This window comes from Paracoccus sp. C2R09 (assembly GCF_018860625.1).
Classification (GTDB): domain Bacteria; phylum Pseudomonadota; class Alphaproteobacteria; order Rhodobacterales; family Rhodobacteraceae; genus Paracoccus.
Genome location: NZ_JAHKQB010000019.1, coordinates 57,672 through 111,701, shown reverse-complemented (window position 1 = coordinate 111,701; position 54,030 = coordinate 57,672). Strand labels below are relative to the sequence as shown.

Genomic DNA, 54,030 nt, shown 5'->3' with positions numbered 1-54,030 from the left:
AAAACCCGCAAGAGGAAAAACGAGGCCGAGGTTCAAAAACCTTCCAAGCCCCTGATCCTGAACGATTCAAACCAGCGCATTTCGGACGCGGAAATCGTTCACCCAAGCTGTCTAGAACCATGATTGCATGCGCTGACGACATTCCGGTGACGGAATCGTCCGGAATCGCGCCGGTGATTCCGATTCTGCACAGCCGACCGGCAGCCCCGGACCGCCCTGCCGCACGGCCAGGCAGTGCCAAAACGAAGAAAGGGCGCAGCCGAAGCTGCGCCCTTTCCCCTGATCGTCCGTAGAAGCGGATCAGCGCTTCGAGAACTGGAAGCTGCGGCGTGCTTTCGCGCGGCCGTACTTCTTACGCTCGACGACGCGGCTGTCGCGGGTCAGGAAGCCGGCGGCCTTCAGCGCGGCGCGCAGGCTCGGTTCGTGCAGCTGCAGTGCCTGGCTGATGCCGTGCTTCACGGCGCCTGCCTGGCCCGACAGACCGCCACCCTTGACGGTGGCGAAGACGTCGTACTGACCGGCAACGCCGGCGACGTCGAAGGGCTGCTTCAGGATCATCTGCAGAACCGGACGAGCGAAGTACTCGTTGATCGGCTTGCCGTTGACCACGACATTGCCCGAACCCGGCTTGACCCAGACGCGTGCGACGGCGTCCTTGCGCTTGCCGGTGGCATAGGAACGGCCCTGCGCATCGCGCTGCGGCTCGCGGTTGATCTGGGTCTCGGCTTCGGCAGCCGGAGTGCCCGTCACGACCGACTTGAGATCGTCCAGGGTTTTGATGTCTTCGGCCATGATCACGCGCTCCGGGTGTTTTTCTTGTTCAGGACCTTGACGTCCAGAACTTCGGGCTGCTGTGCTTCGTGCGGATGCTCGGCACCTGCATAGACGCGCAGGTTGGTCATCTGCTGCTTGCCCAGCTTGTTGCGGCTGATCATGCGCTCGACGGCCTTGATCACGACGCGCTCGGGATGTGCGCCTTCGAGGATCTGGCGCGCGGTGCGGTGCTTGATCCCGCCCGGGTGGCCGGTGTGCCAGTAGTATTTCTTGTCATCGCGCTTCGCACCGGTCATCTGCACCTTGTCGGCGTTGATGATGATGACGTTGTCGCCCATGTCCATGTGCGGCGTGAAGCTCGGCTTGTGCTTGCCGCGCAGGCGGTTGGCGACGATCGTTGCGAGGCGGCCCAGAACGACGCCCTCGGCGTCGATCAGGATCCACTTCTTCTCGATCTCCGCCGGTTTCGCGGTATAGGTTTTCATCTTTCGTCCCTTCAGGGTCGTTTTGAATTCGAGATGGCGGCTTATCCAAGATTGCCGCCCTTCGGTCAAGACGCATGCGCTCTTATTTCTAAAGCAATAACAATGCTTTGCAATATAGGTATCCATATACCTCGAAATAAGCCCCCGGAATCGCTAGGTCGCAGGCGGTATCGAGTAGGTCATCGAGCATCTGGCGACGGCCCCCTCCTGCCCGTCGGAATGCATCAGCACATCCGCGACGGCCAGAACGCGCCCCAGCTTCAGCAGCCGGCATTCCGCGACCAGGTCCCGCCCCGCGGCCGGTTTGCGCATGAAGTCGATCGAGGCATTCGTGGTGACCGCCAATGCGACCGGCCCGATCCGGGCCAGCACCATGCAATAGACCGCAAGATCGGCCAGCGCGAACATCGACGGGCCGCTGACCGTCCCGCCCGGGCGCAGATGGTCGCGCCCCACGACCAGCCGCGCGGTCAGGCGGTCATGGCTCGCATCGTCCACGCGGAAACTGCCCGCCACCTGCGGAAAGTCGCTTTGCAGAAACCTGTTCAGCGCTTCCGCATCCATTGCCATTGTCATCTTGTCCCCCTGCCCTGTCGCCTGCAGGTTTCCGCAGAACGGCAGGGGGATCAATGGCTCACTCGGCGGCCTTCGCTGCAAGCTCCTCGACCAGCCGGACGAAATGCTCGCCCCGCTTCTCGAAATTCGGATACTGATCAAAGCTGGCGGCGGCAGGGGCCAGCAGCACGGTTTCTCCGGGCTGGGCCTCGGACGTGGCATGGGCCAGCGCCTGATCCAGCGTATCGACGACCTCATGCGGGGTCTGCCCGACCTCCAGCGCGAAGTCGCGCGCGGAATGCCCGAACAGATAGGCCTTGCTGACCTGCCCCATGAAGGGCGCAAGCGCCGCGATGCCGCCATCCTTGCCCAGGCCGCCCGCGATCCAGCGGATCCGGTCAAAGGCCTGAAGCGCCTTGGCGGCGGCATCGATATTCGTGGCCTTCGAATCGTTCACGTACCGAACGCCGCCGATCTCGGCCACGGTCTGGCTGCGATGCGGAAGGCCCGCGAAACTGTGGAATGCCGCTTCGACATCGCGCGGCGCGATCCCCACGGCGCGACAGGCGGCATAGGCCGCGCAGGCATTCTGGTGATTGTGCGACCCGGGCAGCCCCGTCACGCCGCGCAGATCGATCGATGCGACCTGCCGCCCCTTGCGGTATTCCGACAGGAACCCCTTGCGCGCAAAGACCGACCAGGACGCCCCGTCCAGCTTCTGCCCCGCCGACACGCGGATCACCCGGTCGTCCGAGGGCGCGACGGTCAGCTGGTTGGCAAGGTATCGCCCCTCGACCTCGTCCACGCCGATGATGGCCCGGTCCGGCCCGCCTTCTGCGAACAGGCGACGCTTGGCCGCGAAATAGCCGCCGGGCCCGCCATGGCGATCCAGGTGATCGGGCGACAGGTTTGTGAAGACCGCCACGTCGGGCGTCAGTGCCCGTGCCAGATCGGTCTGATAGGATGACAGCTCCAGCACCACCACCTCTCGGTCGGTGGCGGGTTCCAGCGACAGCACGCCCGTGCCGATATTGCCGCCCATCTGGGTGGGGCGGCCGTTCTCGCGCAGGATGTGATGGATCAGCGCCGTGGTCGTGGACTTGCCGTTCGAACCCGTGACCGCGATCACCCGCGGCGGGCGGTCGAAGGCATCCCAGTCGCGCGTGGCATAGCTGCGAAAGAACAGCCCGATATCGTTGTCCACCGGAACACCCAGCTCATAGGCCTTGGCGATGATGGGGTGCGGCCTGGGGAACAGATGCGGGATACCCGGGCTGACGATCAGCGCGGAAACCCCCGTCCAGGCCGCATCGCGGGTCAGATCGACCAGCTCCAGCCCCTCGGCCTCGGCGGCCTCGCGGGTGTCCTGCCCGTCATCCCATGCGATGACGCGGGCGCCCCCTGCCGCCAGTGCCGCCGCGGTCGCGCGCCCCGAACGGCCAAGGCCGAGAACCGCGATAGTCTGATCGTCGACGTCCTGAACCGGGATCATCATGGCCTCCTGAAACACAAGCCGGGGGCGCGATGCCCCCGGTGGATGATAGATATGTCGGTGATCCGGCGCGTCAACGCAGCTTCAGCGTCGCAAGCCCGATCAGTGCAAGGATCAGCGCGATGATCCAGAAGCGGATCACGATCTGCGCCTCGCCCCATCCCTTCTTCTCGAAGTGGTGGTGGATCGGCGCCATCAGGAAGACCCGCTTGCCGGTGCGCTTGAAATACAGGACCTGGATGATGACGCTCAGCGCCTCGACCACGAAAAGACCGCCGACGATGGCCAGGACGATCTCGTGCTTGGTCACCACCGCGATCGCGCCCAATGCGCCGCCCAGGGCCAGCGATCCGGTATCGCCCATGAAGACCGCGGCCGGGGGCGCGTTGTACCACAGGAAGCCCAGGCCCCCGCCGATCAGGGCGGCGACGAAGATCAGGATCTCGCCCGTGCCGGGGACATGGTGGACGCCCAGGTAATCGGTGAAATCGACGCGCCCGACGGTATAGGCGATCACGCCCAGGGTGCCTGCCGCGATCATCACCGGCATGATCGCCAGCCCGTCCAGACCGTCGGTCAGGTTGACCGCATTGGCCGCGCCCACGATCACGACCATCGCGAAGGGCACGAAAAAGATGCTCAGGTTGACCAGCGTGTCCTTGAAGATCGGCAGCGCCAGTTGGCCCGACAGCTCGGCCGGGTGCAGCAGCATCGCCGCGACCGAGGCCAGGAACGCGATCCCCAGCCCCAGGGCCATCCGCTTGCGCGAACTGACGCCCTTGGTGTTCTGCTTGGAGACCTTGGCGTAATCGTCCGCGAACCCGATGGCCGAGAAGCCGGCCGTCACCAGAAGCACGATCCAGACATATCCGTTGTCCAGCCGCGCCCAGAGCAGGGTCGAGAAGAACAGCGCCGACAGGATCAGCAGCCCGCCCATCGTGGGCGTTCCCGCCTTTGCCAGATGCGTCTCGGGACCGTCGTCGCGGATGGGCTGGCCCTTCTTCTGGACGCGGCGCAGATATTCGATCAGCGGACGCCCGAAGATGAAGCCGAAGAACAGTGCCGTGAAGAAGGACGCCCCCGCCCTGAAGGTGATGTACCGAAAGAGGTTGAAGAAATCCCCGCCCTCGGACAGGTGGCTGAGCCAATAGAGCATGGCGTTATCCTTTGTCTTCTTCGGCCAGCGCGCGCAGCGCGTCGACCACGGCCGAGACGCGAGAGGACTTGGAGCCCTTCACGAGGACGATGTCGCCCGGCTCGACCAGTTCACCGGCCCGGCGGGCCAGTTCCGACGCATCCTCGGCCCAGATGCCGCGCTTGTCCTGCGGCAGCGCCTCGTGCAGGTGGCGCATGCGGGGGCCCGCGGAATGCACGCGATCGATCGCGGCCATCGCCGGATCGGCGGCGACGTCGCGATGCAGGCGCATCTCGTCGTCGCCCAGTTCCAGCATGTCGCCCAGGATCGCCACCCGCGGCCCGCCCTGCAGACCCGCCAGCGTCGCAAGCCCCGCCGCAAGCGAGGCCGGGTTCGCGTTGAACGCATCGTCGATCAGGCGGATGCCGCCCAGGGTCTCGACCGCGCCGCGCCCCTTGGGGGGCAGCCAGTTCGACATCGCGGCCGCTGCGGCCTTGGGGTCCGCGCCCGCAGCCGACAGCGCGGCCAGCACGCCGACCGCGTTCATCGCGAAATGGCGGCCCGTGGTCCGAAGCGTGAAATCCAGTGTCTCACCGGTGATGCGGGCGCGGACGGACAGCCCGTCATCCTGCACCTCGATGCGCATGGGGCGGGCCATGCCCTGTTCCCCGAAGCCCACCACGATGGCCCCCGCCGCGTCCGCGCAGTCGCGCAGGATCTGGGTGACGGGCAGATCCTCGGGGATGATGGCGGTGCCGATCGGCTCCAGCCCCTCGAAGATGGCGCCCTTCTCGCGGGCGATGCCCTCGATCGCGCCGAACGCCTCCAGATGGGCGGCGGCGACGGTGGTGATCATGGCGACATGCGGGCGGGCCATGCGCGCCAGCGGCGCGATCTCGCCCGGGTGGTTCATGCCGATCTCGATGATGGCGAAATCCGTATCGGCGGGCATCCGTGCCAGCGTCAGCGGCACGCCCCAATGGTTGTTGTAGCTGGCCTCGGCCGCGTGGATCACGCCCTGCCCCGCCAGCGCGTCGCGCGCCATTTCCTTGGTCGAGGTCTTGCCGACCGAACCGGTGATCGCGACGACCTTGCCCGCCATGCGCGCGCGCCCGGCACGGCCAAGCGCCTCGAGGCCCTGCAGCACGTCGTCGACGATCAGCAGCGGTGCGTCTTCGGGGACACCCTCGGGGATGCGGCTGACCAATGCGGCCCCCGCGCCCCTGGACAGGGCCATCGCCACGAATTCATGCCCGTCGCGGACGGCGGTCAGCGCCACGAACAAATCGCCCGGACTGATCGTACGCGTGTCGATGGACACGCCGTCCACGGTCCAGTCGCCGACGGCGCGACCGCCGGTGGCGGCTGCGGCATCGCTTGCGGTCCAAAGGCTCATATCTTGCCATCCAATGCGGCGACCGCGACCGAGGCCTGTTCGGCGTCGTCGAAGGGATAGACGTCCTGCCCGATGATCTGGCCGGTCTCGTGCCCCTTGCCGCAGATCAGCAGCGCATCGCCCGGCTGCAGCGCATCGACGCCGCGCAGGATCGCCTCGGCGCGGTCGGGCACCTCGGTCGCCTCGGGGCCCGCGCCTTCCATGACGGCGGCACGGATCAGGGCCGGATCCTCGGTCCGGGGGTTGTCGTCGGTGACGATGACCACATCCGCGAATTCGCGCGCGGCCTGCCCCATCAGCGGACGCTTGCCCTTGTCGCGATCCCCGCCCGCGCCGATGACGCAGACGATGCGGCCCATCACATGCGGGCGCAGCGATTTCAGCGCGGCCGTGACGGCGCCCGGCTTGTGGGCGTAATCGACGAAGACCGCCGCACCGTTTTCGCGCTGCGCGACCAGCTGCATGCGCCCGCGCACCGTGGTCAGATGCGGCAGCGCGGCCAGCACCTCGTCCATCGGGTCGCCCGCGGCGACGCACAGCCCCACCGCCGCCAGCACGTTCTCGGCCTGGAAGCCGCCGATCAGCTGCAGCCGCACCATCTGCGTCACGCCCATCACGGAAAAGCGCAGATCCTGCCCCGTCGCGTCGTAGCGCTGCCCCAGGATGCGCAGCATCGCACCCTCATGCGTGCCGATATCGGTGACGGCCAGCCCGCGATCGGTGGCGATATCGGCCATCTGCCGCCCGCGCTGGCTGTCGGTGTTGATGATCGCGGACGCGCCCTCTTCCAGCACGTGATTGAACAGCAGGGCCTTGGCCGCGAAATAGGCGTCGAAATCGGCGTGATAATCCAGGTGGTCCTGGCTGAGATTGGTGAAGGCCCCGGCCTCGACCCGCACACCGTCCAGGCGGCGCTGATCCAGCCCGTGGCTGGAGGCCTCCATCGCTGCATGGGTGATGCCCGCGCGGGTCGCATCGGCCAGAACGGCGTGCAGCGTCAGCGGATCGGGCGTGGTATGCGCCAGTTTCGCGTGGAAATCGCCCTCGACCCCCATCGTGCCCAGGCTGATCGCGCCATGCCCGATATGCTGCCAGATCTGGCGGGTGAAGGTCGCGACGCTGGTCTTGCCCGAGGTGCCGGTGACGGCCACGACATGCTGCGGCTGCTTTTCGAACCACAATGCTGCGGCACCTGCCAGCGCGGCGCGGGGATCCTCGGCGATGACCAGGGCACCGTCCCAGTCGCGCAGTTCCTCGGCCGCGATCTCGGCGCCCTTGCGATCGGTCAGCACCGCATAGGCGCCCATGCGCAGCGCATAGGTGATGAATTCCCCGCCATGCACCGCCGATCCGGGCAGCGCCGCGAACAGGAAGCCCTGTTCGACATCCCTGCTGTCGATGGCCAGCCCCGAGATCAGCGGATCGCGCCCGCCCTGTGCGTGCAGCCCCAGCCGCGACAGCGTCACATTGTCCTTGCCCACGGTCCCATCCGTCATTGGTTCGCGACGAGCTTTAGCTCAGGGTCTTCCCCGGGTTCAACACGGGGTTCGGCACGCGCGGTGATCGTCGGCAGGTTTTCGTCGCCCGCCCCGTGCAGGCCCAGAAGCGGGCCGATCCGGCGCAGCACCTCGGCGGCGACCGGAACGGCGGTATAGCCGGCGGTCCGGCTCTCGCCCGCCGCGGTCTCGATCGAGGGTTCGTCCAGCGCGACGATCAGCACGTATTTCGGGTCGCTGGCCGGGAAGACCGACGCGAAGGTCGCGATCACCTTGTTCTTGTAATACCCCCCCGAGGCCCGCGGCTTGTCGGCGGTGCCGGTCTTGCCCGCGACCTCGTAGCCCTCGATCTCGGCCTTGCGGGCGGTGCCGCGGGTGACGACCTGGCGCAGCATGTCCACGGCCATCGCGGCGGCACGGGGCGACAGGATCTGTTCGCCCTCGGGGCGTTCGCGGTTATGGATCAGCGTGGGCGTGACGCGCTTGCCGCCATTGCCGATCGTCGCATAGGCGGTGGCCAGGTGCAGCGGGCTTGCCGCCAGGCCATGGCCGAAGCTGACCGTGGCCGAGGTGACGGCCGGCCAGCGCGACGGGACCAGCGGCTGACCGGTCGAACCCTCGACCATCTCGATCGGGGTCGGCTCGAACAGGCCCAGCTTCTGCAGAAAGTCCTTCTGCCGATCCACGCCGATCATCTGCGCGATCCGGACCGTCGCCACGTTCGAGGATTTCACGATCACGTCGGTCGTGCTGAGCGTGCGGCCGTAATCGTGGAAATCGTTGATGAGGAACTTGCCGATCCGCATCGGCGTCTGCGCGTTGATCTGCGTCGAGGGATTGATCAGCCCCAGGTCGATCGCCTGCGCGACCGGGAAAATCTTGAAGGTCGAACCCAGTTCGTACTGGCCCTGCACCGCCCGGTTGAACAGCGGGCTGTCCGAGGGCTCACCGGTCAGCAGCGGGCGGGGACGGTCGTTCGGATCGAAATCCGGCAGGCTGGCCATGGCCATCACCTCGCCCGAGGAAATCTCCATCAGGATGCCCGTCGCGCCCTTGGCGCTCATGACGTCCATGCCCGAGGCCAGCACTTCCTCCATCGCCTGCTGAAGGGTCAGGTCGATGGACAGCTGCAGCGGCGCACCGTCATTTGCCGGATCGCGCAGCCAGGCGTCGAAGGCCTTTTCCACGCCCGCGATGCCGATCACCTCGGCGCTGTTCACCCCTTCGTTGCCGAAGCCGGAACCGCCCAGGATATGCGCCGCGATGTCGCCATTGGGATAGACGCGCATCTCTCGGGGGCCGAACAGCAGGCCCGGTTCGCCGATGTCGTGGACCGCCTGCATCTGCTCGGGGCTGATCTTGCGCTTGATCCACATGAACTTGCGGCTGCCGGTGAAATCGCGGATCAGCCGCTCCTCGGACAGGTCGGGGAAGATCCGCGCCAGCCCCCGCGCGGCACCGATCGGGTCCACCATCTGATGGGGATGGGCATAGATCGAATGCGTCAGCAGGTTCGTCGCCAGCACCCGCCCGCGCCGGTCGGTGATGTCGGCGCGCTGCGACATGATCTGCGCCGACAGCACCGCCGCGCGCGGTTCGGAGGGACTGCTATGCGCCAGCGTGCCCATGCGCGTGGCCACGGTGCCATAGGCGATCAGGAAGCAGGCCGACAGCAGCAGAAGCCGCCCCTCGGCCCGGCGGCGGGCCTTGTCCTGGATCTGCTCGTGGCGGACGCGCCGATTCTCGGCCTCGATATCGTCGGGATTCTCGCCGCGTTCGCGGGCGCGAAGGATGCGGGCCAGGGGGCGCAGGGGGGTGCGGATCATGGCTGTTCCTCGATCTGGGCGACACCTTCGGGATCGACGGCGGGTTCGGGGGGCTTCGGGTAATCTACATGGCCCGGCCCCACGAACTGTTCGGATTCGAGGGGCACGAGCTGCAGGCGGTTGAAATTCAGATCGACAAGCCCGCTCAGCCGGTCGGGACGGTTCAGATAGGCCCATTCCGCGCGCAGCACGCCCAGTTCCTCGCGCAGGCCCGCGATCTCGCGCTGGACCTGCCCCATCTGACCGATGGCGGCCTGGGTGGCGTAATTCTCGCGATAGGCCCAGAAGGCCAGGCCCATCAGGACCAGCACCCCGGCAAGATAGGCGAGGGACCGCATCAGGCGCCCTCCCGTCCGGGCAGCCTCGGCATGGCAAGCGACCGGGCATCGACGCTGCCTGCCGGCGCCTCGGTGCGGATGGCCACCCGCAGCAGGGCCGAACGGGCGCGCGGGTTCACCTTCAGTTCGTCCGGGTCCGGCCCGATCGCGCGGCGCGTGGGCAGGGTAAAGGCGGGCTGGCGTTCCTCCTGCACGGGGGCATAGCGGTTGCCGCCCCCGCCGCTGTCGGCGCGGGCCTGCATGAAGCGCTTGACGATCCGGTCCTCCAGCGAATGGAAGCTGACCACGGCCAGCTTGCCGCCGGGCTTCAGCGCGCGTTCCGCGGCGGACAGTCCCGCGACCAGCTGGCCGAATTCGTCGTTCACCCAGATGCGGATCGCCTGGAAGCTGCGCGTGGCAGGATGGCTCTGACCCGGTTTCGGACGCGGCAGGCACGAGGCCACGACCTCGGCCAGCTGCGAGGTGCGCGTCAGCGGGCGCGCCATGACGATCGCCCGCGCGATCCTGCGCGAGGCCCGTTCCTCGCCATAGTGATAAAGGACATCCGCGATCATGGATTCCTCGGCCGTGTTCAGCAGGTCTGCGGCGGACGGTCCGTCGTCCCCCATGCGCATGTCCAGGGGACCGTCACGCAGGAACGAGAACCCGCGATCGGCCTGGTCCAGCTGCATCGAGCTGACGCCAAGATCCAGGACCACACCGTCCAGCGGCTCGCCCGCCAGGCTGTCCATGTCGGAAAACGTGCCCTCGACCAGGCGCAGGCGGTCGCCATGTTCGCCCCGCCACGCATCGGCCATGCGAAACACCGAAGGGTCGCGATCGACGCCGATCACGACATCGGCGCCCGCGGCCAGTAGCCCGCGGGCATAACCGCCCGCCCCGAAGGTGCCGTCCAGCCAGACGCCCGCGACCGCATCGACCGCGCGCAGAAGGGGATTGAGAAGTACGGGAATATGCGGATCTGCCAATGGTCAGCCCTCTTTATTGCGGCTGAGGAAGACGCGCGGGTCGAATTCCGGTCCGTGACTTTCGGCGAACTGCTCCAGCGCCTCGACATCCTTGGGACGGGATTCGGGCAGATAGACCTGGATGTAGTCGCCACGTGATTCGAAGACCGTTTCAGCCCCGTCGCCGAAGCCCAGCTTTTCGCGCAGCTTCAGCGGCAGGACCATGCGGCCTTCCTTGTCGATGTCCAGATCGGTGGATTGCCCGTTCATCAGCAGCTCCAGCCAGCGTCGTTCCTGGCTGCCGCGCGGCAGGGCATCGATCTGTTCGTCGATCTCTTCGATGGCGTCGATGGTATAGAGTTCCAGCCAGTTCCACCAATCGGGACCGTAGACGGCCACCAGCTGGGTGCGCCCGGCATTGGATGCGGCAAAGGACGGATCGCCCGCATCGAAGACACGACGCAGCCGGGCCGGGATCGACATGCGACCCTTGCCATCGACCTTGACGGTTTCGGTGCCTCTGAACTTCCGCGCCACCTTGCGTCCGCCCTCACTGTCCTGCCCATGGGCCCTGCCCTGAAACGAGAAAGGGCGGATCGAGCCGCTGCCACTGCCCGATCCGCCGCCCTCGTTCCCGTCACCCGGGCCCCTTTTCGGGGTTGGCCGCCGTCCCTGTCACGCGCCACCTGGGGGAGGTGCTGCTCGCACGTGCGGGCCGGTCGATGTTGGAAAACGGATGCCTGTATGAAGCCTGCTTCGATCTTCGTCGGGGTCTTGGTCGCCCCTTAGTCACTGCCCGTTTTCGTGAGTTCGTTGTGCCATGGGATTTTACGGGAAGCAACGGAATTTTTCCCTACTCGGCGGGGTTTCGCAGCCAACCTTACAGTGGAAAGTTTTTCTGCAGACGCGTGAAGACCGCCGGGCGTCACAACTTATGGTGGCGAAGCGCAGGGTGGTCACGAAATATGGGAAGGAACGCCGTCCAGCCACGCGCCTGCGACTGGCGCATCCCTGCAACAGGGCTGCCAATGCAATATGCAGCGCATTTGAGCGTCCGAATGCAGCAGCCGATGCCGATCACGCAGAATCACGAAGACGAGAGGGGCCGCCCGGCCTCTCCCGTCTTTTCCCGAGGGTTCCGTGAATTCCCGCCGGCCGCCCAGACGTGCTGCCCGGGCAGGCGATCGGATCAGAGGGTCAGATCACGCCCTGCGCGATCAGGCGCGCGGCCAGGTCGGCATAGGCGGATGCTGCCGGGCTGTCGGTCGTGGCGACGGGCTTGCCCGAATCCCCTGCCAGCCGGGTCTCGATCTCCAGCGGCAGCTGACCCAGAAGCGGCAGCTTCAGCATCTCGGCCTCCTGCACGACGCCGCCATGCCCGAACAGATGCGCCTCGTGGCCGCAATTGGGGCAGACATAGCTCGTCATGTTCTCGATCATGCCCAGGACGGGGGTCTTGAGCTTGTTGAACATGTCGATCGCGCGGCGCGCATCCAGAAGCGCAACGTCCTGCGGGGTCGACACGATGACCGCCCCCGTGACCGGCGCCTTCTGGCAGAGGCTCAGCTGCACGTCGCCCGTGCCGGGCGGCAGGTCGATCAGCAGGACGTCCAGCTCTCCCCAGTTCACCTGCTGCAGCATCTGTTGCATCGCGCCCATCAGCATGGGACCGCGCCAGACGACGGCCTCGCCCTCGCGCAGCATCAGCCCAAGCGACATGACCGTGACGCCATGCGCATACATCGGCTCGATCCGCTTGCCGTCGGGGCTGTGGGGCTTGCCCGACACGCCCATCATGCGCGGCTGCGAGGGGCCATATATGTCGGCATCCAGCAGGCCGACCTTCTTGCCGGCCCTGGCAAGCGCGACTGCAAGGTTCGCGGTGACGGTCGATTTGCCGACGCCGCCCTTGCCCGAACCGATGGCCACGATGTGGCGCACACCGGGAATCGGCTGCGGACCCTGCTGGGGCGTGGCGTGGCCGCCGACCTTCAGTTGCGGCGGCGCCTTGGCCGGGGCGGTGGTGACGATGCTGACGCTGTCCACGCCGTCCAGCGCCTCGATCCGGCGCTTGGCCTCGGCCTCGACGCCCGACATCGCCTTGGCGGCATCCGCATCGGCCACCTCGATGACGAATCGCACCGCGCGATCCTCGACGACAAGGGCACGGATCAGGTCCGCCTCTTGCAGTTTTCCACCCTGCGGAAGCGGAATATCCGCGATCGTGGCCAATATCGTTTCGCGCGTGACGGACATGAGCGGCAGCCTTTCGTAAGAACGCGCGCAGCATGACGCATCGCGCGGGGCATCTCAATGGGCTGCGTCAGGCTGTCCGAAGACCCTCCGCAACCGCCTTGGAACATTGGGTTTTCGGGGCGATTCCGTTACCGTTAACGAATGTGTCGTATCAATTTTGTGACAGCATTTCATCACACAAGCTAACGATAGGTCAGCTTCAGTCATGCATTTGCTGCATGGCAGCATTCCCAAAGCGTGCGTTGTGAATCGATGCGGTTAGCGCCATCTTCATCTCAACGCAGCGCCGGACCAATCCGGGGACGGTGCGAAGGATGAACCGAAAGGAAACGAACATGGCTGCTATCGCTCAAACGCAAAACGCCGTCGCCGCAACCGGCCTGACCGGCCGCCTGCAGAACGCGATCCTGCGCATGCAGGAAAACCGCGCCCGCCGTGCCGTTTACAAGCAGACGGTCCGCGAACTGAACGCGCTGACCAACCGCGACCTTGCCGATCTGGGCATCAACCGCTCGATGATCACCCGTCTGGCCCACGAAGCCGCCTGGGGCAAGAAATAAGAATTCCTCTACCGACCCTCTCCTCCTCCCTGGGTCGGGATCGGCGGCATCTCCACTCCTCCTCCCTCGGAGATGCCGCCTATAAGACGCGACGGAACCCCCCTCCTCCCTTAGGGGTTTCGCGCCAGCAGCGGCGGTCCCACTCCTCCTCCCTCGGGACCGCCGCGACCTCATAGCCGCCCCATTCGCGGCAACCTTATGCGCCGGGTCCTCTCCTCCTCCCTCCCGGACCCGCGCTACGCGGTGAAGCCCTCTCCTCCTCCCTGGGCCGAACCGCACCCCATACGCGGCCCCTCCTCCTCCCTGGGCCAGCGTTCAGCGGCGGCACCCTCTCCTCCTCCCTGGGTGTCGCCGCGCCTAGATAGCCGCCCCATTCGCGGCAACCGAATTGCGCTGGGTCCTCTCCTCCTCCCTCCCGGACCTTGCGCAAGCGGTGTGGCCCTCCTCCTCCCTGGCCAGCACCGCAACACTACGCGGCCCCTCCTCCTCCCTGGGCCAGCGTTCGGCGGCGACACCCCTCCTCCTCCCTGGGTGTCGCCGCTTTCTCATTTCCGGAACCGAAAACCCGCATCCACATTGATCCCGACATGTCACGGACAGGGGATGCGTCATGCTGCGCAAGGGCACGAAGGTCGAATGGGACTGGGGCAACGGCAAGGGGGCCGGCAAGATCACGGAAATCTTTCACGACAAGGTCGAACGGACGATCAAGGGATCGAAGGTCACGCGCGATGCGTCCAGGGACGATCCCGCCTACATGATCGAACAGGATGACGGCGACCGCGTGCTGAAAAGCCGGTCCGAGGTCAAACGCGCCGAGTAAGCCTTCCCCAGGGCCCGCAATGGCGCTATGGGCTGGGCATGCTCAGTTACCAGCACGCCTATCACGCCGGAAACCTTGCCGATCTGCACAAGCACGCGCTGCTTGCATCGGCGATGGAATACCTCACGCGCAAGGACAAGCCGCTGTCCTACCTGGAAACCCATGCCGGGCGCGGGCTCTATCGCCTTGACGGGGCCGAGGCCCGCAAGACGGGCGAGGCCGCCGCCGGGATCGAGCGCGCCTTGGCCGAGGGCTGGCTGCCCGCCGATCATCCGCTGATGCGGGCGCTGCACGCGATCCGCGCCACGCGCGGGCCGGACAGCTATCCGGGATCGCCGTTGATCGCGGCGCATTTCCTGCGTCCCGACGATCGCGCGTACCTGGCGGAACTGCATCCGGCCGAACATGATGCCCTGTGGCAAATCAGCGGATTCGCGACCCTGCACCAGCGCGACGGATTCGAGATGGCGCAGGCGGTCTGCCCGCCCAATCCCCGCCGGGGCATGCTGCTGATCGATCCCAGCTTCGAGGTGAAGACGGATTACGCCGACATCCCCCGCCACATCGCCAAGATCGTGCGAAAGTGGAACGTGGGCGTCATCGCGCTTTGGTATCCGATCCTGACCGACGAACGGCATCTGCCGATGACGCGCGCCCTGATGGCCGATCATCCGGATGCGCTGTCGTCCGAGGTGCGATTCCCCCCCGCCCGGCCCGGCCACGCCATGGTCGGTTCCGGGATGTGGATCCTGAACGCGCCCTGGGGTCTTGCCGACGAGGCGCGCAGCCTGGAAACCATCTTTGCCGAACGCGCCTGACGGGGATTCCCCACCGGGCGGCGCTTGTGGCATGATGACCGCGACATAAGGGAAGCCACCATGCCGCAACGCCTTTCGATCGGCGCGACCGTGTTCATCGTCCTCTTCTGCGCGCTGGCGCTGTATTTCGCATATGCCGCCGTTCAGGGGCCGTCGGGCATCCTTCGCCGCATCCAGATCGAGGCCGAGACGGCCGAGCTGGTCGAACAGCGCAATGCCCTGCGCGACGAGGTGGCCCAGATGCAGAACCTGACGCACCGCCTGTCGGACGAATACCTGGACCTCGACCTGCTGGACGAACGCGCCCGCGACGTGCTGGGCCTGATCCGCGCCGACGAGATCATGATCCGCTGAATCCCCTGCGATGCGCCGGAATCTGCCCTGCTCCTCAAGGCAGATTGCAGCACACTACGCTTTGGGATAGGGATGGTTTAACGCTGAACTATTCCGACCGCAGAGCCAGGAGGATACCGGCATGGCCAGGAAACCAAGCTCCGAAGGCGAGACGCCTGCAAACGTCTCCAAGGACGAGCTGCTCCAGTATTATCGTGACATGCTGCTGATCCGGCGCTTCGAAGAGAAGGCCGGCCAGCTTTACGGCATGGGTCTGATCGGTGGTTTCTGCCACCTCTATATCGGCCAGGAAGCCGTCGTCGTGGGCCTCGAGGCCTGCGCCAAGGAAGGTGACAAGCGCATCACCTCCTATCGCGACCACGGCCACATGCTGGCCTGCGGCATGGAGGCGAACGGCGTCATGGCCGAGCTGACCGGCCGCGAGGGCGGGTATTCCAAGGGCAAGGGCGGCAGCATGCACATGTTCAGCCGCGAGAAGCATTTCTACGGCGGTCACGGAATCGTCGCGGCGCAGGTGCCGCTTGGCGCGGGCCTTGCCTTCGCCGACAAGTACCTGGGCAACGACAACGTCACCTTCACCTATTTCGGTGACGGCGCGGCGAACCAGGGCCAGGTCTACGAGACCTACAACATGGCGGCCCAGTGGGATCTGCCGGTGGTCTTTGTGATCGAGAACAACCAGTACGCGATGGGCACCTCGGTCAAGCGCTCGACCCGTTCGACCAGCCTCTTCGGTCGCGGCGAGGCCTTCGGCATCTCGGGCGAGCAGGTCGACGGCATGGACGTGCTGGCGGTCAAGGCCGCGGGCGAGAAGGCGGTCGAGCATTGCCGCGCCGGCAAGGGCCCCTACATCCTCGAGGTGATGACCTATCGCTATCGCGGGCACTCGATGTCGGACCCGGCCAAGTACCGGACCCGCGAAGAGGTCCAGAAGATGCGCGACGAGCGCGACCCGATCGAGAACATCCGCGAGATCCTGCTGCAGGGCAAGCACGCGTCGGAAGACGAGCTGAAGGCCCTCGACAAGGAGATCAAGGACATCGTCAACGAATCGGCCGAATTCGCCAAGGAGAGCCCCGAGCCCGCCCTGGAGGAACTCTGGACCGACATCTATGCCGACGAACTGCCGCAGGGCAGCGCGACCGAGAACGCCTGAGGGGGATCATTCATGGCAACCGAAATCCTGATGCCCGCCCTGTCTCCGACGATGGAGGAAGGCACGCTGGCCAAATGGCTGAAGAAAGAGGGCGACGAGGTCAAATCCGGTGACATCATCGCCGAGATCGAGACCGACAAGGCCACGATGGAATTCGAGGCCGTCGACGAGGGCATCCTCGGCAAGATCCTCGTGCAGGAAGGCACGCAGGGCGTCGCGGTGAACACCGCCATCGCCGTGCTGATCGAGGAAGGCGAATCCGCCGACGACATCGAGGCCCCCGCCGAACCCGAGGCCAAGACCGAAGCCCCCGCCGAGAAGTCCGAGGCCAAGCCCGCCGCATCCGCGGTCGAGGCCGTCGAGACGCCCGAGCCCGATCGCAGCCCCGACTGGCCCGAAGGCACGCCCATGAAGACCATGACCGTGCGGGAAGCCCTGCGCGAAGCCATGGCCGAGGAGATGCGCCGCGACGAGAACGTCCTGCTGATGGGCGAGGAAGTCGGCGAATACCAGGGCGCCTACAAGATCAGCCAGGGCCTGATGGACGAGTTCACCGAACGCCGCGTCGTGGACACGCCGATCTCGGAGATCGGCTTTACCGGCATCGCGACCGGCGCGGCCTTTGCGGGCCTGCGTCCCATCGTCGAGTTCATGACCTTCAACTTCTCGATGCAGGCGATCGACCACATCATCAACTCGGCGGCCAAGACGCTCTACATGTCCGGCGGCCAGATGGGTTGCCCGATCGTGTTCCGCGGTCCGAACGGCGCCGCCGCCCGCGTGGGTGCGCAGCACAGCCAGGACTATGCGGCCTGGTATTCGGCCATTCCGGGCCTCAAGGTCGTCATGCCCTACAGCGCGGCCGATGCGAAGGGCCTGCTGAAGCAGGCGATCCGCGATGCGAACCCGGTCATCTTCCTCGAGAACGAGATCCTCTACGGTCGCAGCTTCGAGGTGCCGGATCTCGAGGACTTCACCATCCCCTTCGGCAAGGCCCGCATCGCCCGCAAGGGTGCGGACGTGACCATCGTCAGCTTCGGCATCGGCGTGGCGCATTCGCTTGACGCGGCCGAGAAGCTGGCCGAGCAGGGCATCGACGCCGAGGTCATCGACCTTCGCACGCTGCGCCCGCTGGATTACGCCAGCATCATCGAATCGGTGAAGAAGACGAACCGCCTGATCACCGTCGAGGAAGGCTTCCCCGTCGGATCGATCGGGAACCACATCTCGGCCTATGTGATGGAGAACGCCTTCGACTGGCTGGACGCCCCGGTGATCAACTGCACCGGCAAGGACGTCCCCATGCCCTATGCCGCGAACCTGGAACGCCACGCGCTGATCACCGTCGACGAGGTGGTCGAGGCCGTGCGGAAAGTCACCTACAAGTAAGGGAGGCAGTGCGATGCCAACGGAAATCCTGATGCCCGCGCTGTCCCCCACGATGGAGGAAGGCACGCTGGCCAAATGGCTGGTGAAAGAGGGCGACGAGGTCAAATCGGGCGACATCATCGCCGAGATCGAGACCGACAAGGCCACGATGGAGTTCGAGGCCGTCGACGAGGGCAAGATCGGCAAGATCCTGATCGCGGAAGGAACCTCGGGCGTGGCGGTCAACACCGCCATCGCCGTCCTGCTGGAGGACGGAGAGAGCGCGGACGACATCGAGGCCGCGCCCAAGTCCGACGCCAAGCCTGCCGAGGGCAAGACCGACGACGCCCCCGCCGAGGCCCCGCGCGAAGTGCAGGGCCAGGCCGATGCCGACATCTCGCCCACCAAGTCGGCAGGCGGTGCGCCCGCGCCGAAATCCGGCGACGGTCAGCGCATCTTCGCATCGCCCCTGGCGCGCCGCATCGCGGCCGACAAGGGTCTGGACCTGTCGCAGGTCCAGGGCTCGGGTCCGCGCGGTCGGATCGTGAAGGCCGATGTCGAGGCGGCTCAGCCCGGTGCCAAGTCGGCCGCCGACGCAGCACCCGTCCCGGCACCCGCCGAAGCGCCGAAATCGGCAGCGGCCCAGCCGCCCAAGGCCCCTTCGGCCGATGCGATCATCAAGATGTATGCCGATCGCGAAACGACCGAGGTCCAGCTGGACGGCATGCGTCGCACCATCGCGCAGCGCCTGGGCGAGGCCAAGCAGACCATCCCGCATTTCTACCTGCGCCGCTCGGCCAAGCTGGATGCGCTGATGGAGTTCCGCGCCACGCTGAACAAGCAGCTGGAAGGTCGCGGCGTGAAGCTGTCGGTCAACGACTTCATCATCAAGGCCTGCGCGCTGGCCCTGCAGGAGGTGCCGGACGCCAATGCCGTCTGGGCGGGCGACCGCATCCTCAAGCTGAAGCCGTCCGACGTGGCGGTCGCCGTCGCAATCGAGGGCGGGCTGTTCACGCCTGTCCTGAAGGACGCCGACATGAAGACGCTGTCCAAGCTGTCGGCCGAGATGAAGGACCTGGCAGGTCGCGCCAAATCGAAGAAGCTTGCGCCCCACGAATACCAGGGCGGGAGCTTCGCGATCAGCAATCTGGGCATGTTCGGGATCGAGAATTTCGACGCCGTCATCAACCCGCCGCATGGTGCGATCCTTGCAGTCGGCGCGGGCATCAAGACCCCCGTGGTCGAGGGCGATCAGGTCGTCATCCGCAACGTGATGTCGATGACCCTGTCGGTCGATCACCGCGTGATCGACGGCGCCCTGGGTGCCCAGCTGATGGAGCGGATCGTCTCTCATCTGGAAAACCCGGTCGGCATGCTCGCCTGATCCGGACCGGACGGAAGAAAACGAAAAGGGGGCCGTCATGGCCCCCTTTTCTGTTCGTGTCAGGCGACGGCCTTCTCGATGGCGCCCACGAAATCGTCCAGATCGTCGGGATTGCGGCTGGTGATGATGTTGCCGTCGACCACCACGCTTTCATCCAGCACCTCGGCCCCGGCATTGGCAATGTCGGTGCGGATCGAGGGGAAGCTCGTGAGCTTGCGGCCCTTCGCAAGTCCGGCCTCGATCAGCAGCCAAGGCGCGTGGCAGATCGCAGCGACCGGCTTGCCCGCATTGCCGAACTTGCGGATCAGCGCGACGGCGTCATCGTTCAGGCGCAGAACGTCGGGATTGATCTGCCCGCCCGGCAAGACGAGCGCGTCGTAATCGCCCTCGGATGCGTCGGCGATGGTCAGGTCGGCCGCGACCGACTTGCCCCAATCGGTCTTGTCCCAGCCGCGGATGTCGCCCTTTTCGGGTGCGGCCAGGTGGACGTCATGCCCCGAGGCCTTCAGCTTCTCCAGCGGGACGAAAAGTTCGGACTGCTCGAATCCGTCGGATGCGATGATGAGGATCTTGGCCATGAAATGCCTCCATTGGGTGGGTCCTTCTGCCCCATCCAATGTCCGGCAGGTCTGCCGGGTTCCTGCGTCAGAAGGTGACGGTCACGCCCGGAAGCCGCAATTCGCCGATCAGGTCGCGCAGTTCCTGCCTTGCGGCGATATGGGACATGCTGAGGCTTTCGACGCCCACATCCTTCATGTCCAGCAATGTCAGGCCGCGCGGGAACAGCTCGCGGAAGATCACCCGTTCCGAGAAGCCCGGCGCCACGCGGAACCCGATGCGGCGCGACAGCTTCTCCAGCGCCCCGCCCACGCGGCGCTTGTTGTGCATCTGCTGGGTGCCCAGCCGGTTGCGCAGCACCAGCCAGTCGATCGGCCCCGCCCCCGCCTGTGACCGCATCTGCCGCGCGTTCCACACCATCTCGGCATAGATCGACGGCCCGAGGATCTCCTGTTCGGGGGACAGCCGTGCCAGCAGGTCGAAATCGACGAAGCTGTCGTTCAGCGGCGTCACCAGCGTATCGGCCAACGTATGGGCCATCTGGCTCAGCTTGGTATGCGATCCGGGACAATCCAGCAGGATGAAGTCGCAGTCGCGCTCCAGCATCTCCAGCGCGGGGGTCAGCGGATCGGTCCCTTCACCCAGCTGGCCCACGAAGGGGGTGGGCAGGTCCAGCCCCTCCTTCGTGCAGAAGGCGGTGCGGTTCTCGATATATCGCCCGAAACTGCGCTGGCGCACGTCCAGGTCCAGCCCGCCGACCCTGTGCCCCAGCCGCGCCAGCGCGGTCGCCACATGCATCGTGGTCGTCGATTTCCCCGAGCCGCCCTTCTCGTTTCCGACGACGATGATATGCGCCACTTGCCGCCCCGTTTTCCTGTCCCTGCCGCGAACGTAACGAGCGTGTGATCCGAAGGAAAGCCGTTGCATGGCGTTCACCCACAAGATGTGGCGTCCCTGCACGAAGCGGCGGCGTCAGTCCGGTTCCCTCAGCGCGCGGAGTGCGGCCTGCACCTTGGGCGTGCGGTGCAGGTCCACATGGGTCACCAGCCACAGATCCGCGTCCCATTCGGGCAGCTGCATCACCGCTTCCAGCCCCGCCCCCCGCCCCGGCGGCAGGATGCCCACCGCCAGCCCGGCGCGGATGACGCTTTCGCGGGCGTCATCCTCGGGGGCGGTCAGCAGGATGTTCTCGGGGCGCAGGCGTTCCAGCAGCCAGCGCGTGCTGGGTGCCAGCGCGCCGGTGATCGCAGGCAGCGCGAAGCGGTGGCGGTCCAGATCGTCGATCGGGCCGTGGATGCGCATGTAATCCGCCGTGGCGAACAGGGCATGCCCACCCGATCCCATGGCCCGCACGACGTAATCCGGCTCGGTCGGCCTGGCGCCCGCGCGGATCGCGACATGCGCCTCTCCGGCGTCCAGCCGCAGCAGCCGCAGGTCGGGGGCATAGTTCACGCGCAGTCCCGGATGCCGCCGCATCAGCCCGATCAGGCGGGGCATGACCAGATCGGCCAGCCCCGGAAGCGAGGTGACGGTCAGCTGCCCCTCGACCCGGTCGCCCGCGCCTTCGATCTGGGCCGCCATCTGGGCAAAGCGTTCCTCGGCGGCGGCACCCGCGGCCAGCATCGCGCGGCCCGTCTCGGTCAGGGCATAACCGCGCGCATGGCGCTGGAACAGGCGGGTGCGCAGCGCAGCCTCGAGCGCGTCGATGCGGCGGATGACCGTCGCATGATGGACGCCAAGCGCCCCCGCGGCCCCGCTGACGGTGCCATGACGCGCCACGGCCAGCGCCACGCGGATATCGTCCCAGGTTTCGACAGGCATGTGCATCTCCGCACAGATACTGCGCGATTATCGGCGTTTTGTTCGCTGGTGCATAGGACTAAGTGAATCCCAACCCAATATGAAACGAGGTCATCCGATGAACATCCTGCATATCGACAGCGCGATCACCGGCGATGCGTCGGTCACCCGCCAGCTGACCGCCGAGATCACGGCACGCCTGACCGCCGCGAACCCCTCGGCCAAGGTCACCTATCGCGACCTGAACAAGGGCGTGACGCCCATCGACACCGAATGGTTCGCCGCCATCCGCGTCGGCACCGAGAACCCGACCCCGGAGCAAGAACGTCACATCCGCGTCTCGGACCAGTTGCTGGCCGAGGTGCAAGACGCCGATACGCTGGTGATCGGGCTGCCGGTCTACAACTTCACGCTGCCTGCACAGCTGAAGAACTGGCTGGACCAGATCGCCCGCGCGGGCGTCAGCTTCCGCTATACCGCCGAAGGCCCCGAGGGTCTGCTGACAGGCAAGCGCGCGATCATCGCCTATGCCGCGGCGGGCACCCCCTTCGGGTCGGATCTGGATCACGCCTCGGGCTATGTCCGCCACATGCTGGGCTTCCTCGGCATCACCGACGTCACCTTCGTGCCGGCCGACGGCCTTGCGATGGACCGCGACGCGGGACTGGCGCGCGCACAGGCCGCGCTGGAAAACATCGCCGCCTGAACCGGGCCTGCGCTTCCGACACGACCACCGGACCGCTTCGCGCGATCCGGTGGTTTCTTCGTCAGCGTGGCATCTGTCATCCGCATCTTCGGCCACCTGTCGGCCCATCGGCTGCGGCATGATCGCGATCCCCTGCCGCCCACGGCGGGGCGCCGCCCGCGCCGCCGACCACGGTGATTGACTCGGCCACGGGAATCCCCTAATCAAACCGGGATTCCCGGAAGGCCACCCTTCCGGTCCCCGCATGGCGCGGGGATCGCCCCCCGTCAGCGCGTCGCGCCCACGGGGGCATAACCGTATTGGAGCCATCAGGAGGCCCGGCCATGTTCGAGAACCTTTCCGACCGTCTTGGCGGCGTCTTCGACCGGCTGACCAAGCAAGGCGCCCTGTCCGAGGACGACGTCACCGCCGCCATGCGCGAAGTCCGCATCGCCCTGCTCGAGGCCGACGTCTCGTTGCCGGTGGCGCGCAGCTTCGTCAAGGCCGTCACCCAGAAGGCCACCGGCGCGGCGGTCACGAAATCGATCACCCCGGGCCAGCAGGTCGTCAAGATCGTCCATGACGAACTGATCAAGGTCCTTCAGGGCGAGGACGCCCCCGAGGCGCTGCGCATCGACAATCCGCCCGCCGCCATCCTGATGGTCGGCCTGCAGGGTTCGGGCAAGACCACGACCACCGCCAAGCTGGCCCTGCGCCTGAAGGACCGCGAGAAGAAGCGCGTCCTGATGGCATCGCTCGACACGAATCGTCCGGCGGCGATGGAGCAGCTGGCCATCCTGGGCCAGCAGATCGGCGTCGATTGCCTGCCCATCGTGCCGGGCCAGACCGCGCCCCAGATCGCCAAGCGCGCCAAGCAGCAGGCATCGCTCGGGGGTTACGACGTCGTGCTGTTGGATACCGCCGGCCGCCTGCATATCGACGAGACGCTGATGTCCGAGGTCCAGCAGGTCCGCGACATCGCCGACCCGCGCGAGACGATCCTGGTCGTCGACGGCCTGACGGGTCAGGACGCGGTGAACGTCGCGACCGAATTCGACGGCAAGGTCGGGATCTCGGGCGTGGTGCTGACGCGGATGGATGGCGACGGGCGCGGCGGTGCCGCCCTGTCGATGCGCCAGGTCACCGGCAAGCCGATCCGCTTTGTCGGCCTGGGCGAGAAGATGGACGCGCTGGAAGCCTTCGACGCGCAGCGTGTCGCGGGCCGGATCCTTGGCATGGGCGATATCGTCGCCCTGGTCGAGAAGGCGCAGGAAGTCCTCGAGGTCGAGCAGGCCGAGCGCATGATGAAGCGCTTCCAGAAGGGTCTGTTCAACATGAACGACCTCAAGGGCCAGCTGGAACAGATGCAGAAGATGGGCGGCATGCAGTCGATCATGGGCATGATGCCCGGCATGCAGAAGATGGCCAAGCAGGCCGAGGCCGCAGGTTACGATGATACCGTCGTGCGCCGGCAGATCGCGCTCATCAACTCGATGACCAAGAAGGAACGCGCCAATCCCGACATGCTGCAGGCCAGCCGCAAGAAGCGGATCGCCGCGGGCGCGGGCCTCGAGGTGTCGGAACTGAACCGTCTGCTGAAGATGCAGAAGCAGATGGGCGACACGATGAAGAAGCTTGGCAAGATGGGCAAGGGCGGCATGCTGAAGCAGGCCATGCGCGCGATGACAGGCAAGGGCGGCGGTCTGCCCGACATGGCCAACATGGACCCCGAAAAGATGGCCGAGGCCCAGAAGATGCTGCAGGACCCCAAGGGTCTGGGCGGTCAGCTGGGCAAGGCCGGTCTGCCCGGCGGCCTGGGCGGGATGTTCGGCAAGAAATGATCCAGTTGTCCCCCACCCCCCGGATCGAGACCGACCGGCTGGTGCTGCGTGCACCGGCGGCGGGCGACTGGCCGCATTGGCGGGACTTCATGTCCACCGACCGCGCCCGGTTCGTCCGCGACGGCGATTTCGACGAGGGCAAGGTCTGGCGCGCCTTCGGGCATGTCATCGGCCATTGGGTGATGCGCGGCTGGGGGATGTTCGCCATCACGGCGAAGGGTGACGACACGCCCATCGGCATGGCGGGCCCGTGGTTCCCCGCAGGCAAGCCCGAACGAGAGATCGGCTGGACGATCTGGTCCGCGGCCGCCGAGGGTCGCGGCTTTGCCCGCGAGGCGGCCGTTGCCGCGCGCGATCACGCCTTCGGCACGCTTGGCTGGGATACGGCCGTCAGCTATGTCGACACGCGCAACACGCGGTCCATCGCACTGGCCGAAAGGCTGGGCGCGACCCGCGACGATGCGGCCGCCGCGCCCGCTTCGGATCACCCCTGCCTTGTCTTCCGCCACCCGGCGGGTTCCGCGAAAGGTGCCGCATGACCGATCCCGCCCTCCGCGCAGCCGAGCTGCTGAAGGAACATCGCGCCAGCATCGACCGGCTGGACGCGATCCTCGTCTACACGCTTGCCGAAAGGTTCAAGCACACGCAATCGGTCGGCCGTCTCAAGGCCGAACACGATCTTCCGCCCTCCGATCCCGCCCGCGAGGCGACCCAGATCGAACGGCTGGAACGCCTCGCGCGCGAGGCCGATCTCGACCCGGAATTCGCGCGCAAATTCCTGAACTTCGTGATCGCCGAAGTCATCCGGCATCACGAAAGCTATCAGTCGTAAGGCGCCGCCGCGCCGCGACATCTGCCATTCAAAGGAGAAACTCAAATGGCCGTTAAAATCCGTCTCGCCCGTGGTGGTTCCAAGAAGCGCCCCCATTACGCAATCGTCGCAGCCGACACGCGCATGCCGCGCGACGGCCGCTTCCTGGAAAAGCTGGGCACCTACAACCCGCTGCTGCCGAAAGACAGCGAAGAGCGCGTGAAGATGGACATCGAGCGCGTCCAGCACTGGATCGCCCAGGGCGCCCAGCCGACCGACCGCATCTCGCGCTTCCTGGAAGCTGCCGGCGTGCGCGAGAAGGCCACGCGCCAGAACCTGAAGAAGGCCGTTCCGGGCGCGAAGGCGACCAAGCGCGCCGAAGAGCGTGCTGAAAAGGCGAACGCAGCTTCGGCCGACGCCGAGTGATGCAGGATGGCCCGGCGCACCCCGCCGGGCCATTTTCTTCCCGACAACCGCAAGGGCCATCAGCAATGACGGACAAGATCTGCGTCGGAGCCATTGCCGGAGCCTTCGGCGTCCAGGGCGAGGTTCGCCTGAAAAGCTTCTGCACCGAACCTGCGGATATCGCGGCCTATGGCCTGCTGACGACCGAGGACGGTCAGCGCAGCTTCCAGATCAGCCTGACACGCCCGGTGACCGGGGGCCTCGGGGCCCGCGTGACGGGTATTGCCACCCGCGAGGAGGCCGAGGCGCTGAAGGGCACGACCCTCTGGGCCCCGCGCGAGGCGCTGCCTTCGCTTCCCGATGACGAATTCTACCATGCCGACCTGATCGGGCTTCAGGTCTTCGATACCGGCGGCGTGGCGCTTGGCCGCGTCCGTGCGATCTACGATCACGGCGCGGGCGACATCCTCGAGGTGACGGGCCCCGCGGGTCAGATCCTGCTGCCCTTCACCCGGGCCGTCGTGCCGACCGTGGATCTGACCGCCGGCCGCATCATCGCGGACCCGCCGGGCGAGGATGCCGCGGAAGACGCCGAATGAGCCAGCCGCCCAAATCGCATGGCCGCCTGACGATCCGTCCCAGCCTGCGCCCCCGTGAACTGATGGCCGAGCCTCAGGTCCTGGGCGCATGGACCGCGCGGATCGTCACCCTGTTCCCCGAGGCGTTCCCGGGCATCCTGGGCCTGTCGCTGACCGGCAAGGCCCTGTCACAGGGCCTGTGGAACATGGAAACCGTGCCGCTGCGCGATTTCGGCGTGGGCCGGCACCGCAACGTGGACGACACGCCTGCGGGCGGTGGTGCGGGCATGGTGATCCGCGCCGACGTGATGGATGCGGCGCTGCGCCATGCGGCGGGCAACAGCCCCCTGCCCGTGATCTACATGTCGCCGCGCGGCAAGCCGCTGACCCAGGCGCGCGCGCGCGACCTGGCGCAGGGCCCCGGCGTCACGCTGATCTGCGGCCGCTTCGAGGGCGTGGACCAGCGGGTTCTGGACGCCCATGGGGTCGAGGAGATCAGCATCGGCGATTACGTCCTCACCGGAGGAGAGATCGCCGCTCAGGTCTTGATCGACACGACGGTCCGCCTTATACCGCGCGTGCTGGGGAATCAGGAATCGCTGGCCGAGGAATCCTTTTCCGTCGGCAATCGGGGACTTCTCGAGGCCCCCCAGTACACGAAACCCGCCCAATGGGACGGTCGCGAGATCCCCGACACGCTGCTGTCGGGAAATCACGCGGCCATTCATGCTTGGCGGGCAAGTGAGGCCGAAAGGCTGACCAAGGAACGCCGCCCCGACCTGTGGCGGGCATACCAGGACGGTATGGACCCGGCAAAGGACCGACAGCTCTCGGGCGCATCAGACCAATCGCGGAAACACCGCGAGCATGACAAGGAACCATAGCGATGAACCTGATCGCCCAACTCGAAGCCGAGCAGATTTCCGAGCTCGGCAAGTCGATCCCCGATTTCAAGGCCGGCGACACCGTGCGCGTCGGCTACAAGGTGACCGAAGGCACCCGTACGCGTGTGCAGGCCTATGAAGGCGTCTGCATCTCGCGCAAGGGCGGCAGCGGCATCAGCGCCAGCTTCACCGTGCGCAAGATCAGCTTCGGCGAAGGCGTGGAACGCGTGTTCCCGCTGTATTCGACCAACATCGATTCGATCGAAGTCGTCCGCCGCGGCAAGGTCCGTCGCGCGAAGCTGTACTATCTGCGCGATCGTCGCGGCAAGTCGGCCCGTATCGCTGAAAAGACCAACTACAAGCCCAAAGCCAACGCCTGAGAGGTCGCCCGATGAAAAAAGACATCCATCCCGATTACCACATGATCGACGTCAAGATGACGGACGGGACCGTCTATCAGACCCGTTCGACCTGGGGCGCCGAAGGCGAATCCATGACGCTGGACATCGATCCTACCACGCACCCGGCATGGAACGGCGGCAACTCGCGCCTCATGGATACCGGCGGCCGCGTGTCGAAGTTCAAGAACAAGTACGCCGGTCTGGGCTTCTGAACCTGCGCACCACGCGACACGGAAACGCCGCCCCTCGGGGCGGCGTCTTTCGTTGGGGGGGCACCTGTCAAGTCAGCAATCGCAGGACCGGACGGCGATGTTCGGCCCCCAGCCACCAGGCCAGCGCCAGGCTGACGGCCATCACGAATCCGGCCTTGGCATTCCCCTCCAGTCCGAAGCGGCTTGCGGTGATCATGATCAGGACATGAATGAAGTAGATGAAGGCCGCCATCGAGGCGAGCCTCTTGCCGTCCCATCCCCCGCGGATCTGTCCCGCCCCCAGGAACAGCAGCGGCGCGGCCAGGAACAGGCTGGCCATCGTGTCCACCCCGTAGCCGCCCCCCGCGACCCGGTACCACCACATGCTCTCGGCCACGACGCCCAGCAGCGACAGGGCGATCCAGGACACGCGGACATTGGGACGGGGCATCCCGGCCAGCAGCCAGCCCGAAGCGAAGAACGGGAAGATCACGAACAACCCGTTGCGATAGAAATCCAGCTCGATCGAGGCGCGCCCGGACAGCGTCAGGTATTCCAGCAAAAGCCCCGTCATCGCGCAGATCACCGCCGCGACGGCGATCACCGCGCGATTGCGCAGCACCAACACCAGCATCGCCCCGATGGCCAGCCCCGGCAGGAACCACAGGTGAAAATAGCCGAAGAAGAACAGCTGCGCCGCATGCCCGACCGAGGTGAAATCGGGCCCGTAGATCGGCAGATAGATCACCATCCACATCGCATAGAGCGACAGGATCCGCCCGATATAGGCCCCTGCCCTGCCCGACCGCATCGCCCCCAGAAAGAAGAACCCCGAAATCACCGCGAAGACCGGGACGGCCAGCCGGAACAGCCCGTTGATCAACGACTGATAGACCAGCGCCGGCGCGCCGTCCGGAAATCCGCTGTGCAGGGCGATCACGCTCAGCGCAAGAAGAAGGCGCAACGGGTCTATCGCGCTGTTTCTGTTGGTGGCTTCCGGCATCGAACCTCCGCATGCATTCCTGCCGGTTAAACAGCAGGGGGCGCGAAGGGTTCAAATCACCAGAACGCGTTCGGTATCTTTCCGCGCATCACGCGGCCACTGCCCCCGGTTCGGCCAATCCGACGATGTCGCGCATGATGGCGTTCAGCTGGAAATCCTTGGGGGTATAGACCCGCGCGACGCCCATTGTCCGTAACCGCGCGGCATCCTCGTCGGGGATGATGCCGCCCACGATCAGCGGCACATGCGACAGGCCGGCGGCCTCCATCCGCGCGACGACCTCCTCGATCAGCGGCAGGTGGCTGCCCGACAGGATCGACAGGCCGATGACATGGGCCTCCTCCTGCTGCGCGCGCGATACGATCTGTTCGGGCGTCAGGCGGATCCCCTCGTAGGTGATGTCCATTCCGCAATCGCGGGCGCGAAAGGCGATCTGCTCGGCACCGTTGGAATGCCCGTCCAGCCCCGGCTTGCCCATCAGGAACTTCAGCCGGCGCCCCAGCCGGGTGCTGACGGCATCGACCGCCTCGCGGATATCGTCCAACCCCTCGGTCCGGTTCGAGGGGCTGTCGGACACGCCGGTCGGTCCGCGATATTCGCCATGCACCGCCCGCATCACGCCCGCCCATTCGCCGGTGGTGACACCTGCCCGGGCCGCCTCGATGGATGCCGGCATGATGTTCGCGCCCTTCTGCGCGGCCACGCGCAGCGCGGCGAGGGCGGCCTCGATGGCCCCCTCGTCGCGTGCCTCGCGCCACGCCTGCAGCCGGTCGATCTGGTCCTGTTCCACTGCCGGATCGACGACCATGATGCCGCCATCCCCCGCCGTCAGCGGCGAAGGCTCGCCCTGCTCCCACCGGTTCACGCCAACGACGACCGTCTCGTTCGTCTCGATCCGCCCCAGACGCGCCGCGTTCGATTCGACCAACCGCGCCTTCATGTAATCGATGGCCGCGATCGCGCCGCCCATTCCGTCCAGCGCCGCCAATTCGTCCCGCGCACCCTGCTTCAGCTCCTCGACCCTGGCCGCGATGACGGGGTTGCCGTCGAACAGGTCGCCATATTCCAGCAGGTCGGTCTCGTAGGCCAGGATCTGCTGCATCCGCAGCGACCATTGCTGATCCCAGGGACGCGGCAGGCCCAGGGCCTCGTTCCAGGCGGGCAGCTGCACCGCCCGCGCCCGCGCGTTCTTCGACAGGGTGACGGCCAGCATCTCCAGCAGGATGCGATAGACGTTGTTCTCGGGCTGCTGTTCGGTCAGCCCTAGGCTGTTGACCTGCACGCCATAGCGGAAGCGGCGGAACTTCTCCTCCTCGATGCCGTATCGCTCGCGGCAGATCTCGTCCCACAGCTCGGTGAAGGCGCGCATCTTGCACAGCTCGGTCACGAAGCGGATGCCCGCGTTCACGAAGAAGCTGATGCGCCCGACCATTGCCGGGAACCCCTCTGGCGGGACCTTGCCCTTCAGGTCGTCCAGCACCGCGATGGCCGTCGCCAGGGCATAGGCCAGCTCCTGCTCGGGCGTCGCGCCGGCCTCTTGCAGGTGATAGGAACAGACATTCATCGGGTTCCATTTCGGCAGATGCGTGCGCGTATAGGCCGCGACATCCGTGATCATCGCCAGGCTGGGCGCGGGCGGGCAGATATAGGTTCCGCGCGACAGGTATTCCTTGATCAGATCGTTCTGGACCGTGCCCTGCAGGGCGGACACCTCCGCGCCCTGCTCCTCGGCCACGGCGATATACAGCGCGAGCAGCCAAGGCGCCGTCGCGTTGATCGTCATGGAGGTGTTCATCTGCTCCAGCGGGATCTGGTCGAACAGCGCGCGCATGTCGCCCAGATGGCAGATGGGCACGCCGACCTTGCCCACCTCGCCGCGCGCCAGGACGTGATCGCTGTCATAGCCGGTCTGGGTCGGCAGATCGAAGGCCACCGACAACCCCGTCTGCCCCCGGGCCAGGTTCGCACGATAAAGCGCATTCGACGCCGCCGCTGTCGAATGCCCGGCATAGGTCCGGAACAGCCAGGGCTTGTCCTTCTGGGTCATGTCATCACATCCGCAATAAAATTGCCTTTCACGGATCGTTACAGAAACAAAACTGCCGCGTCAATTCGCTGCGATGCGGAATACGCTGCGTCGCGGCGGACACAAAGTTGCGCATTAATATGAAAAACTATTGCTTTATTACTTTTACGACGGTAGCAAGATGACCATCAGCGGCGATTCCGCGCCGCAGCAAAGGGAAGGAGACGACACGATGGCCCTGGACGCCCCGAACCCGATCGCGCCCTATCAGGCGCCCGTGAAGGATCTCTACGACATCGGAGAGATGCCGCCCCTGGGCCATGTGCCCGCAAGGATGCATGCCTGGGCGATCCGCCGCGATCGTCAGGGCGAACCCGACAAGGCCATGCAGCTGGAGGTCGTGGAGACGCCAACCATCGACAGCAACGAGGTTCTGGTCATGGTGATGGCCGCCGGCGTCAACTACAACGGCATCTGGGCGGGACTGGGCGTTCCGATCAGCATGTTCGACGTCCACAAGCAGCCCTATCACATCGCGGGCTCGGATGCCTCGGGGATCGTCTGGGCGGTGGGCGACAAGGTCAAGCGCTGGAAGGTCGGCGATCAGGTCGTCATCCATTGCAATCAGGACGATGGCGACGACGAGCATTGCAACGGCGGCGACCCGATGTATTCGCCCTCGCAGCGCATCTGGGGATACGAGACGCCGGATGGCAGCTTCGCGCAATTCACCCGCGTCCAGGCCCAGCAGCTGATGCCCCGCCCCCGCCACCTGACATGGGAGGAATCGGCCTGCTACACGCTGACGTTGGCGACTGCCTACCGGATGCTGTTCGGCCATGAACCGCACGAGCTGAAGCCCGGCATGAACGTGCTGGTCTGGGGCGCGTCGGGGGGTCTGGGGTCCTATGCGATCCAGCTGATCAACGCGGCAGGCGGCAATGCCATCGGCGTCATCAGCGAAGAGGACAAGCGCGACTTCGTCATGGGCCTGGGCGCCAAGGGCGTCATCAACCGCAAGGAGTTCGACTGCTGGGGCCAGCTGCCCACCGTCAACACGCCGGAATACAAGGCATGGTTCGACGAGGTCCGCCGCTTCGGCAAGGCCATCTGGGACATCACCGGCAAGGGCAACAATGTCGATATCGTCTTCGAACATCCGGGCGAGGCGACATTCCCCGTCAGCACCTTCGTCTGCAAGAAGGGCGGCATGGTCGTGATCTGCGCGGGCACCACCGGCTTCAACTGCACCTTCGACGTGCGCTACATGTGGATGCACCAGAAGCGCCTGCAGGGCAGCCATTTCGCGCATCTGAAGCAGGCCAGCGCCGCGAACAAGCTGATGCTGGAGCGCCGGCTGGATCCCTGCATGTCCGAGGTCTTCCCCTGGGCGCAGATCCCGGCCGCGCATCTGCAGATGTATCGCAACCAGCACAAGCCGGGGAACATGGCCGTCCTGGTGCAATCCCCCACGACCGGGCTGCGCACCTTCGAGGACGCGCTGGCCGCCCGCGACTGAACACCGCCGGGGCCCCGCGATTGCGGGGCTTCGCTTTCCCGGTCCGCCGCGCTATTTCAGGGCGCATGACCCAGACATCCCCCGCCCTTACCCTTTCGCCCGACCAGGCCACCGCCTGGGACCGGCTGGCCGAGACCTTCCAGGAGGCGGGCATCGACCTGATCGCCGAGGAGGTCGCCCCCGCGACCGAAGGCAAGGGCCGCGTGATGGCCGTGATCGGCAAGGCGGGGTCGGGCAAGACACTGATCCTGTCGCAGATGACCAAGGCGCTGCTGGCGGCGGGCGTCGATCTGATCAGCCCCGACTGGGAGGGACGCCGCCGCAAGGACCGCCGGTCCGTCGCGATCCTGGCGCCCACGAACAAGGCGGCCTTCGTGCTGCGGATGCGCGGCGTTCCGGCCACGACGATCCACCGCATCCTCTATACCCCCGTCTACGACCCTGAATACGAAAAGATCGCCGAATGGCTGACCGGTCAGGGCGACCGCCCGAACATCGAGGCGCTGGAGGACGTGGCCCTGGATCGCGCGCTGGCCTTCTATCAGCAGCATGCATCCATTCCCGGCGCGCTGGCGGCGGCGGGCCTGCGCGGATCGGACTTTATCCGCGGCTGGAGCCGACGCGAGGAAGGGCTGGACGTGGGTCTCATCGACGAGGCGTCGATGCTGGACGAGAAGCAGTTCGACGACCTGCGAGAGATCTTCCCGACGCTGGTCCTGTTCGGCGACCCTGCGCAGCTGGCCCCCGTCGGGCAGTCGGGGGAAATGGTCTTCGACCGCCTGGCCCCGCAGCAGCGCCTGTATCTGGACCGCATCCACCGGCAATCGGATGACAGCCCGATCCTGGATCTGGCCCATGCGCTGGCCGATGACAGCCTGACCTTCGACGCGTTCGAGCGCATGATCCGCGACGCCGCCCGCCGCGACGACCGCGTGGTCTGGTCCGAACGCGTCGAAAGCGACCTCATGTCGCGCAGCCCCGTGCTGGTCTGGCGCAACGCGACGCGCATCCGCCTGATCCACGCCTTCCGCACCGCTTTCGGCGCACCGGGCGATGCCCTGCTGCCGGGCGAGCCGCTGGTCTGCGACGGGATCGAGCTGCCGCTGAAACATCGCAAGAAGCGCATCGACCTCGAGGCGCGGGGCCTGATCAAGGGGGCGCAGGTGGTCTATATGGGTCCGGGGCGCAAGCCGGGCTTTTCACGCCTGCATGTCATCGGGGCCGAGGATCCGCGCCTGTCCGCGGCATCCATCGTCAAGATCGAGCTGCTGGACGAAGAGGAACCCTTCATCCCCTTCGCCGCCCGCATGGGGGCGACCTTCCTGCACGGGGCCGCGATCACGATCCACAAGTCGCAGGGCTCGCAATGGCGCGACGTGCAGGTCTTCGCGCCCGACATCTCAGCCGCCGCATGGTCGAACCGGAACGAGGCGGGGATACAGCTGTGGAAGCGGCTGGCCTATGTCGCGATCACGCGGGCGCAGGAACGGCTGATCTGGGTGACGAAGCCGCGGCTTGCCCGGCCCTCGGCCCCCTTGGGCACGGACGATCTGCCCAGCCCCAACACCGCCCTGACGCTGGAGGGGCAGGAGTGATCAGCCCAAGGCCCGGATCCGCAGTCGCAACGCCTCGGCCAGGGCTTCGGGCGGCAGGCCGGTTTCGCTCGACAGCCGCATCAGCCCGAAATGCACGCGCGCCATTTCCTGGTAATACCGCGCGAAGGTATAGTTGATCCCGGCCCCCACGACCGCCCCGAGGACCGGCGCCGCCTGCGCCGCCATCTTCTGCCCGAGCGAGACAGACAAACGCGGTGCGACCTTGCTGATCAGCGATTGAACCGTCTGTCCGGTGACCGACATCCGCGCGGCCAGGAAGCCCAGATCGGTCGTGTCGTCATCCTCCATCGGACCGGCGGCGGCGAAGATGCGCAGGCATTCCTTGCGGACCTCCTCGTCGTCGGGGTCCAGACCGTGTTCCGCGGCAATGTCCAGCATCGCCCGCAGCAGAAGCGTGACGGTAAAGGGCAGCTCGACCAGCGCGCCCGCGAAGCCGCCGATGCCGCCCGCAGCCCCCGTCACGGTCGAGGCCACGCGGTTGAACATGTCGCCACGGTCCCGCGTGACGCGCCTGCTGCCCGATGCGGCCTTGAAGGCGCGCGACAGCGCCACCTGCGTCGCACCGTCCAGCCTGCTGCGAACGAAGCCCGGCAAGCGGTCCAGCAGCCCCTCGGCGCTGCTGCCCACCCGCGTCAGAAGGTCGATCCCGATGCCGCCCGCCTTCGCATGCCGCTGCGCAAGGCGGTCGATCTGGGCATGGACGGACGGGTCTGAGATCGGAGGCAGAACCATGGGGGTCTTGTCGGTCATCGCGGATCCTTCGGCATATCCGTTTGGCACGGGGGGCGGTCAGGCCGATGGCGCGGTATCGTCGCGCGTCACGGGGCCTGTCACATCAACCCATGCGCCGGGCCGCAGTTCCAGCCCCAGCACCCGGTCGGGATTCGTGGGGGGCGGCATCTCGACCTCGTCCAGCCGCGCGAAGCCGAAGCGCGAATAGTAGGGCGCATCGCCCACCAGAAGCACCCGCCCGAATCCCATGCCGCGCGCGCGTTCCAGGCTGTCGCGCATCAGCATCCCGCCCAGACCCTCGCCCTGCGCGGTGGGATGGACCGCGATGGGCCCCAGCAACAGAACACGACGCCCCGCCACGCGCACCGGCCAGAACCGGATCGCGGCCAGCAGGTGACCGTCGCTGCGCAGCGTCAGGCACAGGGGCCAGATCGGCGCCACCCCGTCACGCAGGCGATAGGACGACAGCGCCGTCCGCCCCGGCGCGAAGCACAGATCATAGAGCGCCTCGACCTCGGCGGTATCGGCGGGCGTCTCGGGGGTGATCCGGTACATGGCGCATCCTCGTCTCAACGGGCGGCGCATAGCACGGCGCTTTCCCATGCGGAACATTGCACATGCAGAAATCCGGTGGCAGTTTGGGCGCGCATCAAAGGAGAGGCCGATCATGTTCTATCGCCCCGAAGCCGGACACGGCCTGCCACACAACCCCTTCAACGCGATCGTCGCGCCCCGGCCCATCGGCTGGATCTCGACGCGCGGCGCGCAGGGCGACAATCTCGCCCCCTACAGCTTCTTCAATGCGGTGGCCTATGTCCCGCCGCAGGTGATGTTCGCCTCGACCGGGACCAAGCCCGACCGCAGCGGCACCAAGGACAGCATGGCCCAGATCATCGAGACGGGCGTCTTCTGCGTCAACATCGCGACGGGCGATCTGCGCGATGCGCTGAACGCGACCTCGGCCCCCCTGCCCGCCGGCAGTTCCGAGGCGGATGCCGCCGGCATCGAGATGGCGCCCTGCGACACGATCGACTGCCTGCGCGTGCGCAATGCCGCCGCATCCCTGGAATGCCGGATGACGCAGGTCGTGCCGCTGGCCGGTCAGGCGAATGTCGCGGTCTTCGGCGTGGTGACGGGCGTGCACATGCGCGACGACTGCATCGTGGACGGGCGCTTCGATCCGCGCACGGCGGGCGGCTGGATTGCGCGCCTGGGCTACAAGGACTATGCCGCCGTGACCGATTTGTTCGAGATGGAGCGTCCGGCATGAGCCGAAGCGTCAAGGATTACATCCGCAGCATCCACGACTTTCCCAAGGAAGGCATCATCTTCCGCGACGTGACGACCCTGTTCGCCGATGCGCGCGGGTTCCGCATGGCGGTTGACCAGATCCTGCACGGCTATGCCGGGGACCGGATCGACAAGGTCGTGGGCCTCGAGGCGCGCGGCTTCATCCTGGGCGGCGCGGTGGCGCATCAGCTGTCGACGGGCTTCGTGCCGATCCGCAAGAAGGGCAAGCTGCCCGGCACCGTCATCTCCGAGGCCTATCAGCTGGAATATGGCGAGGCGGTGATGGAGATCCATGACGATGCGCTGAAGCCCGGCGAACGCGTGCTGATCGTGGACGATCTGCTGGCGACCGGCGGCACCGCCGAGGCCAGCATCAAGCTGTGCCGCCGTCTGGGTGCCGAGGTCGTGGGCTGCGCCTTCGTCATCGACCTGCCCGATCTGGGCGGTCGCAAGCTGCTGGAGGGCATGGACATGCCGGTCCATGCCTTGTGCGAATTCGAGGGCGATTAAGCCAGGACCGCGCCGGGGTTCATGATGCCAAGGGGGTCCAGCGCCCCCTTGATGGCCCGCATGGCCGACAGGCGCACGGGATCGCCCCAACGGGCCAGATCCTGCGCCTTGAGCCGCCCCACCCCGTGTTCGGCGGAAAACGACCCGCCGCGTGCGACGACCATCTCGTGGATCATCCGCGACAGGTCGCGGCGGCGATCGTCATATTCCTCGCGCGGGCGGCCCTTGGCGGGGAACAGGTTGTAATGCAGGTTGCCGTCGCCCAGATGGCCGAAGCAGTTGATGCGCATGTCGCCCTGCCCCGCCATCATCGCCCCCGCATCCGCGATGAAGCGCGCCACCTCGGACAAAGGCAGGCTGATGTCGTGGCTGGCGATCGCGCCGACATGGCGGTTGGCCAGCGGGATATGTTCGCGCAGGGCCCAGAGATCCGCAGCCTGCTGACCCGATTGCGCGATGGTGCCGTCATCGACCAGCCCGGCCTCAAGGCCGGCGGTGAACAGCCCCTCCAGCGCGGCATCGGCCGACAGGCCCGCAGGCAGGCCGACCTCGACCAGGGCCATCCATTCGGGCGCGGGGTCGAAGGGCTGGCGCATGTCCGGGAATGCCTCGGCCAGAAAGCGCATTCCCTGCCCCGAGATCAGCTCGAACGCGGTGACGCCGCCCGCCATGCGCGCCTGCGCAAGCGACAGCAGCGACAGGGCCCCCGCGGGGCTGTCCACCACCATCATCGCGACGCCGGTTTCCGCAGGCACGGGCGCCAGCACCAGCGATGCGGCCGTGATCACCCCAAGGGTGCCTTCGGCCCCGATCAGCAGGTCGCGCATGTCGTATCCGGTATTGTCCTTCCGCAGACGCTGGAGGTCGCGCATGATCTCGCCCGATGGCAGAACGGCTTCGATGCCCAGGCACAGGGCGCGGGCATTGCCATGGCGCAGCACGTTGACGCCGCCCGCATTGGTCGACAGGACGCCGCCGATCTGCGCGCTGCCCTGCGATGCCAACGACAGCGGGAACTGGCGCCCCACCGCTGCCGCCGCATCGCGGGCCGATTGCAGGATCGCCCCGGCCTCGGCGATCATCACGCCTTCCTCGGGCCAGGTGGCGCGGATGGCGGTCATCCGTTCCATCGACAGGACGAGGGGCGCGGGGCCGTCGGGCATGACGTTGCCCCCGACCAGGCCCGTGCCGCCGCCACGCGGAACGACGGCCACGCGGGCTTCCGCGCAAGCGCGGATGACGGCGGCGCATTCCTCGGCATCGCGGGGGGCCGCGACAAGGCCCGCCTGCCCGCGGAAACGCCCGCGCGGTTCCTCGACATGGGCGGGGGTGACCTCGCGCAGGACGCCTTGCGGAAGGCAGGCGGCAAGGCGGTCGTCGGCGGGGTTCAGCATGGGCAACCTGTCAGCGGATATCGGTGCGGCCGCGTCGGTCCAGCCGCAGGTTGGAATAGAGGACGTGGTTCCGCCAGCGCCCCGCGATCTGCAGATAGCTCTGGGCGACGCCCTCGTACTTGAAGCCGGACTTCTCCAGCACCCCGCGCGAGGCGGCGTTCTCGGGCAGGCAGGCGGCCTCGATCCGGGACAGGTCCAGCGTGGTGAAGGCGTAATGGACCAGCACGCCGATGGCCTCGGCCATGTAGCCCATGCGTGCATGGCGCTGGCCGATCCAATAGCCGATCGTCCCCGATTGCGCAGGCCCGCGGCGGATGTTGTCCAGCGTGATCGCCCCGACCAGCGCCCCGTCGCGGCGCAGGATGAACAGCGGAAAGGCCGTGCCCTGACGGCTGGCCCGCGCGGCCCAGTAGACGCGGTTGGTAAAGCTCTTGCGGGTCAGGTGATCGGGCGACCAGACCGGTTCCCAGGGCGTCAGGAAGTCCCGGCTTTCGGCCCGGAGCGTGCTCCAGGCCGTGAAATCGGTATGTTGGGGCAGGCGCAGCACGATCCGTTCGGCGTCGAGCCGGAAGGAACGTCGCCGCGCCATGATCATGCGGCCAGCCTTTCGATCAACGCATCGCGCGACGGTGCGCGTGAAATCGGCCCATAGAGCGCCAGCGCAGGCTGCGCATTCGCGATCATCGCCTCGGCATGGGCGCGCACATCGGCGGCGGTGACGGCGGCGATGCGTTCGGCCACATCGGCGGGATCGGGGACATGGCCCCAGATCGCCAAGGTCCGCGCCGCGCGTTCGGCCTGGGCCGAGGGGCTTTCGAGCCCCATGAGCAGCCCCGCGCGCAGCTGCGCCTTGGCGCGCGCGATCTCGGCCTCGGACATGTCCTCCGCGGCGCGCTTGATTTCGTCTATGGTCAGGTTGGCCAGATCGCCCAGATCGTCGGCGCCCGTGCCCGCATAGACGGTCATCATGCCGGTATCGTCATGAAAACCCGATTGCGCGAAGATCGTGTAGCACAGACCGCGTTCCTCGCGGATCTTCTGGAACAGGCGAGAGGACATCCCCCCGCCAAGCGCCGCCGAGAAGATCTGCGAGGCATAGAAGTCGGGCGCGTGATAGCCCGGCCCTTCCAGCGCCAGCGTGAAATGCGCCTGTTCCAGCGGCTTGTCGCGGCGGAATTCTAGACCCTTCCAACGCGCGCCTTCGCGGACCGCCTGCGGGCGAGGCGCGATATGGCCGAGCGTCGCCTCGGCCAGGCGGACGATGCGGTCGTGATCGACGGCCCCCGATGCCGCGACGATCATCTGGCCGGGGCCGTAATGTTCGGTCACGAACTGGGCCAGGTCCTCGCGGCCGAAGCTGCTTACGCGCTCGGCCGGGCCCAGGATCGTGCGACCGATGGGCTGGTCGGGATAGGCCGCTTCCTGCAGCCAGTCGAAGATGATGTCGTCGGGCGTGTCCAGCGACTGGCCGATCTCCTGCAGGATGACGCCGCGCTCGACCTCGATCTCTCGCTGGTCGAAGACCGGGTTCAGGACGATGTCGCTGATGACGTCGAAGGCCAGGTCAACGTCCTGTTCCAGCACGCGGACGTAATAGGCCGTCGCATCGCGAGAGGTATAGGCGTTGATATAGCCGCCCACATCCTCGATCGCCTCGGCGATCTGCAGGGCGCTGCGGGTCTTCGTGCCCTTGAACGCCATGTGTTCGAGGAAATGCGCGATGCCGTTCTGTTCGGCGCGTTCGTTGCGTCCGCCCGCGCTGACCCAGACGCCCAGGGCCGCGGAATGCAGCCCCGGCATCCGGCGCGTCACGATGCGCAGGCCGTTGGGAAGGGTCGTCAGGCGGCTGTTGGGGTCTTGGTTCAATTGGTCCTCCGGTCGAGGATCAGCGATTTAAGCGCCTCGACGTCGTTTTCAACCCGGGTGACGCGTTCGGGCAGATCGAACAGCCCGGCCATGTGCGGCGGCAGGCCGGGGCGCTGACCGATGGCGTCTTCCACCGCGTCGGGGAATTTCGCGGGATGGGCGGTGGCAAGCGTCACCATGGGCACGCCCGGTTCGATATGGCGTTCGGCCACGGCCACGCCGATGGCGCTGTGCGGGCACAGGATCTCGTCCGTGGCATCGCGGGTGGCGCGGATCTGGGCGGTGGTTTCCTCTTCGCTGACACGTCCCGACAGGAACTCGTCGCGCAGGGTCTCCAGCGCGCCCTGGCTGATCGAGAAGCCGCCAGCCTTCAGTTCGTCCATCAGCTGGCGGATCGCACCCGCATCCTTGTCATAGGCCAGATACAGCGCGCGTTCGAAATTCGAGCTGACCTGGATGTCCATCGACGGGCTGATCGAGGGGGCGACCTCGCCCACGCGGTATTCGCCGGTGGTCAGCGCGCGGTGCAGGATGTCGTTCTGGTTCGTGGCGACGATCAGGCGACGGACCGGCAGGCCCATGCGGCGCGCGATGCTGCCCGCGAAGATGTCGCCGAAATTGCCGGTCGGCACGCAGAAATCGGTCGGGCGCATGCCCAGGCTGGCCGCCGCGGTGAAGTAGTACACGATCTGCGCCACGACCCGCGCCCAGTTGATGCTGTTCACGCCCGCAAGCCCGACGGTGTCGCGGAAATCGTGATCGTTGAACAGGTCCTTGAGCCGCGCCTGGCAGTCGTCGAAATGACCCGTCATCGCCAGCGCGTGGACGTTCTGCGCCTCGGGGGTGGTCATCTGGCGGCGCTGCACCTCGGACACGCGGCCATGGGGATACATGATGAACACGTCCACGTTGTCGATGCCCTTGAAGGCCTCGATCGCGGCCGATCCGGTATCGCCCGAGGTCGCGCCCACGATGGTGATCCGCTGACCCGACCGCTTCAGCGCGATCTGGAACAGCTGCGCGATCAGCTGCATCGCAAAGTCCTTGAAGGCCAGCGTCGGGCCGTGGAACAGCTCCAGCAGGTGATGGCCGGGGGCCAGCTGCACCAGCGGCGCGCGGGCCGCGTGGCTGATCCGGTCATAGGCCCGGTCGATCGCGCCGCGCAGTTCCTCGTCGGTGAAGCAGTCGCCGGTGAAGGGACGCACGACGCGGAAGGCGATCTCCTCGTAGGGAAGGCCGTCCATGCGGTCCAGGCCGTCGATGGTCGGGATGGTCTCGGGCAAGTACAGCCCCCCGTCGCGGGCCAGACCGGACAGCATGGCTTGTTCGAAATCCAGGCTCGGGGCCTCTCCGCGGGTCGAGACGTAACGCATCGTCAATCCTTCAATAGCTGCGCTGCCTGATACGCCAGATCAGCGCCAGTGTCATCACCGCCCATGTCGCGGCGATCATGAACCACTGCATGGCATAGGACAGGTGGTTGTTCGGTATCCCCTCGATCGCGACGGGAATGGGTTCGGCGCCCTGGTTGTCGCCTTCGACGAAGCTTGCGACGACCAGCACGGGTTCTGTGCCCAGCTGCCGCGCCATCGCATCCACGTCGCGGGCGAACCAGATGTTCTCGTCCAGGTTCGGTGCCGGGGTCGAGCTGCCGGCATCCTGCGGCCAATGCAGGTTGCCCGTCACGCGCAGCCGCACGGGGCCGCGTTTCACATGCCGATCGTCCTGGGGTACGAAACCCCGATCCAGCAGGATCGCGCGACCGTCATCCGTGATGAAGCGCGACACGACCTGGTATCCCGCGCCCTGCTCCTTGGTATGGGACAGCACGTTGATCTCGGCCCCCGAGGTGGTGCCCTCGACCGTGACGGGCATGTATTTCATCGACGGGTCGATATCGCCCGGCAGCGGCACGGGTTCGGCGTCGATACCCTGCCGGATCTGGTCCAGCATGCCTTCCTTCCAGTCGCGCCGATCCAGCTGCCACAGGCCAAGCTGGATCAGGATGGTGCATCCGACGATGCCGATCAGGACGGGGAAAAGGTAACGGCGCATGGGGCTTTCGGGACGGGCCGGACGAAAAACGCGCGGGGACAGCCCCCGCGCGCCGTTTCGTCGCGTCGGGGAAATCAGCTGCCCCAGACGTAGATGACGGCGAACAGCACCAGCCAGATCACGTCGACGAAGTGCCAGTACCAGGCGGCGGCCTCGAAGCCGATATGCTGGTCGCGGGTCATCTGGCCGCGGGTGAAGCGGATCAGGCAGACCAGCAGGAAGATCGTGCCGATCAGCACGTGCAGCCCGTGGAACCCGGTGGCGATATAGAAGGCCGAGGCATAGGCGGTGTCGGCCAGGCCGAAGGCCGCGTGGCTGTATTCGTAGGCCTGAAGCCCGGTGAAGGCCACGCCCAGCACGACCGCGATGGCCAGGCCGTTGATCGTGGTCTTGCGGTCGCCCTCATGCGCCCAGGCATGGTGCGCCCAGGTGACGGCCACACCCGACAGCAGCAGGATCAGCGTGTTGATGAAGGGCAGATGCCAGGGGTCGAAGGTCTGGATCCCCTCGGGCGGCCAGACGCCATCGGTGATCGGGCTCTGTTCGCCCATCGGATAGAGTGCGTTCTTCATGAAGTTCCAGAACAGCGACACGAACAGCATCGCCTCGGACAGCACGAACAGGATGAAGCCGACCTGCAGGCCGATGCGCACGACGGGGGTATGATCGCCCGATTCCGCCTCGCGCACGACATCCGCCCACCAGCCGAAGGCCACATAGCAGGTCGCGATCAGGCCGATCCCGAACAGCCAGGGACCGGTGATCGCGGCACCCATCAGGGTGACGTCACCGCTCATCCATGCGACGGCGCCGAACAGCATGACGAACACCCCCACCGAAGCGAGGAACGGCCAGATGGAGGCCGGCAGAATGTGGTAATCGTGGTTCTTAGCATGCGCCATCGTTGGTCCCCAGAGGCCCCCTCTTTGTCTTCAGGTCAGTTGATGGTGCCGGACGTGCCCGTGTCAAGCGCGGCGCTTTGGGGTTCGGTCCGGTGGAAGGTATAGGACAGGGTGATGTCGCGCACCCATGACGCGTCGCGATCCTGAACGATCTCGGGATCGACATAGAAATTGACCGGCATCTCGATCCGCTCGCCCGGCTGCAGGGTCTGCTCGGTAAAGCAGAAGCATTCGATCTTGATGAAATAGTAGCCCGAGACGTCCGGCGCGACATTGTAGCTGGCCGTGCCCGTCAGCGGCTGGTCGGTATTGTTCACCGCCTCGTAGAAGGCGAGGCCGTTTTCCCCGATCCGCAGGTCCATGCGGTTCTGCATGGGGCGGAAGGTCCAACCCAGGTTGTCGTCCACATTCGCGTCGAAGCGCACGCGCACGATCTCGTCCAGGATCTCGTCGGATGCGGTTTCGGCCACCTGCGTGGTGCCGCCGAAGCCCGTAACGCTGCAGAACCAGTTGTAGAAGGGCACCGCGGCCCATGCCAGCGCGCCCATGGTCAGGACGACGCCGACCAGCCCGAGCGCGGTGCGTGCCTCGCGTCCGGGGCGCTTCATGGCGCCTCCTCCGCCGGGACTCCGGCAGGTGTCTCCTCGGCCGGGGCTCCGGCAGGTGTGTCCAGCGGTGTCAGGGACACGCGCGGCTGGTGGTCATAGGCTTCCATCAGATCGCCCTGGCGAACCTTCACCACGGTCAGCGCGAAGATCAGCGCGACGAAGGCCAGAAGGACAAGCCCCAGGCCCACATTCCGCGACCGGCGACGCGCATGCAGTTCATGTTCGATGCGCATCACCATCCCCCCAGCCAGCTCTGAACCAGCAGCGCCAGGAAATGCAGGAACAGATAGTAGAGCGACAGGCGGAAGACGCGCTTCTCGACGGCATAGTCGTCGGCGATGGCCTGATCCTCGGACCGGCGGAAGATCTGCCAGCAGCCGCGCAGGAAGGCCACGTTCAGCACGACCGACACCGCCATGTAGAGCGGCCCGCCGATCGAGGTCAGCCCCAGCCCGATCGCGAAGGGTGCCAGCGCCACGGCATAGGCCAGAATGTGGCGGCGCGTGGACCGGCGGCCATGGGTCACCGTCAGCATAGGCACACCCGCGCGGTGGTAATCCTCTTTCATGAACAGCGCCAGCGCCCAGAAATGCGGCGGCGTCCAGACGAAGATCAGCATGAACATCAGGATGGATTCGATGCCGATGCCCCCCGTCGCGCAGGCCCAGCCGATCATCGGGGGGAATGCGCCCGCGGCACCGCCGATGACGATGTTCTGCGGCGTCGAACGCTTCAGCCAGACGGTATAGACGACGGCATAGAAGAAGATGGTGAAGGCCAGAAAGCCCGCCGCAAACCAGTTCGCGACCAGCCCCAGCATCATCACCGAGATGGTCCCCAGCACGATCCCCAGGCCCAGGGCCTCGCTTTCCTGCACGCGGCCCGAAGGGATGGGGCGCGACCGGGTGCGGTTCATTACCGCGTCGATATCGCGGTCGTACCACATGTTCAGCGCGCCCGAGGCCCCGCCGCCAAGGGCGATGAACAGCACCGCGCAGAAGCCGATGAAGGGATGGACCTGACCCGGTGCGACCCACAGGCCGACAAAGGCGGTGAAGACAACCAGCGACATCACGCGCGGCTTCAGCAGCGCCACGTAATCGCGGAACTCGCCTTCGGGGCTGGCGTCATATGCGTTGATGTCGGTCATCGGGCCTTCACGATCTGGCATGCCCGGAACGCGGTCGCGCATCCCGGGCAGGTTTGGCGGGTCAGTCGGCGCTGGCGATCCGTGCAGAGGCGCTCAGCGCGGCGGTCTGGGCATCGGCGTTGCCGGTGGTGCCGCCCTGGGATTCCACCCATTCGGCATAGACCTCGGGCGAGACGGCCTTGACGACGATGGGCATGTAGGCGTGGTTCACGCCGCACAACTCGCTGCACTGGCCGAAATAGGTGCCTTCCTGTTCGACATTGAACCAGGCCTGGGCGATGCGGCCCGGAACGGCGTCCTGCTTCACGGCGAAGGCGGGGATGGTCCAGCTGTGGATCACGTCGCTGGCGGTCACCTGCAGCAGCACGTTCTGGCCGGTGGGCACGACGACGGCGGTGTCGGTGGCCAGCTTGTATTCCTCGGGGGCATAGCCGAACTCGGCCAGGTCCTCCTCGGGCAGCATCAGGCTGTCGAAGCTGACGCCGTTGTCGGGATATTCGTAGGACCAGTACCACTGGTGGCCGGTCACCTTGATGACGACATCCGGATCCTCGGGCATCTCCTGGCTGCGGAACAGGATCGGCAACGAGAAGACGCCGATGGCGATCAGCACCAGCACGGGAACCAGGGTCCAGCCGATCTCGAGCGTGGTGTTGTGCGTGAACTTGGCCGGGACCGGGTTCGAACGCGAATTGAAGCGCAGGATGCAGACCAGCAGCAGGCCGCAGACGAAAACGGTGATGACGGCGATGATGATCAGCACGAAATGATCCAGCCACTGCTGATCGCGTGCCAGTTCCGTCGCGGCGGGCTGGAAGCCCATGCCGCCATCGACCGGCCTGCCGATCACCGGAAGGTCCCCGATCACGTCCTGCGCCGCGGCCGCCCCGGTCAGCGCGGCTGCCGAAGCCAAGCCTGCCACTGCCGCGCATCCACGGCGAATCATCGCTATTGCCATCTTCCCACCCCGTCGTGCTGGTCCGGCCTTACCGGCCCCAGGTGCGGTTCATGCCCGCCCCTTTCCCTTTCACAGTACAGGTTCTATGACCATATTATGCCTGTCCGGGCAAGACATACCTACAGCAATCCCGCGCCCGCGGGCATTGCGACCGGGTGCCGCGCCCCCGTCCACGACCCCCATCAGGAGCCCTGCATGAGCCGCACGCCCTTCGATCCCTTTGCCCATTTCGACCGCGACATGGCGCAGACCATCCTGCGCGAGGCGGTCCACGGCGCCGATGACGGAGAGCTGTTCCTGGAGCGCAGCCAGACGGAATTCCTGGTCTTCGACGATGGGCGGCTGCGCAACTCCTCGTTCATGGCGGCGCAGGGCTTCGGGCTGCGCGCGGTCAGGGGCGCGATCTCGGGCTATGCCCATTCGACCGAACTGACCGAAGCCGCGCTGCGCCGCGCCGCCGCGACCGCGCGGCTGGCCGTGGGCGATGGCGGCGGCACGATGGCCCTGCCGCCCGCGATGGCGCCGGTGAACCTCTATCCCTCGATCGACCCGGCCGAGGGGCTGCCCACGGCCCATCGCATCGACATCCTGAGAGAGATCGACGCCTATGCCCGCAACGCCGATCCCCGCGTCGTGCAGGTCAGCGTCTCGATGGCCAGCGCCCTGCAGGAGGTCGCGATCCTGCGCCCCGAAGGCGGGCTGGCCACCGACATCCGCCCCATGGCGCGGCTGAACGTCAGCGTCATCGTCGAGAACAACGACCGCCGCGAGAGCGGCACGGCGGGCGGCGGCGGACGGCACGGGCTGACCGCGCTGATCGATCCGCACCACTGGAAGCCGCTGGTGGACGAGGCGCTGCGCATCGCGCTGGTGAACCTGCGTTCGGTCGCGGCGCCCGCAGGCGTCATGGACGTGGTGCTGGGACCGGGCTGGCCGGGCATCCTGCTGCACGAGGCCGTGGGCCACGGCCTGGAGGGCGATTTCAACCGCAAGAAGGCCAGCGCGTTCGCAGGTCTCATGGGGCAGCGGGTCGCGGCACCCGGCGTCACGGTGGTCGATGACGGGACCATCCCCGACCGCCGCGGCAGCATCAATATCGACGACGAGGGCACGCCCCCCGCGCGCAATGTGCTGATCGAGGACGGCATCCTGGTGGGCTACATGCAGGACCGGCAGAACGCGCGGCTGATGGGGGTCGAACCCACCGGCAACGGACGCCGCGAAAGCTTTGCGCACATGCCCATGCCGCGCATGACCAACACCTACATGCCGGGGGGCGATGCCGATCCGGCGGCGATCCTGGCCGATCTGAAGGACGGCATCTATGCGGTGGGCTTCGGCGGCGGCCAGGTGGACATCACCAACGGCAAGTTCGTCTTCTCCTGCACCGAGGCGTACCGGGTAAGGAACGGCGTGGTGGGCGATCCGATTCGCGGTGCCACCCTTATCGGCGACGGCGCGACCGCGCTGCATCAGGTGCGCGGCATCGGCAACGACATGGCGCTGGATCCGGGCATCGGCAATTGCGGCAAGCAGGGCCAATGGGTGCCGGTGGGCGTGGGTCAGCCCACGCTGATGATCGGCGGACTGACGGTCGGCGGCTCGGCCTGACGTCAACGCTTCCTTAACCAGTTTCAGGCTATGCAGGCCCCCGGACATTACCGGAGGCTTGCCATGGATACCGGAACCGCCCCGCCCACGATGTCGGGCACCGACAGCGATATCGACTGGCTGCGCCTGATCCGGTCGCGGCGGGTCGGTCCGGCGACGTTCCATCGGCTGCTGGCCGAACATGGCAGCGCGACCGCCGCGCTTCTGGCCCTGCCCGAAATCGCCGCCCGGTCCGGCATGGCCGATTATCGCACCTGCCCCGAAGGCGTGGCCGCCGCCGAACTGGCCGCGGGGCGCCGTGCGGGGGCCGTGCTGATCCGCTGCGACGATGCCCGATACCCCGACCGCCTGCGCGAGATCGACGGCGCGCCCCCCGTGCTGTGGGTCCGTGGCGATCCTGCCTGGCTGTCGCGCGACGGCATGGCCGTGATCGGTGCACGCAATGCCAGCTCTCTGGGGCTGCGCATGGCGCGGGGCATGGCCGCGGGCCTGGGCGAAGGCGGGCTGAACGTCGTTGCCGGCCTTGCACGCGGCATCGACACCGCCGCCCATGACGCCGCCCTGCCCACCGGCACCGTCGCCGTCATGGCGGGCGGCGTGGACGTCATCTATCCGCCCGAGAACGCCTCGCTTGCGGCACGGATCGCCGAATCCGGCGCGCTGATATCGGAACAGCCCCCCGGCACCGAACCGCAGGCGCGACATTTTCCCACCCGCAACCGGATCGTGTCGGGCATCACCCGCGGCGTCGTCGTGATCGAGGCGGCATGCAGGTCCGGCACGCTGATCACCGCGAAGAACGCGCTGGACCAGCATCGCGACGTCATGGCGGTGCCGGGCCATCCGATGGATGCGCGGGCCTCGGGCTGCAACGCGCTGATCCGCGACGGCGCCACGCTGGTGCGCAGTGCCGCAGACGTGATCGACGCCCTGGGTGCCCTGCCCCTGCGGCAGCCCCCGGCCCCGCCCAAGCCGCCTGCCGCACCAAGGCGATCCCATCGCGATGCGGGCGGTCCCGTCCAGCTGGAGGGGCGCATCATGTCGCGGCTGGGCCCCTCTCCGACGGATGAAAACGACCTGATACGCGATCTGGGGGTGTCGGCTGCAACCGCAAGTGCGGCCATCCTTGCGCTGGAACTGGAAGGCCGCGTCCAGCGTCTTGCAGGGGGACGGCTGGCCATCGCCTGAACAGCGGCAACGCAGCTGACCCGTTGACAGCAGGTCGAGCCGCACCCATGTTGCCGCCCCATTGCAGCAGCCCGAGGTTCCCATGCCCGTCGTCGTCGTCGAATCCCCGGCCAAGGCCAAGACCATCGAGAAATATCTCGGCGGCGACTTCACCGTTCTGGCCAGTTTCGGCCATGTCCGCGACCTGCCCCCCAAGGATGGCAGCGTCGATCCCGACCATGATTTCGACATGAAATGGGAGGTCGCTTCCGACAGCAAGAAGCACCTGAAGGCCATCAAGGACGCGCTGAAGGAAGACCCCAACCTGATCCTTGCGACCGACCCCGACCGCGAGGGCGAGGCGATCAGCTGGCACCTGCTGGAAGCGCTGCAATCGTCGCTGAAGAAGACGAGCGAGGTCAGCCGCGTCACCTTCAACGCGATCACCAAGCCCGCCGTGACCGAGGCGATGAAGCAGCCCCGCCAGATCGATCAGGCGCTGGTCGATGCCTATCTGGCACGCCGCGCGCTCGACTATCTCGTGGGGTTCAAGCTGTCGCCGGTCCTGTGGCGCAAGCTGCCCGGCGCGAAATCGGCAGGCCGCGTGCAATCGGTCTGCCTGCGCGTCATCGTCGACCGAGAGATGGAGATCGAGGCATTCAAGGCCCGCGAATACTGGTCGGTGCATGCGCGGCTTGCGACACCGGGGGGCGACGAATACGACGCGACCCTGACCACGCTGGCGGGGTCCAAGCTGGACCGGTACGATCTGGCCGATGCCGAAAAGGCCGCCATGGCCGTCAGCGCGGTGTCCAGCCGCGATCTGAAGGTCACGGGCGTCGCAGCCAAGCCTGCCAGCCGCAATCCCTGGCCGCCCTTCATGACCTCGACCCTGCAGCAGGAGGCCAGCCGCAAGATGGGCATGGGCGCCAAGGCCTGCATGTCGGCGGCGCAGCGCCTGTACGAGGCCGGGCTGATCACCTATATGCGGACCGACGGCATCGACATGGCCCCCGAGGCCGTCCATGCCGCACGCGACGCGATCAAGGCCAAGTTCGGCGAGAATTACGTTCCGAAATCGCCGCGCATGTACAAGAACAAGGCCAAGAACGCGCAGGAGGCCCACGAGTGCATCCGTCCGACCGACATGATGATGTCGCCGGACCGCCTGAAGATCACCGCCGACGATCAACGCAAGCTGTACGAGCTGATCTGGAAGCGCACGATCGCCAGCCAGATGGAAGCTGCCCGGATGGAGCGGACCACCGTCGAGATCGCCAGCCCCGACAACCAGGTCGGCCTGCGCGCGACCGGTCAGGTCATGCTGTTCGACGGCTTCCTGCGCGTCTACGACCAGGGCCGCGACGATGACGATGGCGAGGACAGCGCACGCCTGCCCGCCATCTCCGAGGGCGAGGCCGCAAGGCTGGTCGGTGGCGCGTTCGAGCCGGAACTGGCCAAGGCGCGCGAGAAGGGCGGCGATCTGCCCGCAGCGCCCGCAACCCAGCTGGCCGCGCCCGGCATGCTGGCCGACCAGGCCGCATCGACCGCTTCGCGTCAGCATTTCACCCAGCCGCCCCCGCGCTACACCGAAGCGACGCTGGTCAAGCGGATGGAGGAACTGGGCATCGGGCGTCCCTCGACCTATGCCAGCATCGTCACCACGATCCAGGACCGCGACTATGTCCGCAAGGACAAGAACCGCCTGATCCCCGAGGACAAGGGCCGTCTGGTGACGACCTTCCTCGTGAAATACTTCCCGCGCTATGTTAGCTACGACTTCACTGCCGATCTGGAAAACGAGCTGGACGAGATCAGCGCCGGCGACCTGATGTGGCGCGAGGTTCTGGGCCGCTTCTGGCGCGACTTCTCGAAGGCGCTGGAGGGCACGTCCGAGCTGCGCATCACCGAGGTTCTGGACGCGATCGACGATGCGCTTGCGCCCCATCTCTATCCGCCGCGTGCGGATGGGGGCGATCCGCGCGAATGCCCGCTATGCGGTCAGGGGCGGCTGAACCTCAAGACCGCGCGTTCGGGCGGCGCCTTCATCGGCTGCACCAACTATCCCGAATGCCGCTATACCCGCCCCCTGTCGGCCCCCGACGGCGAGGAAGCCGTGGGCGACCGGGTGCTGGGCCATGACGACGGGGACGAGATCAGCCTGCGATCGGGCCGTTTCGGCCCCTATGTCCAGCGCGGCGAAGCGACCGAGGAACAGCCCAAGCCCCCGCGTGCATCCGTGCCCAAGGGCTGGAACCCGGCCGAGATGGACCTGGACCGCGCCGTCCAGCTTCTGTCCCTGCCCCGCCCCGTCGGCCCGCATCCCGATGACGGCGTGATGATCGAGGCCGGCATCGGTCGCTATGGCCCCTATGTGAAGCACGGGTCGAAATACGCAAACCTGCCCGATGTGGACGAGGTCTTCATCGTTGGCATGAACCGCGCGGTCGAGGTTCTGGCCCAGAAGCAGACCCGCGGGCGCACCGCTGCGGCACCCCTCAGGGAACTGGGCGAACATCCCGATGGCGGTCCCATCCAGGTGATGAACGGGCGCTATGGCCCCTATGTCAAATGGGCCAAGATCAACGCGACCCTGCCTCAGGATGTCTCGCCCGAGGATCTGACCCAGGAACGCGCGCTGGAACTGATCGCGGCCAAGGCGGCGAAATCGCCCAAGAAGGTCGCGGCCAAGAAGCCCGCCGCGAAGAAGGCCACGACGAAGGCTGCGCCCAAGACCGCCGCAAAGAAACCCGCCGCGAAGAAGGCACCCGCCAAGAAGGCCGCCGCGAAGAAGACCGAGGAATGAGGTCGGGGGGCGCCATGCCCCCCCTTTCCCATCCGCCAAGATTGACAGGACGCGACCTGCGCGCGACATATTGTGCAGTTGCAGAAATCTTTGGACGGGAGGGGCTATGAAGAAGATCCATGCAAGCGCCGAGGAGGCGCTGGAGGGCATCCTGCATGACGGGATGCTGATCGCCGCAGGGGGCTTCGGTCTCTGCGGGATCCCCGAATTGCTGATCGATGCGCTGGTGAAAAGCGGCGTCAAGGACCTGACGGTCGCCAGCAACAATTGCGGCGTCGACGGGTTCGGGCTGGGCAAGCTGCTGGAAACGCGCCAGATCCGCAAGATGATGAGCAGCTATGTCGGCGAGAACGCCGAATTCATGCGCCAATACCTGTCCGGAGAGCTGGAGCTGGAGTTCAACCCGCAGGGCACCCTGGCCGAACGCATGCGCGCGGCCGGCGCGGGCATTCCGGGCTTCTACACCAAGACCGGCGTCGGCACCGTCATCGCCGAGGGCAAGGAGCACAAGGATTTCGACGGCGAGACCTATATCCTCGAACGCGGGATCTTTGCCGACCTGTCCATCGTGAAGGCGTGGAAGGCCGACGACACCGGCAACCTCGTGTTCCGCAAGACGGCGCGCAACTTCAACCCGCCCGCGGCCATGTGCGGCAAGATCTGCGTGGCCGAGGTCGAGGAGATCGTCCCGCGCGGCAGCCTGGACCCCGACATGATCCACCTGCCCGGCATCTATGTCCACCGCATCATTCAGGGCCAGCACGAGAAGCGCATCGAACAGCGCACCACCCGCAAGAAGGAGACCGCGTGATGCCCTGGGATCGCAATCAGATGGCCGCGCGCGCCGCGGAGGAGCTGGAAGACGGCATGTACGTGAATCTCGGGATCGGCATTCCCACGCTGGTGGCGAACTATACCGGCGACAAGGACATCACGCTGCAGTCCGAAAACGGCATGCTGGGCATGGGCCCCTTCCCCTTCGAGGGCGAAGAGGATCCCGACCTGATCAATGCGGGCAAGCAGACCATCACGGAACTGGACCGCACGTCCTATTTCGACAGCGCGACCAGCTTCGGGATGATCCGGGGCGGCAAGATCGCGGCGGCGATCCTGGGCGCAATGGAGGTGGCCGAGAACGGCGATCTTGCGAACTGGATGATCCCCGGCAAGCTGATCAAGGGCATGGGCGGTGCGATGGACCTGGTGGCGGGCGTCAAGCGCGTGATCGTGGTCATGGATCACACGAACAAGGCCGGCGAATCCAAGCTGTTGCGCGAATGCACCCTGCCGCTGACGGGCAAGGCCGTGGTGAACCGGATCATCACCAACCTGGGCGTTCTGGACGTGGTCGAGGGCGGGCTGAAGATCGTCGAGCTGGCCGATGGCGTCACCGAGGACGAGCTTCGCGCGGCGACCGAGGCCACGATCGTCAACTGATCGTGCCATGACACCAGCCGGGACGGAGCGCAGGCCCTGTCCCGGCATACTTGTTTTCAGGAAGACACATGACAGCGCAAGAGATCGCGGCCCTGTTCACCCGTTCCGACGGAACCTATCGCTGCGCAAGATGGGGCCGCCCCGTGGCGCCCGTGGCCTTCGGCTTGGCCGACGAGACGCTGGACATCCTGCGCGCCGCGCTGAAGGCGGGTTTCGCCCATGCGGGGCATCCGGTGGTCGATACCGACCCCGAAAGCGGGTCGAACCTGATGCTGTTCTTCGCGCGCGGCTGGGACGATCTGGCGGGCGTGCCCGATCTCGACCGGCTGACGGGACAGCCCGACCTGCCCGCGCGACTGGCGGCCGAAGGCGCTGCCAGCTACCGCATCTTTCGCTTCGACGAGGCCGGGGCCATCCGCGCCTGCTTTGCCTTCTTCGACATGAGCGGCCCCCTTGCCCACGCCCATCCCGGCGCGCTGGCCGAGAAGATCACCATGGAATCGACGCTGACCTTCGCGCAGGAAATCCAGCCCGATACCGAAAAGGCCGCGCTGATCCGCGCGGCCTATGATCCGGTGATGCCTGCCGTGGCGAACGATCCCTCGCACGCGCTGAGGCTGATGGCGCGAATGGCCTAGGGGGTCAGCCCCTCGGGGTCGGGCAGACCGTTGGCGCGCGCCGTGGCGGTCAGGGTGTTGGCCAGAAGACAGGCGATCGTCATCGGCCCTACCCCACCCGGCACCGGCGTGATCGCACCCGCGACCGTCGAAGCGGCGGCGAAATCGACATCGCCCACCAGCCCGTCATCGGTGCGGTTGATGCCCACATCGATCACCGTCGCCCCCGGCTTGATCCAGTCGCCCTGGACGAAATTCGCGCGACCGACAGCCGCGACGACGATATCGGCACCGCGAACCACCGCGGGCAGATCGGCGGTACGCGAATGGGCCACCGTCACCGTCGCGCTGTCGCGCAGCAGCAGCTGCGCCATCGGCTTGCCCACGATGTTGCTGCGCCCGATCACGACGGCGTTCTTGCCCGACAGGCTGCCCAGCTGGTCGCGCAGCATCATCAGGCAGCCAAGCGGCGTGCAGGGCACCATCGCCTTCTGCCCGGTCGCAAGGCGCCCCGCGTTCAGGATGTGGAACCCGTCGACATCCTTCTCGGCGGCGATGGCATTGATGACCAGCGCCTCGTCCAGATGGTCGGGCAGCGGCAGCTGCACTAGGATGCCGTTCACGGCTGGATCGGCGTTCAGCTTGTCGATCAGCGCCAGCAGCGTTTCCTGCGTGGTGTCGGCAGGCAGACGGTGCTCATAGGAGTTCATGCCCACCTCGACCGTCTGGCGGTGCTTCGAGCGGACATAGACCTGGCTGGCCGGATCCTCGCCCACCAGAACGACCGCAAGGCCGGGGGTGATCCCGCGTTCCGCCATTGCGGCGACCTCGGTGGCGATGCGGGCGCGAAGGCCGGCCGCAAAGGCCTTGCCGTCTATGATCTGGGCAGTCATGGGCGATCCTTGTTCAGCTGGCGATCCTCCTGGGCGATGGCAGCCTCGATCAGCTGCCGCCACAGGGCCTCGTAGAAATCCGGATCCAGCCCGGCCTCGCGCGCATTGCGGTTGGCGTTCATCGCCACCTCCTCGACGCGGTCGTCGATGCGGGCAGGCAGCCCGTTGCCACGCTTGATCTGCGCGGCGCGGTCGATCAGCGCGTGACGGTGGGCGAAAAGCGCCATCAGCTGCCGATCGACCTTGTCGATTTCGGCGCGCAGCGCGGGCATGTCGGGGATGTCGCGGATCTCTGTCATGGCATGGGTGTCTTGCACCCATGCGCGGTCATTCGCAAGCCTCAGCCGTGAACGCCGGCCTGAAGATGCGTGGTCAGCTTCTGGACCAGCCCCTGCATGGCCATCTTCTCCTCCTGAGAGAACTTGGCCACGTTCACCAGGCAGCTTTCGATCCGCTTCTCCTCGGCCTCGAGGCGCCGGCCCTTGGGGGTCAGACTGATGATCACCCGGCGTTCGTCCCGGCGGTCGCGACGGCGCATGACCATGCCGTTCTG

58 protein-coding genes (1 of these 58 cut by a window edge) are annotated in these 54,030 nt (G+C 66.6%); 26 read left to right on the top strand and 32 right to left on the bottom strand.

Translation table 11 applies throughout. The features are described 5' to 3' along the window. Nucleotides 1–300: 300 nt before the first annotated feature. The 12 genes from rpsI to KO490_RS07900 all read right to left on the bottom strand — a co-directional run bounded on the left by rpsI (nucleotide 301) and on the right by KO490_RS07900 (nucleotide 12,700). Complete coding sequence (gene rpsI, locus KO490_RS07955; RefSeq protein ID WP_216018881.1) at nucleotides 301–792, bottom strand: 30S ribosomal protein S9; 492 nt, start codon at nucleotides 790–792, stop codon at nucleotides 301–303. Nucleotides 793–794: 2 nt separating this feature from the next. Continuing rightward, nucleotides 795–1,259 (bottom strand): 50S ribosomal protein L13, encoded by a 465-nt coding sequence (gene rplM / locus KO490_RS07950; protein ID WP_022707675.1) that lies wholly within the window; start codon nucleotides 1,257–1,259, stop codon nucleotides 795–797. A gap of 153 nt (nucleotides 1,260–1,412) precedes the next feature. Continuing rightward, on the bottom strand, nucleotides 1,413–1,835 hold the full coding sequence (locus KO490_RS07945) for a PaaI family thioesterase (protein ID WP_216018873.1): 423 nt from the start codon (nucleotides 1,833–1,835) through the stop codon (nucleotides 1,413–1,415). A 58-nt stretch (nucleotides 1,836–1,893) separates the two neighbouring features. Beyond that, the gene (gene murD, locus KO490_RS07940) at nucleotides 1,894–3,306 is read right to left on the bottom strand and encodes a UDP-N-acetylmuramoyl-L-alanine--D-glutamate ligase (RefSeq protein ID WP_216018880.1); all 1,413 of its coding nucleotides are present in this window, start codon (nucleotides 3,304–3,306) and stop codon (nucleotides 1,894–1,896) included. A 73-nt stretch (nucleotides 3,307–3,379) separates the two neighbouring features. Beyond that, nucleotides 3,380–4,462 (bottom strand): phospho-N-acetylmuramoyl-pentapeptide-transferase, encoded by a 1,083-nt coding sequence (gene mraY, locus KO490_RS07935; protein WP_216018872.1) that lies wholly within the window; start codon nucleotides 4,460–4,462, stop codon nucleotides 3,380–3,382. 4 nt (nucleotides 4,463–4,466) lie between these two features. Then, nucleotides 4,467–5,837, bottom strand: a complete 1,371-nt coding sequence (gene murF, locus KO490_RS07930) for a UDP-N-acetylmuramoyl-tripeptide--D-alanyl-D-alanine ligase (protein ID WP_216018871.1) — start codon at nucleotides 5,835–5,837, stop codon at nucleotides 4,467–4,469. Continuing rightward, nucleotides 5,834–7,333, bottom strand: coding sequence for a UDP-N-acetylmuramoyl-L-alanyl-D-glutamate--2,6-diaminopimelate ligase (locus tag KO490_RS07925; protein ID WP_216018870.1), 1,500 nt, complete (start codon nucleotides 7,331–7,333; stop codon nucleotides 5,834–5,836). The genes murF and KO490_RS07925 overlap by 4 nt, the downstream gene beginning before the upstream one ends. Beyond that, a complete protein-coding gene (locus KO490_RS07920; protein ID WP_216018869.1) occupies nucleotides 7,330–9,159 on the bottom strand; it encodes a penicillin-binding protein 2 in 1,830 nt (609 codons plus the stop codon). The genes KO490_RS07925 and KO490_RS07920 overlap by 4 nt, the downstream gene beginning before the upstream one ends. Continuing rightward, nucleotides 9,156–9,497 carry a cell division protein FtsL gene (locus KO490_RS07915; RefSeq protein ID WP_216018868.1) on the bottom strand — a complete coding sequence of 114 codons (342 nt, stop codon included), beginning with the start codon at nucleotides 9,495–9,497 and terminating at the stop codon, nucleotides 9,156–9,158. Before KO490_RS07915 ends, KO490_RS07920 begins: the two co-directional genes overlap by 4 nt. Beyond that, nucleotides 9,497–10,465, bottom strand: coding sequence for a 16S rRNA (cytosine(1402)-N(4))-methyltransferase RsmH (gene rsmH, locus KO490_RS07910; RefSeq protein WP_216018867.1), 969 nt, complete (start codon nucleotides 10,463–10,465; stop codon nucleotides 9,497–9,499). Before rsmH ends, KO490_RS07915 begins: the two co-directional genes overlap by 1 nt. A 3-nt stretch (nucleotides 10,466–10,468) precedes the next feature. Then, the gene (locus KO490_RS07905) at nucleotides 10,469–10,981 is read right to left on the bottom strand and encodes a division/cell wall cluster transcriptional repressor MraZ (protein ID WP_216018866.1); all 513 of its coding nucleotides are present in this window, start codon (nucleotides 10,979–10,981) and stop codon (nucleotides 10,469–10,471) included. A 660-nt stretch (nucleotides 10,982–11,641) separates the two neighbouring features. Continuing rightward, nucleotides 11,642–12,700: an Mrp/NBP35 family ATP-binding protein gene (locus tag KO490_RS07900; RefSeq protein ID WP_216018865.1), complete on the bottom strand. Its 1,059-nt coding sequence runs from the start codon at nucleotides 12,698–12,700 to the stop codon at nucleotides 11,642–11,644. Between the two features lie 335 nt (nucleotides 12,701–13,035). On the opposite strand from KO490_RS07900, the gene KO490_RS07895 reads away from it, so the two are divergent. The 7 genes from KO490_RS07895 (at nucleotide 13,036) to KO490_RS07865 (ending at nucleotide 19,163) form a co-directional block, all read left to right on the top strand. After that, nucleotides 13,036–13,260 (top strand): DUF1127 domain-containing protein, encoded by a 225-nt coding sequence (locus KO490_RS07895; RefSeq protein ID WP_252727069.1) that lies wholly within the window; start codon nucleotides 13,036–13,038, stop codon nucleotides 13,258–13,260. Between the two features lie 610 nt (nucleotides 13,261–13,870). Next, the gene (locus KO490_RS07890; protein WP_216018864.1) at nucleotides 13,871–14,083 is read left to right on the top strand and encodes a DUF2945 domain-containing protein; all 213 of its coding nucleotides are present in this window, start codon (nucleotides 13,871–13,873) and stop codon (nucleotides 14,081–14,083) included. A 38-nt stretch (nucleotides 14,084–14,121) separates the two neighbouring features. After that, nucleotides 14,122–14,901 (top strand): 23S rRNA (adenine(2030)-N(6))-methyltransferase RlmJ, encoded by a 780-nt coding sequence (locus tag KO490_RS07885; protein WP_216018863.1) that lies wholly within the window; start codon nucleotides 14,122–14,124, stop codon nucleotides 14,899–14,901. A gap of 60 nt (nucleotides 14,902–14,961) precedes the next feature. Further along, nucleotides 14,962–15,255: a septum formation initiator family protein gene (locus tag KO490_RS07880; protein ID WP_216018862.1), complete on the top strand. Its 294-nt coding sequence runs from the start codon at nucleotides 14,962–14,964 to the stop codon at nucleotides 15,253–15,255. Nucleotides 15,256–15,376: 121 nt separating this feature from the next. Beyond that, nucleotides 15,377–16,411: a pyruvate dehydrogenase (acetyl-transferring) E1 component subunit alpha gene (gene pdhA, locus KO490_RS07875; protein WP_216018861.1), complete on the top strand. Its 1,035-nt coding sequence runs from the start codon at nucleotides 15,377–15,379 to the stop codon at nucleotides 16,409–16,411. A 12-nt stretch (nucleotides 16,412–16,423) separates the two neighbouring features. Next, nucleotides 16,424–17,800 carry a pyruvate dehydrogenase complex E1 component subunit beta gene (locus KO490_RS07870; protein WP_216018860.1) on the top strand — a complete coding sequence of 459 codons (1,377 nt, stop codon included), beginning with the start codon at nucleotides 16,424–16,426 and terminating at the stop codon, nucleotides 17,798–17,800. Between the two features lie 13 nt (nucleotides 17,801–17,813). Continuing rightward, entirely contained in the window at nucleotides 17,814–19,163 is a 1,350-nt protein-coding gene (locus KO490_RS07865; protein WP_216018859.1) for a pyruvate dehydrogenase complex dihydrolipoamide acetyltransferase, read from the top strand. 59 nt (nucleotides 19,164–19,222) lie between these two features. Here the strand turns inward: KO490_RS07865 and KO490_RS07860 are convergent, their stop codons facing one another. The 3 genes from KO490_RS07860 to KO490_RS07850 all read right to left on the bottom strand — a co-directional run bounded on the left by KO490_RS07860 (nucleotide 19,223) and on the right by KO490_RS07850 (nucleotide 21,542). Then, nucleotides 19,223–19,741 carry a type 1 glutamine amidotransferase domain-containing protein gene (locus KO490_RS07860; protein WP_216018858.1) on the bottom strand — a complete coding sequence of 173 codons (519 nt, stop codon included), beginning with the start codon at nucleotides 19,739–19,741 and terminating at the stop codon, nucleotides 19,223–19,225. A gap of 67 nt (nucleotides 19,742–19,808) precedes the next feature. After that, entirely contained in the window at nucleotides 19,809–20,579 is a 771-nt protein-coding gene (locus KO490_RS07855) for a division plane positioning ATPase MipZ (RefSeq protein WP_216018857.1), read from the bottom strand. Between the two features lie 114 nt (nucleotides 20,580–20,693). Continuing rightward, on the bottom strand, nucleotides 20,694–21,542 hold the full coding sequence (locus KO490_RS07850) for a LysR family transcriptional regulator (protein WP_216018856.1): 849 nt from the start codon (nucleotides 21,540–21,542) through the stop codon (nucleotides 20,694–20,696). Between the two features lie 97 nt (nucleotides 21,543–21,639). Between KO490_RS07850 and KO490_RS07845 the strand changes: the two genes are divergently transcribed. From KO490_RS07845 to rpmE, 9 genes are all read left to right on the top strand, one after another. Further along, nucleotides 21,640–22,227 carry an FMN-dependent NADH-azoreductase gene (locus KO490_RS07845; protein ID WP_216018855.1) on the top strand — a complete coding sequence of 196 codons (588 nt, stop codon included), beginning with the start codon at nucleotides 21,640–21,642 and terminating at the stop codon, nucleotides 22,225–22,227. Between the two features lie 323 nt (nucleotides 22,228–22,550). Continuing rightward, a complete protein-coding gene (gene ffh, locus KO490_RS07840; protein WP_216018854.1) occupies nucleotides 22,551–24,047 on the top strand; it encodes a signal recognition particle protein in 1,497 nt (498 codons plus the stop codon). Next, nucleotides 24,044–24,586 carry a GNAT family N-acetyltransferase gene (locus tag KO490_RS07835; protein WP_216018853.1) on the top strand — a complete coding sequence of 181 codons (543 nt, stop codon included), beginning with the start codon at nucleotides 24,044–24,046 and terminating at the stop codon, nucleotides 24,584–24,586. The genes ffh and KO490_RS07835 overlap by 4 nt, the downstream gene beginning before the upstream one ends. Next, entirely contained in the window at nucleotides 24,583–24,879 is a 297-nt protein-coding gene (locus KO490_RS07830; protein ID WP_216018852.1) for a chorismate mutase, read from the top strand. Before KO490_RS07835 ends, KO490_RS07830 begins: the two co-directional genes overlap by 4 nt. A 45-nt stretch (nucleotides 24,880–24,924) precedes the next feature. Continuing rightward, nucleotides 24,925–25,284 (top strand): 30S ribosomal protein S16, encoded by a 360-nt coding sequence (gene rpsP, locus KO490_RS07825; protein ID WP_216018851.1) that lies wholly within the window; start codon nucleotides 24,925–24,927, stop codon nucleotides 25,282–25,284. Nucleotides 25,285–25,349: 65 nt separating this feature from the next. Beyond that, nucleotides 25,350–25,862, top strand: a complete 513-nt coding sequence (gene rimM, locus KO490_RS07820) for a ribosome maturation factor RimM (RefSeq protein ID WP_216018850.1) — start codon at nucleotides 25,350–25,352, stop codon at nucleotides 25,860–25,862. Continuing rightward, complete coding sequence (trmD, locus tag KO490_RS07815) at nucleotides 25,859–26,725, top strand: tRNA (guanosine(37)-N1)-methyltransferase TrmD (RefSeq protein WP_216018849.1); 867 nt, start codon at nucleotides 25,859–25,861, stop codon at nucleotides 26,723–26,725. Before rimM ends, trmD begins: the two co-directional genes overlap by 4 nt. A 2-nt stretch (nucleotides 26,726–26,727) precedes the next feature. Further along, on the top strand, nucleotides 26,728–27,105 hold the full coding sequence (gene rplS, locus KO490_RS07810) for a 50S ribosomal protein L19 (protein ID WP_216018848.1): 378 nt from the start codon (nucleotides 26,728–26,730) through the stop codon (nucleotides 27,103–27,105). 11 nt (nucleotides 27,106–27,116) lie between these two features. Beyond that, nucleotides 27,117–27,338 (top strand): 50S ribosomal protein L31, encoded by a 222-nt coding sequence (gene rpmE / locus KO490_RS07805; protein ID WP_216018847.1) that lies wholly within the window; start codon nucleotides 27,117–27,119, stop codon nucleotides 27,336–27,338. A 67-nt stretch (nucleotides 27,339–27,405) separates the two neighbouring features. Here rpmE and KO490_RS07800 read toward each other — a convergent pair whose 3' ends face one another. Together KO490_RS07800 and KO490_RS07795 are read right to left on the bottom strand one after the other, a co-directional pair. After that, nucleotides 27,406–28,320 (bottom strand): acyltransferase family protein, encoded by a 915-nt coding sequence (locus KO490_RS07800; RefSeq protein ID WP_368500191.1) that lies wholly within the window; start codon nucleotides 28,318–28,320, stop codon nucleotides 27,406–27,408. 88 nt (nucleotides 28,321–28,408) lie between these two features. Then, entirely contained in the window at nucleotides 28,409–30,403 is a 1,995-nt protein-coding gene (locus KO490_RS07795; RefSeq protein WP_303463151.1) for a protein meaA, read from the bottom strand. Nucleotides 30,404–30,578: 175 nt separating this feature from the next. Between KO490_RS07795 and ccrA the strand changes: the two genes are divergently transcribed. Next, nucleotides 30,579–31,865, top strand: coding sequence for a crotonyl-CoA carboxylase/reductase (gene ccrA, locus KO490_RS07790; protein WP_216018844.1), 1,287 nt, complete (start codon nucleotides 30,579–30,581; stop codon nucleotides 31,863–31,865). Nucleotides 31,866–31,930: 65 nt separating this feature from the next. Further along, nucleotides 31,931–33,460, top strand: a complete 1,530-nt coding sequence (locus KO490_RS07785) for an ATP-dependent RecD-like DNA helicase (RefSeq protein WP_216018843.1) — start codon at nucleotides 31,931–31,933, stop codon at nucleotides 33,458–33,460. Here KO490_RS07785 and KO490_RS07780 read toward each other — a convergent pair whose 3' ends face one another. Beyond that, the gene (locus KO490_RS07780; protein ID WP_216018842.1) at nucleotides 33,461–34,231 is read right to left on the bottom strand and encodes an EcsC family protein; all 771 of its coding nucleotides are present in this window, start codon (nucleotides 34,229–34,231) and stop codon (nucleotides 33,461–33,463) included. Nucleotides 34,232–34,270: 39 nt separating this feature from the next. Further along, nucleotides 34,271–34,768, bottom strand: a complete 498-nt coding sequence (locus tag KO490_RS07775; protein WP_216018841.1) for a GNAT family N-acetyltransferase — start codon at nucleotides 34,766–34,768, stop codon at nucleotides 34,271–34,273. Nucleotides 34,769–34,880: 112 nt separating this feature from the next. On the opposite strand from KO490_RS07775, the gene KO490_RS07770 reads away from it, so the two are divergent. Continuing rightward, nucleotides 34,881–35,483: a flavin reductase family protein gene (locus KO490_RS07770; RefSeq protein WP_216018840.1), complete on the top strand. Its 603-nt coding sequence runs from the start codon at nucleotides 34,881–34,883 to the stop codon at nucleotides 35,481–35,483. Next, entirely contained in the window at nucleotides 35,480–36,013 is a 534-nt protein-coding gene (locus KO490_RS07765; RefSeq protein WP_216018839.1) for an adenine phosphoribosyltransferase, read from the top strand. The genes KO490_RS07770 and KO490_RS07765 overlap by 4 nt, the downstream gene beginning before the upstream one ends. Here the strand turns inward: KO490_RS07765 and KO490_RS07760 are convergent. From KO490_RS07760 to coxB, 10 genes are all read right to left on the bottom strand, one after another. Beyond that, complete coding sequence (locus tag KO490_RS07760) at nucleotides 36,010–37,407, bottom strand: FAD-binding oxidoreductase (RefSeq protein WP_216018838.1); 1,398 nt, start codon at nucleotides 37,405–37,407, stop codon at nucleotides 36,010–36,012. The genes KO490_RS07765 and KO490_RS07760 overlap by 4 nt on opposite strands. A 10-nt stretch (nucleotides 37,408–37,417) precedes the next feature. Then, complete coding sequence (locus KO490_RS07755; protein ID WP_252727068.1) at nucleotides 37,418–38,002, bottom strand: GNAT family N-acetyltransferase; 585 nt, start codon at nucleotides 38,000–38,002, stop codon at nucleotides 37,418–37,420. Continuing rightward, nucleotides 37,999–39,273, bottom strand: coding sequence for a pitrilysin family protein (locus tag KO490_RS07750; protein ID WP_256447477.1), 1,275 nt, complete (start codon nucleotides 39,271–39,273; stop codon nucleotides 37,999–38,001). The genes KO490_RS07755 and KO490_RS07750 overlap by 4 nt, the downstream gene beginning before the upstream one ends. Further along, entirely contained in the window at nucleotides 39,270–40,646 is a 1,377-nt protein-coding gene (thrC, locus tag KO490_RS07745; RefSeq protein ID WP_216018837.1) for a threonine synthase, read from the bottom strand. Before thrC ends, KO490_RS07750 begins: the two co-directional genes overlap by 4 nt. 10 nt (nucleotides 40,647–40,656) lie before the next feature. Continuing rightward, a complete protein-coding gene (locus KO490_RS07740) occupies nucleotides 40,657–41,328 on the bottom strand; it encodes an SURF1 family protein (protein WP_216018836.1) in 672 nt (223 codons plus the stop codon). 74 nt (nucleotides 41,329–41,402) lie between these two features. Next, nucleotides 41,403–42,230 carry a cytochrome c oxidase subunit 3 gene (locus tag KO490_RS07735; RefSeq protein WP_216018835.1) on the bottom strand — a complete coding sequence of 276 codons (828 nt, stop codon included), beginning with the start codon at nucleotides 42,228–42,230 and terminating at the stop codon, nucleotides 41,403–41,405. Between the two features lie 35 nt (nucleotides 42,231–42,265). Next, complete coding sequence (locus KO490_RS07730; protein ID WP_216018834.1) at nucleotides 42,266–42,838, bottom strand: cytochrome c oxidase assembly protein; 573 nt, start codon at nucleotides 42,836–42,838, stop codon at nucleotides 42,266–42,268. Continuing rightward, entirely contained in the window at nucleotides 42,835–43,071 is a 237-nt protein-coding gene (locus KO490_RS07725; RefSeq protein WP_216018833.1) for a hypothetical protein, read from the bottom strand. Before KO490_RS07725 ends, KO490_RS07730 begins: the two co-directional genes overlap by 4 nt. Continuing rightward, nucleotides 43,071–43,988 (bottom strand): heme o synthase, encoded by a 918-nt coding sequence (gene cyoE / locus KO490_RS07720; RefSeq protein WP_216018832.1) that lies wholly within the window; start codon nucleotides 43,986–43,988, stop codon nucleotides 43,071–43,073. Before cyoE ends, KO490_RS07725 begins: the two co-directional genes overlap by 1 nt. Nucleotides 43,989–44,049: 61 nt before the next feature. Continuing rightward, nucleotides 44,050–44,934: a cytochrome c oxidase subunit II gene (coxB, locus tag KO490_RS07715; RefSeq protein ID WP_252727066.1), complete on the bottom strand. Its 885-nt coding sequence runs from the start codon at nucleotides 44,932–44,934 to the stop codon at nucleotides 44,050–44,052. A 207-nt stretch (nucleotides 44,935–45,141) separates the two neighbouring features. On the opposite strand from coxB, the gene tldD reads away from it, so the two are divergent. The 6 genes from tldD (at nucleotide 45,142) to KO490_RS07685 (ending at nucleotide 52,605) form a co-directional block, all read left to right on the top strand. After that, nucleotides 45,142–46,557 carry a metalloprotease TldD gene (gene tldD / locus KO490_RS07710; protein ID WP_216018830.1) on the top strand — a complete coding sequence of 472 codons (1,416 nt, stop codon included), beginning with the start codon at nucleotides 45,142–45,144 and terminating at the stop codon, nucleotides 46,555–46,557. Between the two features lie 63 nt (nucleotides 46,558–46,620). After that, on the top strand, nucleotides 46,621–47,745 hold the full coding sequence (gene dprA / locus KO490_RS07705) for a DNA-processing protein DprA (RefSeq protein ID WP_216018829.1): 1,125 nt from the start codon (nucleotides 46,621–46,623) through the stop codon (nucleotides 47,743–47,745). A gap of 82 nt (nucleotides 47,746–47,827) precedes the next feature. Further along, nucleotides 47,828–50,530: a type I DNA topoisomerase gene (gene topA, locus KO490_RS07700; RefSeq protein ID WP_216018828.1), complete on the top strand. Its 2,703-nt coding sequence runs from the start codon at nucleotides 47,828–47,830 to the stop codon at nucleotides 50,528–50,530. Between the two features lie 106 nt (nucleotides 50,531–50,636). After that, nucleotides 50,637–51,341 carry a CoA transferase subunit A gene (locus KO490_RS07695; RefSeq protein ID WP_216018827.1) on the top strand — a complete coding sequence of 235 codons (705 nt, stop codon included), beginning with the start codon at nucleotides 50,637–50,639 and terminating at the stop codon, nucleotides 51,339–51,341. Beyond that, nucleotides 51,341–51,967, top strand: a complete 627-nt coding sequence (locus KO490_RS07690; protein ID WP_216018826.1) for a CoA transferase subunit B — start codon at nucleotides 51,341–51,343, stop codon at nucleotides 51,965–51,967. The genes KO490_RS07695 and KO490_RS07690 overlap by 1 nt, the downstream gene beginning before the upstream one ends. A 68-nt stretch (nucleotides 51,968–52,035) precedes the next feature. Continuing rightward, a complete protein-coding gene (locus tag KO490_RS07685) occupies nucleotides 52,036–52,605 on the top strand; it encodes a hypothetical protein (protein WP_216018825.1) in 570 nt (189 codons plus the stop codon). Here the strand turns inward: KO490_RS07685 and folD are convergent. The 3 genes in view from folD to KO490_RS07670 are tightly spaced (at most 41 nt apart) and all read right to left on the bottom strand, a layout consistent with a single transcriptional unit that may run on beyond the window. Continuing rightward, on the bottom strand, nucleotides 52,602–53,477 hold the full coding sequence (gene folD / locus KO490_RS07680) for a bifunctional methylenetetrahydrofolate dehydrogenase/methenyltetrahydrofolate cyclohydrolase FolD (protein ID WP_216018824.1): 876 nt from the start codon (nucleotides 53,475–53,477) through the stop codon (nucleotides 52,602–52,604). The two genes, KO490_RS07685 and folD, sit on opposite strands and share 4 nt — an antisense overlap. After that, entirely contained in the window at nucleotides 53,474–53,776 is a 303-nt protein-coding gene (locus tag KO490_RS07675) for a chorismate mutase (protein ID WP_216018823.1), read from the bottom strand. The genes folD and KO490_RS07675 overlap by 4 nt, the downstream gene beginning before the upstream one ends. Nucleotides 53,777–53,817: 41 nt before the next feature. Next, nucleotides 53,818–54,030, bottom strand: the end of a protein-coding gene (locus KO490_RS07670) for a MarR family winged helix-turn-helix transcriptional regulator (RefSeq protein WP_216018822.1). It continues 234 nt past the right edge of the window; 213 of the gene's 447 nt are visible here — the last part of the coding sequence; the start codon falls outside the window, past its right edge; its stop codon occupies nucleotides 53,818–53,820.

Excerpts from the sequence above, each read along its gene's own strand:
- folD (WP_216018824.1), bottom strand. The coding sequence starts at position 53,477 with ATGACTGCCCAGATCATAGACGGCAAGGCCTTTGCGGCCGGCCTTCGC.
- KO490_RS07725 (WP_216018833.1), bottom strand. The coding sequence starts at position 43,071 with ATGCGCATCGAACATGAACTGCATGCGCGTCGCCGGTCGCGGAATGTG.
- topA (WP_216018828.1), top strand. The coding sequence starts at position 47,828 with ATGCCCGTCGTCGTCGTCGAATCCCCGGCCAAGGCCAAGACCATCGAG.
- rpmE (WP_216018847.1), top strand. The coding sequence starts at position 27,117 with ATGAAAAAAGACATCCATCCCGATTACCACATGATCGACGTCAAGATG.
- murD (WP_216018880.1), bottom strand. The coding sequence starts at position 3,306 with ATGATCCCGGTTCAGGACGTCGACGATCAGACTATCGCGGTTCTCGGC.
- thrC (WP_216018837.1), bottom strand. The coding sequence starts at position 40,646 with ATGCGTTACGTCTCGACCCGCGGAGAGGCCCCGAGCCTGGATTTCGAA.
- murF (WP_216018871.1), bottom strand. The coding sequence starts at position 5,837 with ATGAGCCTTTGGACCGCAAGCGATGCCGCAGCCGCCACCGGCGGTCGC.
- KO490_RS07690 (WP_216018826.1), top strand. The coding sequence starts at position 51,341 with ATGCCCTGGGATCGCAATCAGATGGCCGCGCGCGCCGCGGAGGAGCTG.
- KO490_RS07925 (WP_216018870.1), bottom strand. The coding sequence starts at position 7,333 with ATGACGGATGGGACCGTGGGCAAGGACAATGTGACGCTGTCGCGGCTG.
- KO490_RS07765 (WP_216018839.1), top strand. The coding sequence starts at position 35,480 with ATGAGCCGAAGCGTCAAGGATTACATCCGCAGCATCCACGACTTTCCC.
- KO490_RS07880 (WP_216018862.1), top strand. The coding sequence starts at position 14,962 with ATGCCGCAACGCCTTTCGATCGGCGCGACCGTGTTCATCGTCCTCTTC.
- KO490_RS07850 (WP_216018856.1), bottom strand. The coding sequence starts at position 21,542 with ATGCCTGTCGAAACCTGGGACGATATCCGCGTGGCGCTGGCCGTGGCG.
- mraY (WP_216018872.1), bottom strand. The coding sequence starts at position 4,462 with ATGCTCTATTGGCTCAGCCACCTGTCCGAGGGCGGGGATTTCTTCAAC.
- KO490_RS07695 (WP_216018827.1), top strand. The coding sequence starts at position 50,637 with ATGAAGAAGATCCATGCAAGCGCCGAGGAGGCGCTGGAGGGCATCCTG.
- trmD (WP_216018849.1), top strand. The coding sequence starts at position 25,859 with ATGAGCCAGCCGCCCAAATCGCATGGCCGCCTGACGATCCGTCCCAGC.
- KO490_RS07780 (WP_216018842.1), bottom strand. The coding sequence starts at position 34,231 with ATGACCGACAAGACCCCCATGGTTCTGCCTCCGATCTCAGACCCGTCC.
- rplM (WP_022707675.1), bottom strand. The coding sequence starts at position 1,259 with ATGAAAACCTATACCGCGAAACCGGCGGAGATCGAGAAGAAGTGGATC.
- KO490_RS07735 (WP_216018835.1), bottom strand. The coding sequence starts at position 42,230 with ATGGCGCATGCTAAGAACCACGATTACCACATTCTGCCGGCCTCCATC.
- KO490_RS07685 (WP_216018825.1), top strand. The coding sequence starts at position 52,036 with ATGACAGCGCAAGAGATCGCGGCCCTGTTCACCCGTTCCGACGGAACC.
- KO490_RS07915 (WP_216018868.1), bottom strand. The coding sequence starts at position 9,497 with ATGCGGTCCCTCGCCTATCTTGCCGGGGTGCTGGTCCTGATGGGCCTG.
- KO490_RS07835 (WP_216018853.1), top strand. The coding sequence starts at position 24,044 with ATGATCCAGTTGTCCCCCACCCCCCGGATCGAGACCGACCGGCTGGTG.
- KO490_RS07870 (WP_216018860.1), top strand. The coding sequence starts at position 16,424 with ATGGCAACCGAAATCCTGATGCCCGCCCTGTCTCCGACGATGGAGGAA.
- tldD (WP_216018830.1), top strand. The coding sequence starts at position 45,142 with ATGAGCCGCACGCCCTTCGATCCCTTTGCCCATTTCGACCGCGACATG.
- cyoE (WP_216018832.1), bottom strand. The coding sequence starts at position 43,988 with ATGACCGACATCAACGCATATGACGCCAGCCCCGAAGGCGAGTTCCGC.
- rimM (WP_216018850.1), top strand. The coding sequence starts at position 25,350 with ATGACGGACAAGATCTGCGTCGGAGCCATTGCCGGAGCCTTCGGCGTC.
- KO490_RS07760 (WP_216018838.1), bottom strand. The coding sequence starts at position 37,407 with ATGCTGAACCCCGCCGACGACCGCCTTGCCGCCTGCCTTCCGCAAGGC.
- KO490_RS07845 (WP_216018855.1), top strand. The coding sequence starts at position 21,640 with ATGAACATCCTGCATATCGACAGCGCGATCACCGGCGATGCGTCGGTC.
- KO490_RS07675 (WP_216018823.1), bottom strand. The coding sequence starts at position 53,776 with ATGACAGAGATCCGCGACATCCCCGACATGCCCGCGCTGCGCGCCGAA.
- KO490_RS07770 (WP_216018840.1), top strand. The coding sequence starts at position 34,881 with ATGTTCTATCGCCCCGAAGCCGGACACGGCCTGCCACACAACCCCTTC.
- coxB (WP_252727066.1), bottom strand. The coding sequence starts at position 44,934 with ATGATTCGCCGTGGATGCGCGGCAGTGGCAGGCTTGGCTTCGGCAGCC.
- KO490_RS07860 (WP_216018858.1), bottom strand. The coding sequence starts at position 19,741 with ATGGCCAAGATCCTCATCATCGCATCCGACGGATTCGAGCAGTCCGAA.
- KO490_RS07865 (WP_216018859.1), top strand. The coding sequence starts at position 17,814 with ATGCCAACGGAAATCCTGATGCCCGCGCTGTCCCCCACGATGGAGGAA.
- KO490_RS07785 (WP_216018843.1), top strand. The coding sequence starts at position 31,931 with ATGACCCAGACATCCCCCGCCCTTACCCTTTCGCCCGACCAGGCCACC.
- KO490_RS07895 (WP_252727069.1), top strand. The coding sequence starts at position 13,036 with ATGGCTGCTATCGCTCAAACGCAAAACGCCGTCGCCGCAACCGGCCTG.
- ccrA (WP_216018844.1), top strand. The coding sequence starts at position 30,579 with ATGGCCCTGGACGCCCCGAACCCGATCGCGCCCTATCAGGCGCCCGTG.
- KO490_RS07830 (WP_216018852.1), top strand. The coding sequence starts at position 24,583 with ATGACCGATCCCGCCCTCCGCGCAGCCGAGCTGCTGAAGGAACATCGC.
- KO490_RS07755 (WP_252727068.1), bottom strand. The coding sequence starts at position 38,002 with ATGATCATGGCGCGGCGACGTTCCTTCCGGCTCGACGCCGAACGGATC.
- dprA (WP_216018829.1), top strand. The coding sequence starts at position 46,621 with ATGGATACCGGAACCGCCCCGCCCACGATGTCGGGCACCGACAGCGAT.
- rpsP (WP_216018851.1), top strand. The coding sequence starts at position 24,925 with ATGGCCGTTAAAATCCGTCTCGCCCGTGGTGGTTCCAAGAAGCGCCCC.
- rpsI (WP_216018881.1), bottom strand. The coding sequence starts at position 792 with ATGGCCGAAGACATCAAAACCCTGGACGATCTCAAGTCGGTCGTGACG.
- KO490_RS07885 (WP_216018863.1), top strand. The coding sequence starts at position 14,122 with ATGCTCAGTTACCAGCACGCCTATCACGCCGGAAACCTTGCCGATCTG.
- KO490_RS07945 (WP_216018873.1), bottom strand. The coding sequence starts at position 1,835 with ATGACAATGGCAATGGATGCGGAAGCGCTGAACAGGTTTCTGCAAAGC.
- rplS (WP_216018848.1), top strand. The coding sequence starts at position 26,728 with ATGAACCTGATCGCCCAACTCGAAGCCGAGCAGATTTCCGAGCTCGGC.
- KO490_RS07920 (WP_216018869.1), bottom strand. The coding sequence starts at position 9,159 with ATGATCCGCACCCCCCTGCGCCCCCTGGCCCGCATCCTTCGCGCCCGC.
- KO490_RS07900 (WP_216018865.1), bottom strand. The coding sequence starts at position 12,700 with ATGTCCGTCACGCGCGAAACGATATTGGCCACGATCGCGGATATTCCG.
- pdhA (WP_216018861.1), top strand. The coding sequence starts at position 15,377 with ATGGCCAGGAAACCAAGCTCCGAAGGCGAGACGCCTGCAAACGTCTCC.
- KO490_RS07775 (WP_216018841.1), bottom strand. The coding sequence starts at position 34,768 with ATGTACCGGATCACCCCCGAGACGCCCGCCGATACCGCCGAGGTCGAG.
- KO490_RS07740 (WP_216018836.1), bottom strand. The coding sequence starts at position 41,328 with ATGCGCCGTTACCTTTTCCCCGTCCTGATCGGCATCGTCGGATGCACC.
- KO490_RS07890 (WP_216018864.1), top strand. The coding sequence starts at position 13,871 with ATGCTGCGCAAGGGCACGAAGGTCGAATGGGACTGGGGCAACGGCAAG.
- KO490_RS07730 (WP_216018834.1), bottom strand. The coding sequence starts at position 42,838 with ATGAAGCGCCCCGGACGCGAGGCACGCACCGCGCTCGGGCTGGTCGGC.
- KO490_RS07800 (WP_368500191.1), bottom strand. The coding sequence starts at position 28,320 with ATGCCGGAAGCCACCAACAGAAACAGCGCGATAGACCCGTTGCGCCTT.
- ffh (WP_216018854.1), top strand. The coding sequence starts at position 22,551 with ATGTTCGAGAACCTTTCCGACCGTCTTGGCGGCGTCTTCGACCGGCTG.